Source organism: Tsukamurella serpentis (genome assembly GCF_054780975.1).
In genome coordinates, this window is sequence record NZ_BAAGVH010000004.1 from 1 (window position 1) to 57671 (window position 57671).

The following is a 57671-nucleotide window of genomic DNA, read 5'->3' on the forward strand; positions in this document are numbered from 1 at the left end:
CAAGACCCCGATCGTGGTCAACGACAGCCGCGGATTCTTCACCTCCCGCGTCATCGGCACGTTCGTCAACGAGGCCCTCGCGGCCGTCGGCGAGGGCGTCGATCCGGTACTGATCGAACAGGCCGGCCAGCAGGCCGGCTACCCCGCGGCGCCGCTGCAGCTGATGGACGAACTGACTCTGACCCTGCCGCAGAAGATCCGCAAGGAGACCCGGGCGGCGGCCGAGGCCGCCGGTACCCCGCTGCCCGAGCACGGCAGCGATGCCGTGGTCGATTCGATGGTGGAGGCGGGACGGACCGGCCGCAAGGACGGCGCCGGGTTCTACGAGTACACCGACGGCAAGCGCACCGGTCTGTGGCCCGGGCTGAAGGACCTGTTCCCGGCCGGCTCGCCGATACCGCTGCAGGACATGATCGACCGCATGTTGTTCGCCGAATCGTTGGAGACGGTCAGGTGTTTCGACGAGGGCGTGCTCACCTCGGTGGCCGACGCGAACGTGGGCTCGATCTTCGGGATCGGCTTCCCCGCCTGGACCGGTGGCGTGATGCAGTTCATCAACGGCTACCAGGGAACCGGCGCCGCCGAGGGGCTGACCGGTCCGGCGGCCTTCGTCGCTCGCGCCCGCGAGCTCAGCAAGTACGGCGAACAGTTCACCCCGCCCGCCTCGCTGGTCGCCAAGGCCGAGGCCGGCGAGACCTACGAATAGGCGGTAGCGAGTAGGGCCGTCGCACACTACAGCGGCCCGGCATCGTCGAAAGACGCTGCCGGGCCGCTGGTCTCGATACCCGAACATCGTGTGAAGCGTTCTGTGATCGGCGACTCACTCGGCGAAGCGGGCGGGGCGCTTACTCAGGAGGGCGTCGACGCCCTCCCGGTGATCGGGCGTCTGCAACAGATTCACCTGCTGTTCGGTCTCGCGGCGCAGCGCACCGTCGAGCCCGCCGAGGGTGGCCGCGTTGACGCCCCGCTTGGTGGCGGCGATCGCCTCCCGCGGCCCGGCGGCCAGACCGGCTGCGACGGCCGCCACGGCGTGGTCGAGCCGCTCCGCGGGCACTACTGCGGTGACCATGCCCGCAGTGAGGGCATCGGCCGCACGGACCCGCTCGCCGAGCAGCGCCATCCCCATCGCCCGGACCCGGCCCACCGCAGCCGGGACCAGGGCGGTGGTGCCCGCATCCGGCATCAGGCCGATACCCACGAAGGGCAGCAGGAAATAGGCCTCCTCGGCGGCGAAGATCACGTCGCAGGCCAGGGCCAGCCCGACCGCCATACCGGCGCACGGCCCGTTGACCTTGGCGATCACCGGGATCGACGCATCGGCGATGGCCCGCACATAGGAATTCACCGCGTCCATGGCACGCTCCGGCGCGGCCGGTTCACCGGCGAGATCCGCGCCGGTGCAGAAGGCCCGGCCCGCACCGGTGATCACCACCACCCGGATCTGCGGGTCGGCGTCGGCACCGGCGATGATCCCGGCGAGCTCGGCCGCGGCGGTCACACCGAAGGCGTTCATCCGCTGGGGGCGGTTGATGGTGACGGTGAGTACACCCGCGTCCACGCTGCGCAGCAGATCCTCACTCATGCGGCGAACTCCTTCGCCGCGAGCATCCCGGCGAGCCGTCCGGTGACGATCCGCTGGCCGTCCGACACCATCCGGTCGATCAGCTGCGCCACCGTGGGCACGTCCCGGATCAGGCCCTGGCACAGGCCCACACTCCAGATTCCGGCCTCCACATCCCCCTCCTCGAAGACCCTCCGGCCGCGGGCACCGGCGACCAGGTGCCGGATGTCGGAGAACTCGCAACCCTCCGCCTCGGTCCGGACCACCTCGACCGACACCGAGTTCTTCGCGACGCGGGCGGTGTTGCCCAGGGTCCGGAAGATCAACCTGGTATCCAACTCGGAGTTCGCGACGATCTGCGACTTCACCTCGGGCGCGATCGGTGATTCAGCGGTGCACAGGAAGCGGCTGCCCATATTGATGCCGGCGGCGCCGAGCGCGATCGCGGCGACCAGACCGCGGGCGTCGGCGATGCCGCCGGAGGCGAGGATCGGGATCTCGAGTGCATCGGCCACCGCGGGGATCAGGACCAGGCCGGGAATGTCGTCCTCGCCGGGGTGACCGGCGCATTCGAAACCGTCGATCGAGACCGCGTCCACGCCGATCGCCTGCGCTTTGAGCGCGTGCCGCACGGAGGTGCACTTGTGGATCACCTTGACGCCGTTGTCCTTCAGATACGGCAGGAACTTCGCAGGATTCGAGCCGGCGGTCTCGATGATCCGCACCCCGGACTCGACCGCGGCGCGCAGGTACTGCTCGTACGGCGGCGGGTCGATGGTGGGCAGCACCGTGAGGTTCACCCCGAAGGGTTCCGAGGTGAGCTCGCGGGTCCGCGCGATCTCCTCCCGCAGCGCCTGCGGGGTGGGCTGGGTGAGGGCGGTGAGGATTCCGAGGCCTCCCGCCTCGGACACCGCCGACGCCAGTCCCGCGCGACCGACCCACATCATGCCGCCCTGGACGATCGGGTACCGGACGCCGAACTGCTCGGTGAATGTTGTCGATAACATGCTGCGAAAGGTAACACAAACAAGAGAACAGTCTCTAACATATTGAGGTGATTCGACCGCAACCCGAGAGGCCACGCCATGACCGCACCGTCGAACACCGCCACCGGTGAACTGATCTCGACAGATCCGCGTACCGGCGCCGAGGTCGGCCGATTCCCGGTGGCGGACGACGCCGCGACCACCGCGGCGGTCGTCACTGCGCGCGATGCGGCGCAATGGTGGGCCGGGCTTCCGCCCAAGGCCCGCCGGAACTGGCTGCTGCGCTTCCGCGGCGAACTGGCCCGCAACTCCGAGGAACTCGCCACACTGATCTCGGCGGAGACCGGAAAGCCGGTCGACGACGCCGTACTCGAAGTGATGCTCGCGGTGGTGCACCTGGACTGGGCCGCGACGCACGCCGAGAAGGAACTGCGCAGGCGCGCGGTGCCGTCGGGACTGCTCGGCGCGAACCTCACCGCCACCGTCGAGTACCGGCCGTTCGGGGTGGTCGGCGTGATCGGTCCGTGGAACTACCCGGTGTTCACCCCGATGGGATCGATCTCGTACGCGCTCGCCGCCGGGAACGCGGTGGTCTTCAAACCGAGCGAGCTGACGACCGCGGTCGGACGGTTCCTGGCCGATGCCTGGGCCGCCACCTGCCCGGGCACGCCGGTTCTGCAGGTGATCCAGGGCGGAGGCGAGACCGGAGCCGCGCTCTGCCGGTCCGGCGTGGACAAACTGGCCTTCACCGGTTCAGCGGTCACCGCGCGTGCGGTGATGACCACCTGCGCCCGGACCTTGACCCCGGTCACCATCGAGGGTGGGGGAAAGGACGCCTTCATCGTCGCCGACGACGCGGACATCGACGCCGCGGTGGACGCTGCCGCATTCGGGGCCTTCGGCAACGCCGGCCAGACCTGCGCCGGAGTGGAGCGGGTGTACGTCGTCGCCGACCGGTACGAGGAGTTCGTCGAGAAGCTCGCAGCCAAGGCCCGGGCCCTGCGCGGCGGTGACGACGAGGCCGCCGACTACGGTCCGGCGACGATGCCCGAGCAGCTCACGATCATCCGCCGGCACATCGACGACGCCCTCGACCGTGGCGCTCGCGCCCTGGTCGGTGGGCGCGACTCGGTGGGCGCGACCACGGCACAGCCCGTGGTGCTGGTGGACGTGCCGCACGACAGCACCGCCGTCACCGAGGAGACCTTCGGCCCCACCGTGGTGGTCACCGCTGTGGCCGACGTGGACGAAGCGATCGACCTGGCCAACACCAGCAGTTTCGGGCTCTCCGCCGCGATCATGACCCGCGACGTCTCCCGCGGGCGGGAGCTCGCGCGGCGGCTGCGCACCGGCTCCGTCGCGGTGAACTCCTTCCTCTCGTTCGCCTCGGTTCCGGCGCTGCCCTTCGGCGGACTCGGCGACTCCGGTTTCGGGCGGATCCACGGTGCCGACGGGCTGCGCGAGTTCAGCCGCCCGCAGGCCGTCGCCGCGCAGAGGTTCAAACCCCCGATGAACCTGCTCACCTTCGACCGCAAGGCCCGCGACATGACGACCGTGCGGATGATGCTCAGACACGTCTACGGACGCTGAGCCGCACCCGCGGTGGGCCGGGCCGGGCCCGCCGACCGGGGCCGATAGGGTGGGGAGCATGTCCCGGCCCAGCTTCCGCCCAGACCGGCTGGCGTGGACCGTGCTCGGTCTGAGCATCCTCGCTCTCGTCATCGGCTACCTGATCAAGGCGCAGTGCACCGGTGCGCCCTTCGACGAGGTCGGCCGCTCAGCCGGATTCGCCTCCATGCCGGAGCGGATCTGCTACTCCGACGTGCAGTTCCTCTGGAGCGGACGCGAGGTGAACAACCACGTCTTCCCCTACCTGACCGGCTCGATCGACGAGAACGGCAAACTGCAGGGCGGGGCCATCGAGTACCCGGTGCTCAGCGGGCTGCTGTTCTGGCTGGGCGCGATCGGGGCGCAGAACGACGCCGAGTTCCTGGCACATATGGCGCTGCTGCTCGCCCCGTTCGGCATGCTGACCGCCTGGGTGCTGGCGAAGATCTCCGGCCGCACCGCCGCGCTGTGGGCCGTCGCCCCGCCGCTGGCCTTCTACGCCTTCCACAACATGGAACTGCCGGTGGTGGCCGCAGCCACCGTCGCCCTCGGCATCATGATCTGGGCCGATCGCACGGGCCGATCGATCCGACTACCCGCCATCGCCACCGCCGCAGTGCTCGCCGTCGGCTTCGACCTGAAGATCTATCCGGGGCTGTTCGTGGCACCGCTGGTGCTGTACGTGCTCACCCACGGCAGGCTGGGCACCGTCGCCCTGCCCGACGGTGCCGGCCGCCGCGCCCGGGTCGATTGGCGGCTGCTGGACTGGCTGGGTGCCGCCGCGACCGCGGCGACCGCGATGGTGGTGGCCGTGGGCATCAACGTGCCGTTCATGGTGCTCGGTTTCGAGGGCTGGCGGGCATCGCTGAAGTTCCAGGAGCTGCGCACCGCGGACCTGTCCACCAACTCGATCTGGTACTGGGGCGTCCTGGAGTTCTTCGACGATCCGAAGGCCTACGACGACCTGGTGGCGTTGCTCTCACCGCTGCTGATCCTGGCGTCGATCATCACCGTGCTGCTGCTCGGCTGGCGGCTCTACCGTCGCACCGGGGTGTACCCGTGGGTGGGGGTGAGCGCGGCGATGCTGGCCGGGTTCATGCTCTTCCACAAGGTGCATTCACCGCAGTACGTGCTGTGGCTGCTGCCCTTCTTCATCCTGCTCAAGGTGGACTGGCGGCTGGTCGCGGCCTACCTGCTGTTCGATCTGAGCCTGGAGCTGACGGTGTGGAGCTACTTCGCCGAGCACGCCGCGAACTCCCCGATCACCTGGTGGGTTCAGTGGGGTGTCTGGATCGGGGTGTGGGGCCGCGCCGCGCTGCTGGCCTTCTTCATCTGGTACCTGCCCGGGCGGGCGCTGCGGTTGCGCCAGGACCGCACATCGGGCGCACCGTCGAGCACGCCACCGGCCGGGTCGTCCGCCGGCGGTGAGTACGGTCCCGGGAACGTGGATCGGACCAGGTCCTCGTCGGGGCGGTAGATCTGCCGCACGACCAGCGCGCACAATCCGACCACCGCGATGTCGCGCAGGAGGACGGTGGCGGTGAACGCCTGCTCCGGCAGGCCCTTGTTCTGCACGCCGAGGAAGTACATCATCCGCGGCACCCAGACCAGGGCGTCGATGGTCATCCAGGCGAGCAGGATCCTGGTGTGCGGAATCGCGAGCACCGCCAGCGGCACCAGCCACAGTGAGTACTGCGGGCTCCACACCTTGTTGACCAGGAGGAATCCCGCGACCAGGAGGAAGGCGAGCTGTGCCACCCGAGGCCGGCGGGGCGCCCGGAGCGCCAGGTACGCCACCCCCGCGATCACCGCGAGGAACAGTGCCAGGGTGATCGAATTGGCCAGCGACGACGCGCCGCCGCGCGGGCCCTGGCCGCCGAAGACCCAGTTCCCGGTGAAGGAACTGACCACGGCGTAGATCGAGTCCATATCGACCGCGCGGATCGAGTTCCGGTGGAAGAACTCCCACCAGCCCCGCGGCCAGAGCACCGCCACCGGGAGGTTCACCGCCAGCCAGGCCGCCACCGCCATCAGCGTCGCGGTCAGCCAGGGCCGGAGTCTCCCGGCTCGCAGGCACAGGAAGAACAGGACGATCAGCAGGAACGCCGGATACAGCTTCGCCGCGGTTCCCAGGCCCAGGACCACCCCCGCCCAGCCGGGACGGTCCCGGGCCCACAGCAGCATCCCGACCGCGGTCGCAGCGACTGCGATCGCATCGAAATTCGTGAAGGCGTGCACGATCACCAGTGGTGACGCCGCCATCAGCATCACGTCCCAGGGCCGTCCGCCGGCCCGGCCCCGCCCCGACGAGCCGGCCGCCGCTCGGGTGGTGGCCCAGATCGCGATCAGCCAGAACATCGCCAGGCCCACCGCCACCACGGTGAAGAACAGCACCACCTCGATCGCACCGGGGACGCCGTACTGCTCGTGCAGCGCCGACCACAGTTTGGCGATCCGCATCGCGGCGTACTGGTACATGCCGGTGAGCACCGGGTACTCCATGTACCGCTCCTGCTGCGCCCCGGTGGGATCGGTGTCGAAGAACTGCGTCTGGTACGGCAACAGGCCCTCGTTGAGCCGTTCGGCACCGTACAACGGCACCGTGTCCGAGTAGCACAGGGCGGTGTAGGGACGGTTTCCCGACCAGTCCAGCACCAGTTGTCCACCCTCGGACCGCTGCTGCAGACAGGCCGCCTTGGTGGTCCAGCCCAGCGCCAGGAACAGCACGGCCACCAGCAGGATCAGCCGCAAGGGCGTGAAGAAGCGCTGGAACCCGACCAGGGCATGGGCGCCGACGGGGCCTCCGACCGCCGTCGAGAAGTCCCGGGCCACCGCATCGGTGTGGCTCGGAACGACCCGGTCGGGTTCGGCCGCGGTCGCCGGGTCGAATCGGCCCGGGCTCAGGTACAGGCGATCCTCACCACCGTCGTCCGCGGGCGCGATCACCCGGCCCTTGCTCACGGCGCCGGGTTCGTCACCCGCGGGCCGCCCTGGGAGTCGCCGCCGCCGGGGGCGCCGCCGCCGGGCCGCGGACGCGTCGGTCCCTGACCGGTGGGGTTGCCGGCACCACCGGGCTGCGTGGTGGTCGGGTCCCACGGGAACGTCGGCATGGGCACACCCGGCAGGCCCGGCACCGTCCGCGTCGCAGAGGTCCCGGAGGTCTCGGCGCCACTGCCGCCCCCGCTGCCGGAGGTCGCGATCGCCGAACCGGTCTGTTGAACGCTGGTGCGGACCCGGGTCTCGACCGGCACGCCGGCCTGGCCGCCGATCGCGCCCGGTGTCGGGAACGACTCGTAATCGGTGCCCGAGAGCGCGCCGTCCATGGTCTGCTTCCAGATCGTCGACGGAACGCCGGAGCCGTAGATGATGCCGCCCCACGAGTTGGTGATCGGCTTGCCCTCGTCGTTGCCGACCCAGACCGCCGTCGAGATCGACGGGGTGTAGCCCACCATCCACGCGTCCTTGTTCTGTCCGGTGTCCTGGTACTGCGCGGTACCGGTCTTGGCGGCCGAAGCGCGTCCACCGGCCAGGCCGTTGCCGTTGGAGTACGAGGCGATCGGCTGCAGCGCCGCGGTGGTGTTGGCTGCGACGTCCTTGCTGAACCGTCGCTCGCCCGGGTCGTTGGCCCGGTCCAGCAGGGTCCGGCCGTCAGCGGTGGTCACCTTGGTGATCAGGTGCGGCTTGCGGTACACGCCCTCGGCGGCCAGCGTGGCGTAGCCGGAGGCCATGTCGATCGGCCGGCTCTGGTACTGGCCCAGCACCACGCCGCCCTCGACGCCGGTGCCGTCGGTCTGCTCCAGAGTCTTCTTGATCCCGCCGAAGCTCTCCGCGATACCGGCCTTGTGCGCGGCGTCCGCCACGTCGCGGGCCTGGTTGTTGAGGTCCATCATCAGCCGGTAGTAGACGGTGTTGAGCGACATCTTCATGGCGGTCGCCAGGTTGCAGCTGCCGCAGGACAGGCCCTCGGAGTTGGTGACGGTGACACCGGTGGCCTTCAGCGGCGCCGAGGAGTACACCCGCGACAGGGGGATGCCCTGCTGCAGTGCCGCGACCAGTGCGAACACCTTGAACGAGGAGCCGGTCTGCAGGCCGGCCTGAACGCGGTCGTAGCCGTTGCCGTCATCTCCGCCGTAGTAGGCCAGCACACCGCCGGTCTTCGGGTCCACCGAGACGATGGCGGTCCGCAGATCCTTCGGCTGGTTCTCGGCCATGTTCTTGGCGGCCTTGACGGCCGCGTTCTGGGCCTGCGCATCGATCGTGGTGGTGATCTTCAAGCCCTGGGTGCTCAGCGTCGACTCATCGATGCCGGCGTCCGCGAGTTCGCGCAGCACCTGCGTCTTGATCAAGCCGTTCGGACCCGCGGAGAGCTCGTCACCGTCGGTCTTGCCGGGCGGGACGGTACGCGGGAACTGCAGCTTCTGCCGCTGTGCCGGGTCGACGGTCTTCATCGCGACCATGCCGTCGAGCACGTAGTTCCAGCGGCCGGTGGCGTCCGCGAGCTTGGTGGAGGGCTCGTAGAGCGACGGTCCGCGGACCAGGCCGGCCAGCAACGCCGCTTGCTCGACCTTGAGGTCCTTGGCGTTGACGTTGAAGTAGGCCTTGGAGGCCGCCTGCAGGCCGTATGCGCCGCGCCCGAAGTAGATCGTGTTCAGGTAGGCGGACATGATCTCGTCCTTCGACCAGCTGTTGGACATCTTGGTCGAGACGATCAGTTCCTTCCACTTGCGCACCAGCGAGGACTCGTCGCCGACCAGGGCGTTCTTCACGTACTGCTGCGTGATCGTGGAACCGCCGCCGGCGTCCTCGCCGTCGTCGGCGACACCGGGGATGCGCTTGAACACCGCTCGCGCGAAACCCTTGAGCGAGAAGCCGGGGTTGGTGGCGAAGTCGCGATCCTCCGCTGCCATGATGGCGTTCTTCATCACCTCGGGGATGTCCTGCGCCGGGATGATCTCGCGGTTGCCGTCGGTGGGGACCACTCGCGCCAGCGGGGTGTTGCCGTCCTTCATGACGATCGTCGCCACCTGGTTGGTGGGGATCTCGCCGGGCTGCGGCACATCGGTGCGCCAGTAGCCGATCAGGAAGGCCAACACGGCGAGCACCATGATCAGTGCGACACCGGCGACACCTCCGGTCAGCACGCGCCGTAACAGGGAACCACTCACAAGCCCTCGAAGGCCCTTCTTCTCGGTGTCGTCATCGCCGTCCTGCGGCTCGTCGGGACCGCCGCCCCCGTCCGGACCATCGGGTCCGTCCGGTCCGTCGCCACCGGGGCCGTCGCCACCGGGACCGTCGGGTCCGTTCCCGCCCGTACCGGTGCCAGCCGCGGCGGCTGCTGCGGCGGGTCGCTGGATCTGCACCGGATCCTCGCCCGCGGACTGCGAGCGGCCGCCCCGGTCAGCCTCGGCGGCCAGCTCGGAGTCCTCGACCGGGCGGCCGGACAGCGGCTGGTACACCGAGCGCGCGGTGCCCGACGATGCCGGACCGGGCCGGTTGGGCCCTGCGGGCGCGGACGGTGCGGGCGGTGCGGGCGGTGTCCCGGGACCGCTCGCCGGGGGCGTGGCGGCGTTCGGGGGGACCACCGGGATACGCGTCGTCGGCACGGCGTCCGATGGAACGGGGCCGTTCGCACCGGGGCGCGGCGATCCGCCGCCGAGCCCGTTCCGCTCGTCGTTACCACCCGGGTTCGTCACCGCTGGTTCTCCGCTCGTCCGTTCGTTCTCATCCTTGTGCGCCCTGCGCCGCACTCGCTGTGCGGCGCGCTTCCGCCGGTCAACCGGGGGCCGCGCGACGCTTGCGCCGCGGCCGCGGGGGAAGCCCCGCGACGTAGGACTGCACCAGATGATTCCAGTTGCACGACCTACAGACCTCCACGACATGCACGGAGAACTCCACTCTGGTGGATTCGAGTTCCGTGATCTCGGCATCCGACCGGGCTGATCCGGACGTCGTGCCGAGCGAATCCCCGAAGACCCAGGACACCAGGGTCAGCTGCTCCTTGCGACAGATGGGGCACAGCACCTCCGACGGGCGGCCGTGGAACTTGGCCGCACGCAGCAGGTACGGGTCGGCATCGCACACCGACTTCACCGCTGCGCGGCCGACGTTGACCGACGCCAGCAGCGATCGCCGCTGCAGCGCGTAGTCGACCGTTTGCCTCTGCGTCCGCACGGATCCAATGTACGTGCCCTGGCGCAGTAGTACCGCGACAAGGGCGTACGCACGCCGACCGGGACCAACCGGGCGTTCATCCCCGATTCATCTTTGCGGTATCGTCGTATATATCGGCTCGATACATTTGCCGATCCCATTGAAGAGATAGATCCACTCGCGTCAGTCGCTCGCGGCCCGGCGTCGTGTCCTGAAGGGAGGCGGCATGCTCGAACTCGCAGTCCTCGGCCTGCTGCACGACTCCCCGATGCACGGCTACGAGATCCGTAAGCGGTTGACGGAACTGCTGGGGCCTTTCCGCGCCTTCTCCTACGGATCGCTGTACCCCGCCCTGCGCCGCGCGCAGGACGCCGGGTACATCGCCGAAGAAGAGGCGCGCGGTCCCACTGCAACGACCCGGAAGCGCCGGGCGCGCCGTGTCTACGGACTCACCCCGGCCGGCAGGGAACGGTTCTCCACCCTGGTCGCCGATACCGGTCCGCAGAACTACACGGACGACGGGTTCGGGGTACATCTCGCATTCTTCACCGCCACTCCCGCCCATGCCCGGTTGCGCATCCTCGAAGGTCGCCGCCGGCAGGTCGAGGAGCGTCGGGAGGAACTGCGCCGGGCCCTCGCGGCCGGGGGCGGGAGCGAGACGTACACGCGGCAGTTGCACGAGCTGGGACTGGAGACGACGGAGCGCGAGGTGCGGTGGCTCAACGAGTTGATCGCCGCCGAATCCCGCTCCGACCGACTGACACCGAATGAAGGGAATAACGGTGACTGACAATTCAGCCAAGGTGCGCGTTGCCATCGTGGGCGTGGGCAACTGCGCCAGCTCGCTCGTGCAGGGCGTCCACTACTACAAGGACGTGGCCGACGACGCAGAGGTCCCGGGCCTGATGCACGTGAAGTTCGGCCCGTACCACGTGCGCGACGTCGAATTCGTCGCGGCGTTCGACGTGGACGGTAAGAAGGTCGGCTTCGACCTCTCGGACGCCATCAACGCCTCCGAGAACAACACCATCAAGATCGCCGACGTGCCGCCCACCGGCGTCACCGTGCAGCGCGGTCACACTCTGGACGGTCTGGGCAAGTACTACCGGCTCACCATCGAGGAGGCCCCGGGTGAGGGCGTCGACGTGGTGCAGGCGCTCAAGGACAACGAGGTCGACGTGCTGGTCTCGTACCTGCCCGTGGGCTCGGAGGAGGCCGACAAGTTCTACGCGCAGTGCGCCATCGACGCGGGCGTGGCCTTCGTCAACGCGCTGCCGGTGTTCATCGCCTCCGATCCGGAGTGGGCCGCGAAGTTCCGCGACGCCGGCGTCCCGATCGTCGGTGACGACATCAAGAGCCAGGTCGGTGCCACCATCACCCACCGCGTGATGGCGAAGCTGTTCGAGGACCGCGGCGTGGTGCTCGACCGCACCTACCAGCTCAACGTCGGCGGCAACATGGACTTCAAGAACATGCTCGAGCGCGAGCGCCTGGAGTCGAAGAAGGTCTCCAAGACCCAGGCCGTGACCAGCAACCTCACCGGTCCGCTGGCCGGCAAGGTGCAGGACCGCAACGTGCACATCGGCCCGTCGGACTACGTCGAGTGGCTCGACGACCGCAAGTGGGCGTACGTGCGCCTGGAGGGGCGTGCCTTCGGCGATGTGCCGCTGAACCTGGAGTACAAGCTCGAGGTGTGGGACTCCCCCAACTCGGCCGGCATCATCATCGACGCGGTGCGCGCGGCGAAGATCGCCAAGGACCGCGGAATCGGCGGCCCGGTGATCCCCGCCTCGGCCTACCTGATGAAGTCCCCGCCGGAGCAGATCGCCGACGACGTCGCGCGCGCTCAGCTCGAGGAGTTCATCATCGGAGCCGACTAGTAGCTCCCCCGGAACGGCCCGTCACCGATCTCTCGGTGGCGGGCCGTCCGCGTTCTGGTCCACGCTCGCCGGACCAGCTCTCACCTGCGGATACCGGCACTGCTCGCGGGTGATCGGTAGCCTGTGGGCATGGAATTCGTGCTCGTCATCGTCGTGATCGCGATCGTCGCCCTGGTCGTGCTGAACGTGCTGCGCAGCCGCGGGAACCGGGCGACCGCCCTCTCGGACGCGCAGGCCGATGCGCGCGCCACCATCGACCGGCTCGCCGGGCAGGTCAACAACCTGATCGGCTCGAACGACGCCGCTCGCCAGGCCCTCGCGGACGCCGGCGAGCGGTACACCGCGGCCGGCGCGCAGGTCGGTGGCGCGAACACCCCGGCGCAGGCCCGCCTGGCGAAGCAGACCGCGATCGAGGGTCTGTACTACGCGCGCGCCGCTCGGGTGGCGATGGACATGGACCCGGGGCCGCCGATCCCCGAGCTCGACGGACAGCGGTCGGCCGGCTCGGTCTCCGAGGATCGGTCCGTGCAGGTGGAGGGCCGTTCGATCGAGGCCTCCCCGGCACCGTCGGACCGCACACCGAACTACTACCCCGGCGGGAACGTCGCGGGCCGGCCGGTGCCCGCGGGCTGGTACAGCGAGCCCTGGTGGAAGCCTGCGCTGGTGGCCGGCGCGTGGGGCGTGGGCAGTTACCTGCTGTTCAGCTCGCTGTTCTCCGGAATGGCCGGGGTCGGGCCCGCCGTCCTGGCCGGTGGCGACGGCGGCTTCGACGGTGCCGGTGTCGCCGACTCCGGGGCTGACGGGGGCTGGGACTCCGGTGACTTCGGTGGCGATCTCGGCGGAGGTGACTTCGGCGGCGGTGACTTCGGCGGCGGCGGCGACTTCGGGGGCTTCGACTTCTGAGCGCGGCGAACGTCGAGGCGAGGACCGGCGGCCGGTACGGCGTACTGTGAGTCCCGCACGCGGGTAGGCACAGCCGGCCGATCCCACCCGGGTTGCGTCCTCGTCACTTCGTCGAAAGGCCGACGTGTTCCGGATCTTCGGACTCAGCTTCGCGATCACGATCGCCGCGCTCGTGGCCGCGTTCCTCTACGGCGGCCCGCAGGCGCTGATCCTCACCCTGATCCTGGGAATCCTCGAGGTCAGCCTCTCGTTCGACAACGCCGTCATCAACGCCACGGTGCTGCAGCGGATGAGCCGGTTCTGGGTCCGCATGTTCCTCACCGTGGGCATCCTGATCGCGGTCTTCGGCATGCGCCTGGTGTTCCCGCTGGCCATCGTGTGGATCACCGCCGGCCTGTCTCCCGCGCGGGCACTCGACCTCGCGCTGAACCCGCCCGCGGACGGCGCGGCCTACTTCCCGGACGGCCGTGCCAGCTACGAGACGCTGATCACCGACGCGCACCCGCAGATCGCTGCCTTCGGCGGCATGTTCCTGCTCATGTTGTTCCTGGACTTCATCCTCGACCCGGAGCGGGAGATCACCTGGCTGAGCTGGATCGAGCGGCCGCTGCAGCGGATCGGTGCGCTCACCCGGCTGCCCATCGTGGCCGCACTGCTCCTGCTGCTGCTCACCGGCACCGTCTTCGCGCACGAGGGCGAGCAGTCGATCGTCTTCATCGCCGGGATCCTCGGCCTGGTGACCTACATCGTGGTCAACGGGCTCGGCGATCTGTTCCACGTCGAAGAACTGGACGGTGAACGGGGGCAGGAACAGGGGCAGGCGCTGGACGAGCAGAGCCGGCCCACCCGCTCCGGCCCGTCCGAGTTGGCGAAGGCCACCGGTAAGGCGGGCTTCTTCCTGTTCGTCTACCTGGAGGTGCTCGACGCCTCGTTCTCCTTCGACGGTGTGATCGGTGCGTTCGCGATCACCGCGGACCCGATCATCATCGCCCTCGGACTGGGCTTCATCGGCGCGATGTTCGTGCGGTCGCTGACCGTCTACCTGGTGGAGAAGGGCACTCTCGCCGAGTACGTGTACCTCGAACACGGCGCGCACTGGGCGATCGGCGCACTCGCCGGCATCCTGCTGTTCTCGATCATGACACCGGTCCCCGAGGTCATCACCGGTCTCGTGGGAGTGACGCTGATCCTCGCCGCGTTCGCGTCGAGCATCCTGCGCAACCGCCGCGAGCGCGCGCAGGACACCGCCCGGGAGACAGCCTCGCCGTAACCGGCCCGGAGACCGGCGCAATGCCTCCGTAGGGTGGGATCCGTGCGATTCGGAATCGTCATCCTGCCCCAGTACCCCTGGCCCGAGGCCCGCCGACGCTGGCGCAAGGCCGAGGAGCTCGGCTTCGATCACGCCTGGACCTACGACCACCTGTCCTGGCGGACCCTGGTCGATCAGCCCTGGGGAGCGACGATCCCGCTGCTCACCGCCGCCGCCACGGCCACCGAGCGGATCCGGCTGGGCACGTTCGTCAGCTCCCCCAACTACCGCCATCCGGTGCCCTTCGCCAAGGACCTGGCGAGCGTCGATGAGATCTCCGGCGGCCGGTTCCTGCTCGGCGTCGGCTCCGGCGGCACCGGGTTCGACGCCCACGTACTCGGTCGGCACGAGCTCACCCCACGGCAGCGGCACGACCGGTTCGCCGAGTTCACCCGCGACCTCGACGTTCTACTGCGGTTCGAGACCGAGACGGGCGGGATCAGCTTCGACGGTCAGTACTACCGCGCCGTCGACGCCCGGATGGTCGGCGAACCCGCGCAGGTGCCGCGGATGCCCTTCGTGCTCGCCGCGAACGGGCCGAAGGGACTGCGCCTGGTCGCCGACCTGGGACAGGGCTGGGCGACCACCGGTCCGGACGGTCTCCGCGGCGACGATTGGTGGGCCGGTGTCGCCGGGCTCAGCCGCAGGCTCGACGACGCCCTGGCCGACGCCGGACGCGACACCGTCGACCGGTACCTCGCGGTCGACTTCTGCGGAACCTATGCGCTCAGTTCGCCCGATGCCGTCGACGACGCGGTGGGACGGGCCACGGAGCTCGGCTTCACCGATCTGATTCTGCACTGGCCGCGCGAGGGCGACCCGTACCGCGGCGCCGAGTCCGCACTCGACGATCTCGCCACCCGGCATCTGTCCGGGAACTTCCGGGGTATGCGCTCCGACTAATAGATCGGATGCGTGTGCAACCTACGGGAATGAGATTTCATGAGTGTCGACAATGCAAGTAGCGGTTCGCCCGCGCCGGCCACGGGCGGCGTGATGCGAAGGCTGCTCACCGGTGTGGCCGTACTGCTCGGGCTGACTCTGATCGCGAGCTGCGGCTCGTTCCAGGGATCGGGCGGCACCAGCGGCGGCAACGGCGACACCCTGACCATTTCCACCAGCTACGCCTTCGACGATCTCGATCCGATCAAGAGTGCCTACTGGGGTGTGGAGTTCGGCTACGTCGAACTGCTGATGCGGCCCACCAAGACCGGTGTCCCGGAGCCGTGGGTGCTCTCCAAGCTCGAACCGGTGGATCCGACCACCTGGAAGCTCACCCTCAACGACGGGGTCAAGACCGCGAACGGCCGCGCCTTCGACGGTGCCGCGCTGGCGCAGGTACTCACCTGGAGCGCGGAGCAGAAGTCCCGGTTCAAGCGCAGCTCGAACTTCGGATCGGCGGAGGTCACCGGACCGCTGGAGGTCACCCTCAAGACCACCAGGCCCAGCCCGACCATGGCGAACCTGCTGGCCGACGAGACCAACGTGGTGGTCATGGACGTCGACGGCTACCAGAAGTTCCGCGATGAGAACAAGCCGATCGACCAGCTGATGAACGCGGGCATCTACTCCGGCCCGTACCGGGTGACCCGGCTCGACAAGCAGGGTGCCGCGATGGTCCCGGTCGAGGGCTACTGGCGGGGGAAGCCGGCCCTGAACAAGATCGACGTCCGGTTCGTCACCGACTCCACCGCCCGGCTGCAGTCGGTGCAGTCCGGCGAAGTCGACATCGCGCTCTACATGCCGGTCAGCGCGGCCCGGGTCACCCAGGGACGCACCGATTCGCAGTTCCTCCAGGGCGACGCCTCCGGCCTGGTCTTCGGCCTGATAAGCCGGGTGCCGTCGCCGGTGATGCAGGACGTCGCGGTGCGGCGTGCGGTGTACCGCTCGGTCGACTACCGGCAGATCGCCGAGGGCGCGCTGCAGGGTCACGCCGGGTACGCCAAGAGCGTCTTCCCGCCCAGCTACTCCTACGCGGTCGACACCCAGGTCACCGACCCGGCTGATGCCGGCCGTGAGCTCGACCGCGCGGGCTGGGCGATGGGTCCGGCGGGGGTGCGGGTCAAGAACGGCCAGGAGCTGGTGGTGCGGGTGCTCAGCAGCCCGCTCATGCCCGACGGTGTCGCGATCGCCGAGGCGATGCAGGCTCAGCTCAAGCCGGTGGGTATCCGGGTCCAGGTGATTCAGGTCGACGATCACAGTGCGGCCCGCAAGGGTGCCGATTGGGACGTCTCGCTGTCGTCGTCGCTGCTGTCCTTCGGCGGCAGCCCGGATCAGGCGATGTCGGAGCTGTTGACCAGTACCGGCAGTGTGAACTACGCGAAGATCAACGATCCGGAGCTGGACACCCTGATCGCCGACCTGGGCGTGACCGCGGGTGAAGCCGAGCGGCGCGCGCTGCTGGAGCGGATCCAGCGCATGCTCTGGGACCGCGGCTACTACGGGGTGGCCGCGAACCGGCTGCTCACCGCGGTGGTTTCCCCGAAGTGGAAGAACTACCCGGTCCCGGTGAGCAACCTGTGGATCGACTACCAGACGGCACCGTCGAAGTAGCCGGATGACGGTGGCGATCACGCGGCGCCTCGCCGCGGCGGTGATGAGCGCGGTGGGCGGGGGCCTGGTGGTCTTCGCCCTGCTCGTCGCCGCGCCGGGCGATCCCGCCCGGCGGATCCTCAACCTGCGCGGTATCGAGGAGCCGCACGCCGAGGAGATCGCCGCGGTCCGCCGGGAGCTGGGCCTCGACGATCCGCTACCGCTGCGTTTCCTGGCCTGGTTCACCGGCCTGTTCCGTGGTGATCTCGGGGTGTCCTGGCGCACCGGTCGGCCGGTGGCGGAGGAGTTCGCCGACCGGCTCCCGGCCACCCTGATCCTGGCCGGTACCGCCTTCGTCATCGCGGTGGCGCTGGCGCTGGTACTGGGCGTGCTCGCCGGGTGGCGCCCGCGGACCTGGGCCGATCACCTGTGCCGGCTGCTCAGCACCCTGGCTCTGGCCTTCCCCACCTACCTGATCGGGGTACTGCTGCTCGATCTGGTGGCGGTTCGCCTGGGCTGGGGAAAGGTGATCGCCGACGGCGGCTTCGGCACCGTGCTGCTACCCGCCCTGACCCTGTCCCTGGCCTCGGCCGCGGTGTGGTCTCGGGTACTGCGGACGGCACTGCTGGAATTCGACGGTGCCACCTTCGTGGACGTCGCGGCGACCCGTGGCTCCGGTGATCTGCGGAACCTGCTGCTGCACAAGCTGCCGAACGCACTGCCGCCGTTCCTCGCGGTGGTCGGGCTGGGCGGGGCGGCGCTGCTCGGCGGCTCCCCGATCGCAGAGACCGTGTTCAGCTGGCCGGGTGCGGGTAAGTACACGGTGGAGGCGATCACCGCGCGGGACATGCCGGTGGTCACGGCGTTCACCATGGTCGCGATCCTCGCCTACGTCGGTGTGAGCCTGCTCGTGGATCTGGTGGTGGCCGTGATCGACCCGCGCCGGCGCACCGGCGAGCTCCGCCCGGAGCGGGAGGCGGCTCGATGACCTCGATCGGAACCCTCGCCGCGATCAGCGGCCGCCCGGAGACCGCCCGGGCCGCGATCGACGCCCGCGGAACGCTGCGCCGGCTCACCGCCCGCCTCGACGCCCGGATCGCGCTGGGGGTGCTACTGCTGATCGCACTGACCGCGGTGATCGGTCCGCTGTTCACCACTGACCCGGATGTACCCGCCTACGGGGCGACGCTGCGCTCACCCGACGGCTCGCACCTGCTCGGCACCGATGCCACCGGGCGCGACCTCCTGGCCCGCACCCTCGCCGGTGCGCGGATCTCGCTCGGCTCGGCGCTACTGGTCACGGCGATCACTGCGGTCGCAGGTGTGCTGATCGGTGTGCTCAGCGGCTGCCTCGGAGGGCTCGTCGATGCGGTGGTGTCCCGGCTGATCGACGTGCTGCTCGGACTCCCCGGACTGATCGTGACCCTGGCCATCGTCGGGCTGCTGGGCCCGGGATTCGGGAACCTGATCGTCGCGATGTCGGCCACCGGGTGGGCTCCGCTGGCGCGACTGGCCCGGATGATCAGCCGGCAGGCGATGCACCGCGGCGATGTGCAGGCCGCCCGGATGGCGGGACTGCCGCTGCCGCGGGTCGCGCTGACGCACGTCCTCCCGACCGCCGCCACCGGTGTGGCTGTGGTGGCCACCCTCGGTCTCGGCGAGGTGATCGTGGCCTTCGCCGGACTGTCGTTCCTCGGTCTCGGGGTGCAGCCGCCCGCAGCCGAGTGGGGCACCATGCTGGCGCAGGCACGCGGCACGCTCTCCTACGCACCGTGGCAGATCCTGGGCCCGGCGACGGGGCTGGTGCTCACCGTGCTCACGGCCACCATCCTCAGTGAGGCGCTGCGGGACGTCACCAGCGAGAAGGTGTCTCAGTGAGCGACCCGGTACTGCAGATCGTGGACCTGACCGTGCACTACCCGGACGGCTACCGGGCACTGGACGGGGTGAACCTCACCGTCGAGGCCGGTACCTCGGTCGGTGTGGTGGGCGGTTCGGGCTGCGGGAAGACGACACTGCTGCGGGCGGTACTGGGCCGGCTACCGGCGGGCAGTGAGGTGACCGGCCGCATCCGGTTCGCCGGGCGGGATCTGCTCGGGCTGGACCGGCGTGCGCTGCGCGCGATGGCCGGGACCGAGATCGGCTACGTGGGGCAGAACCCGTACAGCTCGTTCGATCCGCTGCGCACCGTCGCCCACCACATCGAGGAGAGCTGGCGGGCGCACCGGATGCGTCCACCGGCCGGTCTGGCCGTCGACGGCATGACGGCACTGGCGATCGCGCAGGCGCGGCAGCGGGTGCGCCAGTATCCGCACCAGTGGTCGGGTGGGATGCTGCAGCGGGCCACCACCTTCGCCGCCACCAGTCACCGCCCCGCGCTGACCCTGGCCGACGAGCCCACCAGTGCGCTCGACGCGCACCTCACCGACACCGCGCTGGAGCTTCTCGAACGCACCTGCGGGGCCCTGCTGTTGGTCAGCCATGACCTGGATTCGGTGGCCCGCCGAGTGGATCATGTCGTGGTCCTCGACGGTGGCCGGGTGGTCGAGACCGGTTCCCCGACGGCCCTGTTCAGCGCACCCTCCAGTGCGGTCACGCGCCGGCTGATCGCGGCATCCACCCCGGCCCCGCTGCGGCGGGAGCCGGTGGATCACGAGCCCGCGGTGCGACTGCGGGAGGTCGGCAAGAGTTACGGCACCGACTCCCCGGTGGTCGTGGCCGACGATGTCGATCTGACGGTGCGGCGCGGAGAGATCGTGGGGATCGTCGGACCATCCGGTACCGGTAAATCCAGTCTGCTGCGGGTGATCTCCGGCCAGGAGCGGCCGGACTCGGGAACGGTGCACGTGGGTGAGCGTCCACTGTGGAGCGGCAGGCGCCCCCGGCCGGACCTCTCCGGCTGGGCGATGCCGGTGTTCCAGGACCCGGTGACCAGCCTCGATCCGCGATGGCCGCTGTGGCGCACCCTGGTGGAGCCGTTGCGGGCGGCCGGACGGAGGATCGGTTCGGCGCAGGCTCGCCGGATAGCGCGCGCCGAGCTCGACCGGATAGGCCTGGACCGGATCCCGGTCGATCGGCGACCGGGGGCGTTGTCCGTGGGACAGGCGCAGCGGGTGGCGATCCTGCGTGCGCTGATCGCGCGGCCCACGCTGGTCGTCGCCGACGAGCCGACCGCCAGCCTGGATGTGCAGGCGGCGGCCACCGTTGCGGAACTCCTTCGGCAGGAAGCTGATTCGGGGGTGGCGATGGTCGTGGTGAGCCACGACCGGGTGCGGCTGGCCTCGTACTGCGACCGAGTCCTCGAACTCCAGCACGGGCGGCTGTCCCCCGTCTGACTGCGGATCAGGGTGTGGGCAGGTGAACATCCGCCCCCTGCTCGTTCACCTCAGCTTTGCCGTCTGATCACGTCTCGCTCCTAGATTGACGACGCTCAGCATCAGCCACCCCCGTTCAGCCCGAGGGAGAACACATGCGCCTGCCCAATCTGCGTCTACTCGATCACGACGGAAAGTCGGCCCGCTCGCACACCACGTGCCAGTACAAGTGCGGCAACCAGTGCTTCCGCCCGCACGACAACACCTCCGACAACGAGTACTTCGGCGATATCACCCGCCGCTCGGTGCTTCGCGGCACCGGTGTCACCGTCCTGGGTGTGGGTGCGGCCTCCCTGCTCGCGGCCTGCGGCGACTCCAGCGGCGGTGGGGCATCGCCGTCGTCCAGCACGGCCGCCGGCGGGGCACCGTCCGCCGATGTGAAGGCCCCGGGCCTGAACTTCACCTCCATCGCCCCGAACAAGGCCGATGCCGTGACCGTTCCGCAGGGGTACGAGCAGGCCGTTGTGATCCGCTGGGGTGACCCGGTACTGCCGGGTGCACCGAAGTTCGATTTCGACAACCAGACGCCCGAGGCACAGGCGCAGCAGTTCGGCTTCAACAACGACTTCACCGATCTCATCCCGATCGACGGCAAGCCGGACACCTTCCTGCTGGTGTGCAACCAGGAGTACACCACCGGTCCCGCGATGTTCAAGGGCTACAAGGAGAAGGAGCCCACCGAGAACCAGGTGCGCGTGGAGATGGCCGCGCACGGGATCAGCGTGGTGGAGGTCAAGGGCGAGCCCGGCTCGGGCAAGCTGACTCCGGTCCTGGGCGAGTACAACCGGCGGATCACCGCATCGACGCCGTTCGAGCTGCGCGGTCCCGCCGTCGGCTTCTTCACCAGGACCGCCGCCGACCCGAGCGGCGCCAAGGTGCTCGGCACCATCGCGAACTGCTCCGGCGGAATCACCCCGTGGGGCACCATGATCTCCGGCGAGGAGAACTACACCAACTACTTCTCCGGTGCCGACAAGCCCCCGGTGGACGGCCTGAAGGAGGGCTGGAAGCGCTACGGCGTCGGCAAGGACGAGGACTCGCACCTGTGGATGAAGTACGAGGACCGGTTCGATCTCTCCAAGGAGCCCAACGAGATCAACCGTTTCGGCTATCTGGTGGAGGTCAACCCGCACGATCCGAAGTCGACGCCGGTCAAGCACTCGGCGCTGGGCCGGATGAAGCGCGAGGGCGGCAACATCTACGTCACCCCGGCCGGCGAGGTGGTCACCTACTGCGGTGACGACTCCAAGTTCGAGTACATCTACAAGTTCGTCAGCTCGCGGAAGATCGTGCCCGGCAAGGGCGCCGCTGCGATGGAGGCGAACATGCGGATCCTGGACGAAGGCACGTTGTACGTGGCCAAGTTCGAGGGCCAGAAGGTGGAGAACGGCACCGTCCCCGAGGGCGGTTACAAGGGCACCGGCAAGTGGATGCCTCTGCTGACCACCAAGGCCGACGGCAGCGCGCAGTCGCACGTCGAGGGTATGCCCGCCGAGAACGTGGCGCTGTGGACCCGGGTGGCGGCGGACAAGGTGGGCGCCACGAAGATGGACCGGCCCGAGGACATCGAGCCGAACCCGAAGACCGGCAAGATCTACTGCGCGCTCACCAACAACAGTGACCGAGGCACCGAGGGCAAGGCCGGTATCGACACCGCGAATCCCCGGGTGAAGAACAAGAGCGGCCAGCTGCTGGAGATCACCGACAACCACACCGGTACCGACTTCTCCTGGGACCTGCTGCTGGTGTGCGGTGATCCCGCTGCGGCGGACACCTACTACGGCGGTTTCGACAAGACCAAGGTCTCGCGGATCAGCTGCCCGGACAACGTGGCCTTCGATTCGCACGGCAACCTGTGGATCTCCACCGACGGCACCAACGACACTTTCGACAGCAACGACGGCCTGTTCGGCGTGGTGCTCGAGGGTGCGGACCGTGGCCTGACCAAGCAGTTCCTGACGGTGCCCTTCGGCGCCGAGACCTGCGGGCCCGTCATCCGGGACAACCGGGTGCTGGTCGCGGTGCAGCACCCGGGCGAGACCGACGATGCGAACGCCGACAAGCCGTCCTCGCACTGGCCCGACGGCGGCGATTCGCAGCCGCGGCCGGCGGTGGTCGCGGTGTGGAAGAAGTCCGGCGACATCGGCTCCTGAGCGCCTGAGCTCCCGCTTCGACGGTGCCGGTCCCCGAGTGGGGCCGGCACCGTCGCTGTCGCGCCTAGGATCGACCCATGAACCCCGCGTCCGAGGCGCCCGGCGCGTCGAATCACCAGTCCGACGCCGAGGTGGCCGAGCTGGCCGCTCGCCTGCGCTCTCCGCTCAATCAGTTGCACTTCCTGATCAGGCGCAACACCCCCGGTCCGGATCTGACGCCCGCCCAGCAGTCCGCGTTGCAGAGCCTGCTGCGGCTGGGACCGGTGCGCATGGGTGAACTGGCCCGCTTCCTGCGGATCCGACTGCCCTCCGCGACCAGCGCCGTCGACGGTCTCGAAAGGTTGGGACTGGCCCAGCGAACTCCGGACCCGGATGACGGCCGTGCGGTGGTGGTGCAGCTCTCCGAGCACGGCCAGGAGCTGACCTCGCAGCTGGTCGCTGCTCGTAACGAGGTGCTGACCGGCTATCTGCACGAGCTGACCGAGGATGAGCTCGGCCATCTCGACCGAGCCGTGCCCGCGCTGAACCGGTTGATCGAGCTGTACCGCGACGGCGACTGAGCGGCCGCTGCGGAATCGATCACAACCGCTTGCTCCGCCCGCGCCCTCTTAATTAGAGTTTCGTAGTAATTGAGAGGAGCAGCGATGCCGATCACCGTCCAACGCCACCACCCGGGCCACGCCCACCCGGGCCTGCGGGACACTCTCGCGGATCAGCCCCGAGCGGTATGGGTGACGGCGTTCGCCGCGGTGATCGCGTTCATGGGCATCGGCCTGGTGGATCCGATCCTGGTCTCGATCGCCGAGTCGCTGAACGCCACGCCCGGCCAGACCACCCTGTTGTTCTCCTCGTACCTGGGCGTACAGGTGGTGGCGATGCTGTTCATCGGGTGGTTCACCTCGGTCTTCGGCGCCAAACGGACGGTGATCGCCGGCCTGCTGCTGATCGTGATCGCCGCCGGCGCCTGCGCCCTGTCGGATTCCATCGGTGCACTGGTCGCCTGGCGTGCGGTGTGGGGCCTGGGCAATGCGCTGTTCATCGCCACCGCGCTGGCGGTGATCGTGGCTGCGGCCACCGGAGGGCAGCAGGGCGCGATCCTGCTGTACGAGGCGGCTCTGGGTCTGGGCCTCGCGGTGGGGCCGCTGCTCGGCGCGGTGCTGGGCGGGATCTCCTGGCGCGGCCCGTTCGCCGGTACCGCGGTACTCATGCTGATCGGTGCGGTGCTGTGCGCGACGATGCTCCGCTCCGATTCCGCGGAGGCCCGGGTCGCTCGACAGCGCACGGGCACGGTCTCACCATTGGCTCCACTGCGGGCGCTGCGGCAACGGGGACTGCTGCTCACCGGGCTCGGCTCGGCCTTCTACACCGCCGCCTTCTTCACGGTTCTCGCGTGGTCACCGTTCGTGCTCAACCGCAGTGCCTACTTCGTCGGCGCCGTGTTCGTCGGGTGGGGCCTGTTGGTGGCGGTCAGCGGCGTGTGGCTGGCTCCGCGGATCGCGGCCGCGGTCGGTGAGCGCGGCGGCTCCATCGCAGCGGTGCTGGTGTACGGCGCCCTGCTCGTGGTGGCGGCGCTCGGGCACCAGCACGTGGGTGTGGTGGTGCTCGTGGTGATCGCGTCCGGCGTCCCGTCCGGGGTGCTGAACACCCTGTTCACCGGCACCGCGATGTCGATCGCCGACGCCCCGCGCGCGGTGGCCAGCGCCGGTTACAACTTCCTGCGCTGGGCCGGCGGAGCCCTGGCCGCAACCCTGGTCGCGCATTTCGCGACCTGGTTCGGAGGGCCCGCGGCGCCGTTCTTCATCGGCGCCGGTGCCTGCGTGATCGCCGCACTGATCCTGACCCGGGTCACCCGCCGCGCAGCAGCCTCCGCGGTGGTCCCCACCGGCGCCGCCCTGGTGGGCGATGCCGAGTTCTGATCGACTCGGCGCCGGCGCCTAGGGTGGAGTGATGAGCTCCGACTCCCGGCCCACGGCGCTGATCACCGGCGCCTCGCGCGGGCTCGGCGAGCACATCGCACGCCGGCTCGCTCCCACCCATCGACTGCTGCTCGGCGGTCGCCCCTCCCCCGCGCTCGATGCTCTGAGCACCGAGTTCGACGGTGCCGAGGCCTTCGCCGTGGATCTCACCGACCACGCCGGCGTCGCCGAACGGGCATCGTCGATCGAGCGGCTCGATGTACTGGTGCACAACGCCGGGGTCGGGCGGATCGGGCGGATCGAGGACACCCCCACTGCGGATTGGCGGGAGATGTTCGAGGTGAACCTGCTCGCGGTGGTGGAGCTGACCAAAGCGCTGCTGCCCGCGCTGCGCGCCACCGGCGGGCACGTGGTGCTGGTCAACTCCGGAGCGGGTAAGCGCGCCAATCCCGGTTGGGCGGCCTACGCAGCGAGCAAGTTCGGGTTGACCGCGTTCGCCGAAGCGCTGCGGGCCGAAGAACCGTCCTTGCGGGTGACCAGCATCTTCCCCGGGCGGATCGATACCGATATGCAGCGCGGGATCTTCACCGCCGAGGGCCGCGAGTACACAGCCGAGGGTCTGCTCCGGCCGGAGACGGTGGCCGCCGCGGTTGCCGGTGCCATCACCGCCCCGGCCGATGCCCATCCGACCGAGCTGGTACTGCGGCCTCGCTGACGCCCGTCACCGCCGGTACTCCGGCAACGTGATCGGGGACTTGTACAAGGAGTTCACCCGCTCGCCCGCGAGCCAATCCTGGAGCCGCGCGGCCTGTGCATCGAGCGCGGCTCGGCCTTCCCGTGGCACTCCGGGCGCCGTCACCGGTACCACTGTGCCGTCGTCCTCCTGGATGTACGCGCCGACGATCCGGCCGTCCCACCAGGCAGTAGTACCGGCATTACCCGCGCGGTCGAAGACCGCCGGTGCGAACGCCGGATCGAGGTAGAAGGTGCGCTCCTTCCACCCCATGGGTGTCGGATCGAGTGCGGGGAGCAGCGCCGCCCACGGTTCGACCGGCTCCACCGGGGCGTCATCGCCGGGCAGCACCCAGCCGGTACCGTCACGCTCCAATCGCACTGGAACGGCATCGATCTCGGCGAGAGCCGCACGGATCACTGTCTTTGTAGCGCCGAACCACCACACCACATCGGCCTCGGTAGCCGGGCCGAAGGCCCGCAGGTACTCACCGACCATCACCGCGTAGGCCCGTCCCGGATCGATCCGTTGCGGTGACCGCCCGAGCCACTCGTCGGTCCGGGTCCACAGGTTGCGGTTGACCCGCCAGTGGCTCTCGTTCTTCGAACGCACCAGATCCCCTGCTGCCCCCAGCCAGTTCAGAACCCGCGGCGCCAGGTGGAACTCCCCGCCGTACGGCTTGCCCTCGGAGATCGTCACCCGGCCGTCGAGTTCGGGCAGCCTCCGGCGCAGTTCCACGGCGCTGAGCTCCCGGCCACTGAGCTCAGCGAGCACGGCCCCGCGTGCCCGCCGGAGCCAGGCGGCGCCGTCGGCGGCGATACCGGCACGAACCGCGTCCTTGGCGATCTTCGCGTGCTCCTGCGCCGCCACGCGCTGCGACGGACCGCTGAGGGCCGCCGGGTGCAGCTCGGCGGGGAAGACGAACATGGTGCGCCGCATGGCGAGTTGCTTGACCAGGGAGCGACGCTCCCACAGTTCATGCTCGTAATCGGCGCGGGTCACCGAATGCGTGCGCGCGTGCACCGAGAGGTACGGAGTGGCCGGCTCCGTGGCGTGCAGCACGGCGACGGCCTGCACCGCCTCATGTACCGACGTGACCCGGTGGACGGGGGCGAGGGCGTGACGCCGTGCCATACGGGCCCGGCGTTGCGCATCGTCGATCAGACGCATCCGGCGCTCCTGTCCTGCGAGTTCGCTTCCGTCCCGGATCTCCGGATCGAGGATACACCCACTCGCCCTTGTGTTCGATGTTATTGCATTCTCTCGTACACCGGAGTAGGCTTGGTTCAGCGGAAGGAGGCCCAGCATGTTCGAGAACACTTCTGCTGCTGATTATCTCGCCGCACTCAGCGCTTTCGAACATGCCGCCGAGCGATTGGCTCAGGCGAACCCCATCATGCTGTCCTCGGAGCAGTTGCTCGACGGGCTCCGCCGGCTCGAACGCGCTGCGCGCACGGTACCCAGTTGCCAGCACTGGCTCACCGAGGTGGGCATCGAGCAGGATCTGCCATATCGCTTGGGCTACACCGGGGTCAAGGAACTCCTGGTCGATCAACTGGGTCTGGCCGGCGCCGAAGCCCGGGAACGGATCATGGGTGCGCGGTCACGGGCACCCCGGCAGGAGCGCGGTTTCGCGCCCGAGCCTCGTCTGCCCCGGGCGGCGTCGGCACAACGCGCCGGTGACATCTCGGACCGGCACGCGCTGGCTATCGAACGGGCGCTCGGCAAATGCTCGCGCCGGCTCTCCCAGGCCGACCAGCAGGACCTGGAGGACATGTTGGTCACGGCCGCGGTCCGGGGCTGCACACCGGACGACATCACCCGTCTCGGGCGCCGCGCGTACGAACTTCTCGATCCGGACGGGGCGGAGCCCTCCGCGCAGGACGTCGCCCGCGCCCGTGACCTCACCGTTCGTCGGCAGGGTGACGATCTGATGTCGGAGTTCGGTGGCGCCCTCTCCCCCGAGGCTCGGGCACTGCTGGACGTGGTGCTGGAGAAGCTGGCACGTCCCGGAGTGATCAACCCCGAGGAGGAGCGGCCCGTCGACATCGACGATCCGGCCGCCGTCGCAGAGGCCGCTCGGCGTGATCGCCGCACCGCTGCACAGCGGAACCACGATGCGCTGGTCACGGCGCTGCGCACCGCGATCGGTTCGGGTGCGCTGGGCCGGCACCGGGGCCTCCCCTGCGTCCCGATCATCACGATGGGAATCGATCGACTCACCGCCGAGACCGGTATCGCGACCACGGCTACCGGTGGGCGGCTTCCGGTGGCGGACGCCCTGACGATGATGGGTGCCAATCCCAAATACGCTCTGCTGCTGGATCTCTCCGGGCGGCCGCTGTACCTGGGGCGGGAGAACCGGTTGGCTTCCACGGATCAACGGATCGCGCTGTACGGGTCGGAGAAGGGTTGCAGTGCACCGGGGTGTGATGCTCCGGCCACACGCTGCCAGGTGCATCACAAAACGGAGCGGAGGAACGGCGGAGCCACCGATATCTCGGTGCTGACGCTCGCCTGCGATGCTCACCACGGCAAGGTCGTCCCGAGTGACGACGAGATCCGCCGAGGTTTCGAGACCGTGACCGTGCCCGATGACGACGAGTTCTCCGGGCGCACCGGGTGGCGCCGCTCGGGTGATCCCGCCGGACGGTTCCGGGTGAACCACCTCCACCACCCACAGGAGCTCCATCGATTGGCGCTACGTCACCACCAGCAGCGACGTAGGCGATTCGCCGATGCTTGGCGCGCGGAGGACCTGCGGGTTCAATACCGGGACCTCGTCGGCACCATCTACGACGACATCAGCGCCACCCTCGACGGCCCGAACGGGCCTCCCCTACTCGAAGCCATGCTTTCCGAACACGACGCCGACAACATCTGGCGCGTGAACTCCCCGTGGCCGCTCGACGCCGCGGCCTGAACCGGAGTCGCTGCTCGCACCGGAACCTCGGATCACCGCACGCCCAGGTTGTGGGCGAGGCGATTCCGGCCGGGGCTACTCACCTGCGCACCGGCGCCGAAGCACCGGTCCACGTCGTCCGCGACCAGTCGAACCCCCGCACACGCCGGCCCGCGCACGGACTCGCCGCACCCCACTGCTCCTGGGTGAAGTCCTGGACGAGTTCGAGCAGGCTACGCCGCTCGGCCGTCGCCAGGTCCATCACCGATACGAGCACAGGGCCTCCACTACGGAACGATGTTCACCAGCTTGCCGGACACCACGATCACCTTCCGCGGAGCACCGTCGAGCAGCTCCACGATCTTCGGGTCCGCCAGGGCGGCCGCCTCCAAAGCCGAGTCCGAGGCATCCGCGCCGACCGTGATCCGGCTGCGGACCTTGCCCTTGACCTGCACCGGGATCTCCACGGTGTCCTGCACCAGCCACTCGTCCTGGGGCTGTGGGAACGGACCGTGCGCCAGCGACTCCTCATGACCCAGGCGGCTCCACAGCTCCTCCGCGATGTGCGGCGCCACCGGAGCCAGCATCAGAGCCAGCGGCTCGGCCACCGTCCGCGGCGCCCCGCCGGGATACTCCTTGGTCAGGTGATTGGTCAGCTCGATCAGTTTGGCGATGGCGGTGTTGTCGCGCATCTCCGAGAAGTCCTCACGGACACCGGCGATCGTGCGGTGCAGCAGGCGCATCGTCGCGTCCGACGGGGTCTCCTCGGAGACCCGCACGGCACCGCTCTCCTCGTCGACCACTGTGCGCCAGGCACGCTGCAGGAAGCGCTGCGCCCCGACCACGTCCTTGGTGGCCCAGGCCCGGTCCTGATCCAGTGGCCCCATCGACATCTCGTACACCCGAAGCGTATCGGCGCCGAAGTCCCGGGCGATATCGTCCGGAGCCACCGAGTTCTTCAGCGACTTGCCCATCTTGCCGTACTCGCGACGCACCTCCTGATCTCCCAGGAAGAACTTGCCGTCCCGCTCCACGACCTCCTCCGCGGGCACGTAGACACCCCGGGAGTCGGTGTAGGCGTAGGCCTGGATCATGCCCTGGTTGAACAACTTCCGGTACGGCTCCCGCGACGTCACGTACCCCAGGTCGAACAGCACCTTGTGCCAGAACCGTGCGTACAACAGGTGCAGCACCGCGTGCTCCACGCCACCGACGTACAGATCCACACCACCGGGATCCTGCGCACCGTTGCGCTCCGGCCGCGGCCCCATCCAATAGGCCTCGTTCTCCTTGGCGCAGAACGTCTCCGAGTTGGTCGGGTCCACGTACCGCAGCTGGTACCAGGAACTACCAGCCCACTGCGGCATCACATTCGCATCCCGGGTGTAATCCTTGAGGCCGTCGCCCAGATCCAACTCCAGGTGCAGCCACTCCACGGCCTTCGCCAACGGAGGAGAGGGCTGCGAATCGGAGTCCTCCGGATCGAAGGCCACCGGAGCGTAATCCTTGACCTCCGGAAGCAGCACCGCCAGTTCGGATTCCGGCAGGGCGTGCGGGGCACCGTCGCCGTCGAAGACGATCGGGAAGGGCTCCCCCCAGTACCGCTGACGGGCGAACAACCAGTCCCGGAGCTTGTACTGCACGGTGCCCGCTCCCGCACCGGTCTTCTCCAGGTAGTCGATCACAGCCTGCTTCGCCTCGGCGACGGCCAGACCGCTCAGGTCGATCTCGTCGTTCACCGAATTCACCAGCGGGCCGTCGCCGGTGTGCGGCTCGTCCGCCACGCCGGCTTCGCTGCCGATCACCTCGACGATCGGCAGCCCGAACTTCGTCGCGAACTCGTAGTCACGGCCATCGTGCGCGGGCACCGCCATGATCGCGCCGGTGCCGTAGCCCATCAGCACGTAGTCGCCGATGAACACAGGTACGGGAGAGCCGTTGACCGGGTTGACCGCGGTGCTGCCGAGGAACACACCGGTCTTCTCCTTGCCCTCCTGGCGTTCCAGGTCGGACTTCGCGGCGATCGACGCCCGGTACGCGGCGACCGCCTCGGCGGGCGTACCGGCCCCACCGGTCCACCGCTCGTCGGTACCCTCCGGCCAGGCCGCCGCGGTCAGCGCATCCACCAGCGGATGCTCGGGGCTGAGCACCATGTAGGTCGCGCCGAACAGGGTGTCCGGGCGAGTGGTGAAGACCTCGATCGGATCGACCCCGGAAACGCCGGGGGAGAACCGGACCCGGGCACCGCGGCTGCGGCCGATCCAGTTGCGCTGCATGGACTTGACCTTCTCCGGCCAGTCCAGCACGGCGAGATCGTCGATCAGACGATCGGAGTACGCGGTGATGCGCATCATCCACTGACGCAGCTGCTTGCGGTACACCGGGAAGTTGCCGCGTTCGCTACGCCCCTCAGCGGTGACCTCCTCGTTGGCCAGCACCGTCCCCAGTCCGGGGCACCAGTTCACCAGCGAATTGCTCTCGTACACCAGACGGTGATCGTCGAGCACCGCGCCGCGCTCGGCCGCAGTCAGGGCCGACCAGTCCCGGCCGTCACCGACGGCGCGGGCACCGGAGGCGAACTCGGCCTCCAGCTCGGCGATCGGCCGCGCCCGGTCCTGCTCGGCGTCGTACCAGGCGTTGTAGATCTGCAGGAAGATCCACTGCGTCCAGTGGTAGAACTCCGGATCGGTGGTGGAGACCCGACGCCGCTCGTCGTGCGCGAGACCGAGCGAGCCGATCTGCTCCAGATACCGGGCGATGTTCTTGTCGGTGGTCTCGCGCGGATGCGTACCGGTCTGCACCGCGTACTGCTCGGCCGGCAGGCCGAAAGCGTCGAAACCCATCGTGTGCAGGACGTTCGCACCGTTCATCCGGTGATAGCGACCGAAGACGTCGGTGGCGATGAAACCGAGCGGATGTCCCACGTGGAGGCCGGCTCCGGACGGGTACGGGAACATGTCCAGGATGAACAGCTTCTCGGCGGGCAGAGTGCCCTCGCCGCGCAGCGGCCCGACGGGATTCGGAGCGTTGAACACGCCACCGTCGCGCCACCGGTCACGCCAGCGCTGTTCAATGGCACCGGCGAGCTCGGCGGTGTACCGGTGGGCGGGCCCGGCCGAGAGAGTCTGATCAACGTTCTGCGTCACCCCACCAGCCTAAATCGTGCCCCTGGTCGGACGAAATTCGCGCCGAACCTACACTGGAGGGGTGTTCGTGCTGGTCGTGATCCTCGCCCTGGCTGCTCTTGCAGCCGTCCTCGTGGGTGCCGCCGGGCTCTCCGGCCGCCTCCCGGAGAACGGATTCGTGGGGGTCCGCACCGAACAGACCCTCTCCGATCCGCTGCTGTGGCGCACCGCGAACCGGGTCGCCGGGCCCAGTCTGATCGCTGCGGGCCTGATCTTCGCAGGTGGAGCCCTCGTCGGGCTGGTGATGGACGCCCCGTGGGGCTACGCGGCCGTCGCGATCGCCGTGCTCGCCGCACTGTTGCTGGCCGGTTTCGGTGCGTTGCAGGGGTCGCGGGCCGCATCCATCCAGGCGCGCCTGCAGATGCCCCAGTCCACCTGCTGCAGCGCCGACGGTGCCGACGGCGCCGGCGCTAAGAGCACCGCCGGGGGAGCCGGGGGAGCCGGGGGAGCCGGGGGAGCGCCGTCGGTCGATCCTGCCGCGGACTGCGGCGTGACCGGCGGTTGCGGCGCGTGCGCACTCAAGGGGATGTGCGATCACGAGTCCCACCCCGCCTGATCGATGAAGCGACTCCTCGACCGATTGTCGCTGGACGGTTTCGTCCTGACGATCATGGCGACGGTCGCCGTCGCCGCGGTGATCCCGGCCACCGGCAGAGCCGAACCGGTGGTCGGCTGGGGAGTCACCGTCGCGATCGCAGTCCTGTTCTTCCTGTACGGCGCTCGGATCCATCCCCGCGAGGCGATCTCCGGACTCACCCACTGGCGCCTGCACCTGGTGATCCTGACCTGTACGTTCGTGGTCTTCCCGATCCTCGGCGTACTCGTACGGTTCGTCCCGGACACCGTGCTGAGGCCCGAGCTGTACGCCGGTGTGCTGTTCCTGACCCTGCTGCCCTCGACGGTCCAGGCGTCCATCGCGTTCACCTCGATCGCCGGCGGCAATGTGCCCGGGGCGATCGTGAGCGCGTCGGTGTCGAACCTGCTCGGCGTGTTCATCACTCCGCTGCTGGTGCTGGGCCTGATGGCCACGACCGGTCAGGTCGGCTTCCGCAGCAGCTCGATCGTGGACCTGTGCCTACAACTGCTGGCGCCGTTCCTCCTGGGTCAACTGATGCGACCGTGGATCGGCGGCTTCGTCACCCGCCACGCGGCGACCCTGAAGTACGTGGACCGGGGTTCGATCGTGCTGGTGGTGTATTCGGCGTTCTCCGCCGGGATGCGCGAGCACATCTGGAGCCAGGTCTCGTGGGTCGGTGTGGTGCAGCTGGTGCTGCTCTCGGCGGTGCTGGTGGTGTTCATGCTGTGGCTGACCCGGCTGATCGCCGAACGCGCCGGTTTCGACCGGGCGGACATGATCGCGGTCCAGTTCTGCGGGTCCAAGAAGTCCATGGCCACCGGCCTTCCGATGGCGGCGGTGCTGTTCGCGGGTCAGCCGGTGGGTCTGCTGGTACTGCCGCTGATGGTCTTCCACCAGGTGCAACTGATGATGTGCTCCTGGCTGGCCGCCCGGTACGGCCGCGAGCTCCCGACTCCCACGACCTAACTGAATCGACCGGATCAGGGTTCGTGCAGCACCCGGGGCAGCGATCTCGGCGCAGGAATGTCGGTGGGTTCCCCGGTTCAGGGGACGGTTCGCTGTTCGGCGACCAGCCTCAGCGTCGGCTCCACCCGCTCGATGAACCACTTCCTGCTCAGCGATGTCGGCTGGTACACCGAGTACGTCAGGTCCAGATCGGCGACGACGGTGCTGTCCCGCTGCACCTGCGGCAGCGCGGTGTAGCCGGGCAGGCGCAAGAGGTCGGCGCCGGTGGCCCCGTTGGGGTAGATCGCCATGAAGTTGGCACCGATCCGGGGAAGCAGTTCCAGCGAGACCATGCCGCGGGTGGCGGCGTCGGTGAACCGTGGCTCGTCACGGATGGCCTGCGGCACCGTCAGTCCCAGCTCGGAGAAGAAGCGATTGGTGGGGTCCTGAGGGTCGGCGATCACGTTGAAGCTGCTGGACGCGGCCACGTACTGGGCGACGAAACCCGTCTTCCCTTTCAGGCCCGGGTACCTGCGAGCAACCTGCGCGATCTGCTCCCGGTCGGCGTCGATCACACCACGGGCCCGGCTCTCCTGTCCGAGGATCTTCCCGAGCGCCAGCAATTGCGTGTCCCAGCCGGCGTCCTTACCCGATGCGCCGATCCCGCCGAGCACCTTGGTCACTCCGCTGACCTGCTTGTAGTTCTCTCCGCGCACCACGCGATGGTCACCGACGAACAGGTCCGGGCGGAACTTCGCGATCTCCTCCACCGGCAGCGCGGAGCCGGTGCCCTTGATCACCGGCACGTCCCGCAGCAACTCCCGCTGCCAGGGCGCCGGCAACTCCTGGGTGAGCTGCACGATCGCGACCGGTTTGAGGCCGAGGGCGAGCACGTTGTCGATCGAGTAGCCCGAGGCGACGATCCGCTTCGGTCCCACCGGGTAGTCGATCGCCCCGTTCGCCTGGGAGACGGTCACCGTGGCCGAGGTCTGAGGGCCGGTTGCCGACGGTGCACCGCCGCACCCTCCGATCACCAGGGCCATCACCGCGGACACCGCCGCCACTGCGAAGCGAGACACACACCCTCCTAGGTTCAGGAGGTAAGCCTAACCTAATAGGCGGTCAATTGGTAGCGACGTCCACCGGGTGCGTGGCCAGCATCGACAACGGGAAACCCTGCCTGCGCAGCACGGCACCCCACAGATCCACCCGGGGCGGCGCGAGCACGTCCGCGTGCAGCGACCGGCAGGGGATCCAATCGTCCCGGGCCAGTTCCTCGTCGAGCTGCCCCATTCCCCAGCCGCTGTATCCGGCGAAGATCCGCACCCCGTCGAGCAGCTCGTCCATCATCTCGACGTCCGAATCGAGGTCGACCAGCACGACCCGGCCGGACACCGGCTGCAGTCCGCGAATGCCCTCCACGTCGACACCGGCCTTCACCACACCCAGGCACAGCGCCGCGGACTGGTTGACCGGGCCGCCCACGAACACGGCCTTCGGCTTGGCGGCCATCTCGTGCCACTGCGGCAGCACTCCGTGAACCGCCGATTCGCTGGGCCGGTTGAGCACCACGCCCAGCCCACCGGACTCGTTGTACTCGATCAGGTACACCACCGAACGGGCGAAAGTGGGCTCGAGCAACTCCGGAGAGGCCACCAGCAGCGTCCCGGACGTGACCTCGAAGGAGACGTCGTCCGCGGGCGCATCCGAGCTCTCCCCTGAGGACGCGTCACGGGGAGAGGATTCGTTCGAACGATCGGGACCCACTCGTCCATCATGGCACGTCGACCGGGCTGCCGGTCCGCCCCACGCAACCCGATCCACATCGCTAGGCTGTCCGGCGTGACGAGCAGCCGTCCGGACGCCGGCGCGGCGGCCGCGAAACCCGCGTGGCGGACCTTCCGCGACCTACCGGACCTGCTGCGACTACTCGGGGTGCGGCTCCTCAGTCAGTACACCGAGGGGCTGTTCCAGGCCGCTCTGGGCACTGCGATCGTGTTCAACCCGGAACGCAACGCCACCCCCGCCGACATCGCCACCGGGCTCGCCGTCCTGCTCCTGCCGTACTCCGCGATCGGCCCGTTCGCAGGAGCACTCCTGGACCGCTGGGACCGTCGACGGGTCTTCATCGTCGCCAACCTGGTACGTGCTCTGCTGATCACGTTCTGCGCAGCCGTCCTCGCCTCCGGTGCGGGGGAGACCGCGATCTTCGTGGTAGCGCTCGCGGTCGGCGGCGCCGGCCGGTTCGTGGCCTCGGGGCTGTCCGCGGCACTGCCACACGTGGTGGACAAACCGCAGCTGGTGGCGATGAACTCGGTGACCACCACGCTCGGGGCCGGCGCCACCGCACTCGGCGCCAGCACCGCCGTGGCACTGCGCGCGGTATTCGGAGCCGACGACGCCGGCAGCGGCGGGGTACTCGGCTGCGCGGCTCTGATCGCCGTCGCCGGGGCGCTGCTGGCAACCCGCTTCCCGTCCGGCGTACTGGGCCCCGACCACGATCTGCCCGGGCAGGACCGGCGGGCCACCGCGATCCGGGACTTCGCCGCGGGCCTGGCGCACGGCGCACTCGCGGCGTGGCGGGCACCGTCGGTGGCGGCGGCGCTGACCGGGATGGGGGCGCACCGGGTGGTGTTCGGGTTCAACACCCTCATGTTGCTACTGCTCACCCGGCACCACTTCACCGACGGCACGCTGGGCCTGGCCGGCTTCGGTTCGGTGGCCGCCGCCACCGCGATCGGCATGTTCGTCGCCGCCGTGGTCACCCCGTTCGCGGTGATCCGGGTGGGCCGGCGCACCACAGTCCTCGGCGCACTCGTCCTGGCCGGCCTCACCCAGCTCACCGTGTTGACCTTGAGCTTCCCTGTGCTGGTCGGCGCCGCCGCGGTGCTCGGGCTGGCCGGACAGGTGGTCAAGCTCTCCGGCGATGCCGCCATGCAACTCGACGTCCCGGACGAGCGGCGCGGCCAGGTCTTCGCCTTCCAGGACGCGATCTTCAACGTCACCTTCGTCGGTGCGGTGGCGCTCGCCGCAGCGCTCGTCCCGTTCGACGGTGCCGATCGCACCCTCGCCGCCGCGGGCGCCGCGCTCTACGCCGCGGCGCTGGCCGCGGTGCTCGTGCTGTACCGGCGGGGAACCCCGGCGGGTCCCGGTGCGTCCAATTGATATGGGGGATTCGGGGGAGGGTCCGCACCTCGTCGAGTACTGGTTCGGCGACGGCACCGGCCCGATCACGCACTGGCGGTCACCGTCGATCCGGGGTTCGGTGCTGCTGGACTTCGACGGGGACGGGCGGGTCGACGACGCCATGATCGACCTCGACGGGGACGGGCGCGCCGAGATCGCGGCCCTCGACCTCGACGACGACGGTGGCGCCGAGACCCGGTTCCGCGACGACGGCTCCGGACTGTGGTCGGTGCCGGACCGGGAGCCCCGCACACCCTCCACCTGCCGGGCACCGGACACCGCCGATCAACGGCCCGAACCTCCGCCGCAGCCGGTGACCCCGCTGGCCTCCGATCCCGGGCAACCACCCCGTCAGGCGCTCATCGACACCGACTCCGACGGCACCCCCGACCTGCTGCTCTTCGATTCCGATGGGGACGGCGCCGCGGACGGCGCGACGGCCACCCGCTGACCGCTACGAGCCCTGACGCTCGGCCCACCAGCGCTGGAGTTCGGCCTCGGCCTGATCGCGGTCCAGCGGTCCACGGTCCAGGCGCAGTTCCTTGAGGTGCTTCCACGCCGCACCCACCTCGGGACCCGGCGGCAGCCCCAGCAACTCCATGATCGCGTTGCCGTCGAGGTCAGGACGCACCCGCGCCAGATCCTCCTTGGCCGCGATGTCGTCGATCCTGCGCTCGAGACCGTCGTAGGTGGCCTGCAGCCGGGCGGCGCGCCGCTTGTTGCGGGTGGTGCAGTCGGCGCGGACCAGCTTGTGCAGACGGGGCAGCAGTGGTCCGGCGTCGGTGACGTACCGGCGCACCGCCGAATCGGTCCACTGGCCGTCGCCGTAGCCGTGGAAGCGCAGGTGCAGGAAGACCAGCTGTGCGACGTCCTCGGTGACGGCCTTCGGGTAGGCCAGCGCCCGCATCCGTTTGCGCACCAGCTTGGCGCCGACCACCTCGTGGTGGTGGAAGGAGACGCCGCCGCCCGGCTCGTGCCGGCGGGTGGCAGGCTTGCCGATGTCGTGCAGTAGGGCTGCCCAGCGCAGGATCAGGTCCGGATCGGACTCCTCCAAGTCGATCGCCTGCTGCAGAACGGTCATCGAATGCCAGAAGACGTCCTTGTGCTGGTGGTGTTCGTCGATCGCGAGCTTCATCCCGGGGATCTCCGGGATCACCCGCTCGGCGAGCCCGGAATCGACCAGAGCCACGATCCCGTCCACCGGGTACCGGCCCAGGATCAGCTTGTCCAGTTCGGCCCGGACCCGCTCGGCGGTGATCCGATCGATCTCCTCGGCCATGTCGGTCATCGCGGCCTGCACCCGGGGCGCCACCGCGAAACCGAGCTGGGAGACGAAGCGGGCCGCCCGGAGCATCCGCAGTGGATCGTCGGAGAAGGACTCCTGCGGTGCCGCCGGCGTGTCGATCACACCGGCGAGCAGGGCGTCGAGACCGCCCAGCGGGTCCTCGAAGTCCTCGGCCCCGTCCCGGCCCACCCGCACCGCCATGGCGTTGATCGTGAAGTCGCGGCGCACCAGGTCGTCGTGCAGGTTCTCCCCGAACCGCACCACCGGGTTGCGGGTGACCCGGTCGTAGGCCTCCGCCCGGTAGGTGGTGATCTCGATCTGCTGACCGGCGAACGCGGCGCTGACCGTGCCGAACTCGATGCCGGTGTCCCACATGGCCTCGGCCCAACCGCGCAACAACCGCTGCACCTGCTCCGGACGGGCATCGGTGGTGAAGTCGAGATCGCTGGTCAGACGACCCAGCAAGGCGTCACGGACCGACCCGCCCACCAGGAACAGTTCGTGTCCGGCGTCGGCGAACCGGGCGCCCAGCGGCGCCAGCACATCGGACAGTTCGCGCAGTGAGATGTGTGCCGCCGCCAACAGGCGGGTGCGGCGCTCGGCGCGGGCCTGGTCTCCGGTCTCGGTCACATCGCGCCAGTCTACTGCCGCGCCAAAAGACCACGGTGGCGTATCGAACCCCGACCGGCCAGTAGCATCGGGGAGTGACCTCCGCCGAATCAGCCGACTCCTCGGGCAGCCCGCAGCGCCCGGGTTCCGTCGGCGACTCCGCGGGAAAGGGTGCCGGTCGGCCCCGCCGACGGCGGCGGCGCGGAGGACGCGGACGCGGTCGTGCCCAGCTCTCGGCCGTCACCGAACAGAAGACCGCGCCGGACTCCGCTGCGCTCGCCTCGAACGCGTCGGGGAAGGCACCGTCGGACGGGTCCGCGCAGACCGGTCAACCGGCCCGCAAGCAGGGCGAGAACGGTCCCAAGCCCAAGCAGAAGCGATCGGGTACCGGGCGCGGCCGCCCGGACCCGCGGGTACGAACGGTCCGTGAGACCTCCGCCGGTGGCCTGGTGATCTCCGGCCTGAACAGCGATGACGAGCTGCGGGCGGCGCTGATCGGTCGGGTGGACCGCCGTGGCCGCACCCTGTGGTCGCTGCCCAAGGGGCACATCGAGGAGGGTGAGACCGCCGAGCTCACCGCGATCCGGGAGATCGCCGAGGAAACCGGTCTCACCGGCTCGGTCCTGGCCCCGATCGGCAAGATCGACTACTGGTTCGCCGTCGAAGGACGCCGCGTGCACAAGACCGTGCACCACTTCCTGCTGTCCTGGGAGAGCGGTGACCTCTCCGCCGAGGACTACGAGGTCTCCGAGGTGGCGTGGGTGCCGCTCACCGAGCTCGCGACCCGCCTGACGTACTCCGACGAGCGCAAACTGGTGGCCGCCGCGCGCACCGTCATCGACGATCTCGCCTCCGACCCGGACGAGCTGGCCGCGCGTGTCGCGGCGCTGCCGCGCAGCGAACCGTCGGCCTACGAGCGCGCCGCGGCCGAACGGAACGCGGTCCGCAACGATCCGCCGAAGCCGCGGCGCCGGCGCGGTGGTCGCCGGGCCCGTGGCCGGCGCGGTAGTGGGAGCGGACAGACGTGATCCGGTCGGCTCGCCTGCTGTGCGTGCTGACGCTTCTGGTCGCGATGACCGGCTGGGCCGTCCCCTCCCGGGCGGGCCTGCCGGATGCGCAGTTCGTACGGATCACCGTCGACGAGATCACCTCGTCGGTCACCGAGAGCTCACCCAACGAGGTGACCGTGCGCGGCTCGGTCGCGAACTTCGGGGATCGGGACGTCAGTGACCTGGACCTGCGGATCCAGCGCGCGCCCGCGGTCGCGACCTCGGCACAGCTGCGTTCGGATCTGGTGGCCGACAACAACGCCTACGACACCGTCGGACGTTTTCAGCCGGTCTCGAAGGTGCTGCGCCCCGGGGAACGCAGCGCCTTCGCCGTCTCGATCCCGGTGCGGCCCGGCGGCGCGAGCAGCGGCCCGACCCTGGGCATCAACCGTCCCGGGGTGTACCCGCTGCTGCTGAACCTCAACGGCAAGCCCGCGTACGGCGGCGTCGCGCGGCTCGACGATGCACGCACCCTGCTGCCCGTCTATTCCCTGCCGGCGGGCACCACCGCCGCCGCCGGTGACGTCGACCGGTCGATCACCAGCTCGCCGACTCAGCTGAGCCTGCTGTGGCCCCTGGCCGACAATCCCAAGCTCGCGGGCGGTGTCCCGGGCGGCGGCGACACCCCGATCCGGTTGGTCGACGATGCCCTGGCCGGGTCCCTCGGCTCCGGTGGCCGGCTCGACGGCCTGCTCTCGGCGTACGAGGAGGCCACCCGCGGTCCGGATCCGCGCCGGACCGCGCTGCGCGCCGCGGCCTGCCTGGCCATCGACCCCGACCTGCTGGTCACCGTCCAGGCCATGACCGGTCCGTACCGGGTCAGCCGCAATCCCGCCGACCCACGCGGTCCGACGGTCGCCGGGAGGGGTTCCGAGCAGGCCGGGGCCTGGCTGGAGCGGCTGCGCCGGGTGGCCGCCGATTCCTGCGTGGTGGCGCTGCCCTTCGGCCAGGTCGACCTGGAGGCACTGGGCCGCTCCGCGGAACCGTCCCTGCAGCGGTCGGCCCTGGATGCCTCGTCGGATGTGATCGACTCGATCCTGGGGATCAAGTCCGTCCGGGGCATCACCATCCCCGCGTCCGGGTTGTTGCTGCGCGACGGTGCCCGGCAGCTGCGGGCCTCCGACTCGTCGGCGACGGTGATCGCGGCGAACGCCGTCGCCCCACCGTCGGGCCGCCGGCCGCTGGCCTCGGGCATCGTCCCCGTCGGCCAGGGCATCGGGGCCGCGGTCTTCGATCCGAACGTCACCGCGGCGCTCGCTGCGATGGGCGGTGTCACCGACAGCGCCGAGCGGGGAGTGCTGCCCGGCGCCACCGGCACCACGATCACCGCCACCGTCTCCGATCCCGCCGAGGAGCCTGCGGTGATGCGCCGCCAGGCCGCGGTGGGCGCGGTGACCGCGGCCGCACTCGACCCGAGTCAGCGGTACGCGCCGGCCGGTGGCTGGGCCGCCAACACGGCCACCGATCCGATCGCCGATGTCACCGGTCGCACCACCCTGATCGTGCCGCCGCAGGTGTGGGCGGCAGGCCCGGCGGACGCCCGCGCCGTGCTGGACGCGGCGGAGTCGCTGCTGGGGGAGGGGCTCGCGGTGCCCCGGACCTTCCGCGACGTGGTGGCCTCGGCGCAATCCACCGGTCGTGACCCGGCCGCCGTCGCCTGGACCCTGCGCCAGCCCACCGGCAGCACCGCCTCCCTGGTTCCGGACGCCATCGTCGCTGCGGCCGCCGACCACGTGCGCCGGGTCGATCAGCTCGGTGCCGCGTTGCTGCCGCTGCCGAAGACCCCGCTCGGACCGTCGATCTACATCTCACCCATGCGGGAGGACGCCGTGCGCGCGCTGCGCTGGGCCCCGTCGCGCCAGGTGGTCGACGGTGACGCGAGCATCCGGATGACCGCCGCCCGGACCTCGCTGGACGCGCAGCTCGAATCGGTGCGGTTCGTCAATCCGGGCGGCGCGTACACCCTGGCCTCGGACAAGTCTCCGCTGCTGATCGTGGCGCGCAATGATCTGCCGCTGCCGATCCGGACCGTGATCGAGTGGTCGGCGCCGGAGGGCGTGACGATCGACGCCTCCGAGGTACAGGAGTTGCCGGCTCGCGGTACCCGGCAGATCGAACTGCCGACCACGGTGGACTACTCGCGGCAGATCTCGGTGAAGATGTCGCTGCGCACCAGTAGCGACATGCCGGTCGGTGATCCGATCTCCATCTCGGTGTACTCCAATGCGTACGGCAAATCGCTGTTCTGGATCACCTGCGCCGCCGGAATCCTGCTGGTCCTGCTGGCCGGGCGCCGGCTGTGGCGCCGATTCCGCGGCCGCCCGGACCCGTCCGACGCGGACCGCCCCACCGCGGACGAGCACGAGAAGCTGATCGCGAACAGTTACGCTGCACATCGACCAGCTGTACCCACAGAACACCCGGAACCGAAGGACTCATGAGCCGCGCCGAGCCCCGGCACATCCCGCCGAGCAGCAGACCCGTCGCTGCCGACGGCGGCGAGAGCGGCGAGGGCGGCACCGCGAGCCTGCTGCGTTCCACCGGATCCGTCGCGGTCGCCACACTCACCTCCCGGGTCACCGGGTTCCTGCGCACGGTCCTGATCGCCGCGATCCTCGGTCCGGCGATCGCATCGGCGTTCAGCATCGCCAACCAGATGCCGCAGCAGGTGTCCGAGCTGGTGCTCGGACAGGTGCTGACGGCACTGGTGATCCCGGTGCTGATCCGCGCCGAGATGGAGGACCGGGACCGGGGCCAGGCCTTCTTCGAGCGCCTGTTCACCCTGTCGGTCACGGTGCTCGGCCTGGCCCTGGTGCTCTCCCTGGCACTGTCCCCGTTGCTGGTGGGGTTGCTGGTCGGAGGCAGCAAGGTCGATCAGGGCCTGACGCAGGCACTGGTCATCATGTTCCTGCCGCAGCTGATGTTCTACGGGCTCTCGGCACTGTTCACCGCGGTGCTCAACACCCGCGACGAGTTCAAACCCGGCGCCTGGGCACCGGTGGCCTGCAACGTGGTGCAGATCGCCACGCTGGTCACCTTCTACCTGATGCCGGGCGAGCTGACCCTGAACCCGACCGCCATGGGGCAACCGAAGCTGCTGGTGCTGGGTATCGGCAGCACCCTGGGCGTGATCCTGCAGGCGATGATCCAGATCCCGGCGATGCGCCGCTGCGGGATCAGACTCCGCCTGCGCTGGGGCATCGACGACCGCCTCAAGCACTTCGGCAGCATGGGCATCGCGATCGTCGCCTACGTGTTCATCTCGCAGGCCGGCTGGTACGCCGTCACCCCGATCGCCGCGCACGCCACCGAGGCCGGGCCCGCGATCTACACCTACACCTGGATGGTGCTGCAGCTGCCCTACGGCGTGATCGGTGTGGCGCTGCTGACCGCGGTCATGCCCCGGTTGTCGCGCAACGCCGCGGAGGGCAACCGCAACGCCGTCCTCGACGATCTCTCGGTGGCCACCCGGATCACCATGGTCGCGCTGGTCCCGGTGGTCGCGATCATGACGGTCTTCGGCCCGTCCATCGGCCGCGCGCTGTTCAACTTCGGCGAGTTCTCGCAGACCAACGCCAACAACCTCGGTACCGCGATCTCGTTCACCGCGTTCGTGCTGATCCCCTACGCGATGGTGCTGATCCACCTGCGGGTGTTCTACGCGCAGGAGCGGGCGTGGGTGCCGACGTTCATCGTCATCGCGATCACCGCCGCGAAGATCTGCTTCTCGTACCTGGTGCCGGTCTTCGTCGATGACGGCAATCGGATCGTCGAACTGCTCGGCACCGCGAACGGGCTGGCGTACACGGCCGGCGCGATCATGGGCTGGTACCTGCTGCGCCGCACCCTGGGACCACTGCACCTGACCAACGTCACCCGCACCCTGGTGCAGACCGTATCGGTATCGGTGCTGGTCACGGTGACGGTGTACCTGGTCCTGCAGATCGACGGCCTGCAGCGGCTGGACAAGAGCGGCCCGCTCGGTGCGATGACCTACCTGGCGATCGCCGGGGTACTGTGCCTGACCCTGATCTACGCCCTGCTGGCGCTGTGGCGGGTCCCGGACGTGCTGGCCATCCTGGCGCCACTGCGCCGTATCGCGGCCCGGTTCGTTCCGGCGCTGCGCCCACCGCAGCCCTCGGAACCGGCGCACGAGCCGGTCCGGGCCCCCGACACCCGCGAGATGCGCCTGGATCAGTTGCAGGCGCAGGCGAACCTGCGGCGCGAGGAGATCACCGCCCAGCTTCCACGGATCGCCGACGATATAGGCCTCCCGTATGCTGGTCAAAGCCATGTTCCGCGGCGATCCCCGAGCAGCGCCACCCCACCGACCACGGGCCTGAGATACCGGAGAAGAGGAGCATTCGCAGTGACCGAGGACGACTCCGCACGTACCCCGGGCAGCGAAGCTCCCGGCACCGGCCAGATGCGCCTTCCCTCGGCTGTTCCCAACCCCGCCGTTCCCGGCGGCGCGCTGCCCGGCGAGGCGGTGCCGGGACCGCTCGACCCGGTCGACGATGCCCCGCGCGGCCCCGAGCTGATCCCCGGCGCGGTGGTGGCCGGCGGCCGGTACCGGTTGATCGAGCACTTCGGAGGTATCCGCGGCCTGCAGTTCTGGCAGGCCCGGGACATCAACCTCGACCGCGATGTAGCCCTGACCTTCGTGGACTCGGATCAGCGTGCCCCGGTGCCCGAGCGCGGCGCCCAGATCAGCCTGCGCGGTGAGGGCCCGCAGTCGATCCTCTCGCGCACCCTGCGCCTGGGCCGGGTGCACTCGAACGGCTTGGCCCGTGTGCTCGACGTGGTACGCGGCAGTTCGGGCGGCATCGTCGTCGCCGAGTGGGTACCGAGCAGTTCGCTGGCCGACGTGGCCGGCACCGCACCGTCGGCGATCGGCGCGGCGAAGGCGGTACGGGCACTGGCCGGGGCCGCCGAGGGTGCGCACCGGGCCGGGGCGGCACTGTCGATCGACCATCCGGACCGGGTGCGAATCTCTCAGGACGGCCACGCCTACCTGGCCTTCCCGGGCACGCTCGCCGATGCCACGAAGGAGTCGGACGTCCGTGGTCTCGGTGCGGTGCTGTACGCGCTGCTGCTGCAGCGCTGGCCGCTGGACGAGGCCACCGGCCGGGAGGTGACCTGTGGCTCGGGCACGGTCGCCGGGATCCGCCAGGCCCAGTCCGACGCCAACGGTCACCCGGTGGAACCGCGAGACGCCAAGAGCGACATCCCGTTCGAGATCTCCGCGGTGGCGACCCGCACTCTGGAGGGTGGCCAGGGCATCCGGACCGCGGCCACTGTGCAGCAGCTGCTGGACCAGGCCTCGGTGGTGGATGTGAAGACCGATCTGCTGACGCCGGTACGCGCGACCGACGGGCCCGTCCGGCCCGCGCCGGCTGGGAGGTCCGGCGCCGCAGCCGCCGCGGCATCGGCGGCTGAGCGGCCCACTCCGCCCAAGCGCATCCAATCGAAGTCGTCGCTCCTGTCCCGCGGCGCGGGCGGGAAGAAGAACGTTCCGCTGCTGGTGGTCGCCGCGTGCGCGGTGGCGCTGCTGCTGATCATCGGGCTGACTCTGCTGATCAGCAACCTCACCCGCAGCAGCGACACCCAGTCCAGTGTGGGATCGCTGTACTCCTCCTCGGCATCGTCCCCGGCGACTGCCACCGGTGACGTGCCGCCCGCGCCGGGGATGGGTGCACCGGTGAAGTCGGTCAACGTGGGATTGGTCGACTTCTCGACCGCCGGCCGCGAGTCGTCGGCGAACCTGGGCAATGTGCTCACCGGTCGAGCACCGTCCTGGAAGACCGACACCTATCAGTCGGGTCCCGCGTTCGGGAACCTGAAGAAGGGCGTGGGGCTGCTGGTGACTCTGGAGAAGGCCGTCTCGCTGACCCGCGGCACCATCACCTCCCCCAGCGAGGGCACCACGGTGGAGGTACGCACCTCCAACCGGGATTCGGTGAAGCAGCTGGACGAGACCTCGCTGGTGTGGTCGGGCACCCTGAGTAAGGGCGCCAACGATTTCCACGTCAGCACCGTGGCCCCGCGGGCGAAGTACGTGCTGGTGTGGATCACCGGACTGACCAAGGTCTCCACCACCGACTGGAACACCACCATCAATCAGGTGGCCTTCCAGGGTTCCTGAGAATCGTTGCGCGCCTGTGGTTTCGTCGGAGGTTTCGTCGGAGGATTCGTCCCCGCGCGATGACGGTGCGGTGATCGGCGCGGACGGACTGGCCCGTCCGGCGTGGGCCACGGACGGCCTCCTGCGCGAGTACTACGACACCGAATGGGGTATGCCCGTCCGCGACGAGCGCGGCCTGTACGAGCGGATCTCGCTGGAGGGTTTCCAGGCGGGATTGTCGTGGGCGACGGTGCTGCGCAAGCGTCCGGCGTTCCGCTCCGCGTTCGCGGGATTCGACCCCGAAGCGGTATCCCGCTTCGGCGACGACGACATCGAGCGGCTGATGAGCGATGCCGGGATCATCCGCAACCGGCAGAAGATCGAGGCCACGATCGGCAACGCCCGGGCGGTCCTGGCGCTGCGCGACGATGGCGGACTGGTCGATCTGGTGTGGTCGTTCCGGCCGGCGGTCACTCCCGCGCCGCGCACCGCGGCCGAGGTCGCCACGACGTCACCGGAGGCGACGGCGCTGTCGAAGGAACTGCGCCGCCGCGGATTCCGGTTCGTGGGACCGACCACCATGTACGCCCTCATGCAGGCGGTCGGGCTGGTGGACGATCACCTGGTGGGCAGCCACCGCCGGGGGTGCTCAGGGCTGTGGAGCGGTTGAGATGTGACCGTAGCGGTGGGTGGTGGTGCTCACCGCCTGCTCGCGGAGCACGGTGAGCAGTTCCCGCCGGCCGGAGAGCAGCACCGGCCCGCGCAGCACGCTGTGCCCGTACCGGGCGGCGGCCGCGAGCAACTCCGGCTCGGGCTCACCGAGGACCCGGATACGAGCCGGCTCGGTACGGCCGGCCAGTCCGGTGGCGTACTCAGCGGCGCTGTGCTCGGGCGCCTGGAATCCCTCCGGTGCGCCGGGGCCGGCGGTGACGTCGAGCCGGGTACCGGTGCGTGCCGCCGCGAGTTGCAGGCGCACCAGGTCGCGCGGCTTCGCTCCGGCACCGATCCTCACCTCCAGGCGGGGGAGCGGACGGTAGCGGAAGACGTTCGTCTCGCTCGCCAGGCCGGTGGGGTCGTGTTCGACGCCGAACTCGTCGTCCCAGGCACGCCGGTCCGAGGCCGCGGCGGCGTGCAGCCAGCGCACGTCGTCGGGATCGAGGAGGTCCGCGGCGGCGATGATCCGCTCACTGAACACGGTGGGGGCCTCCGCGGCCACGGCCGGGGTAGCCGCGTCCTTCCAGCGTCCGAACTGGGCCACGTAGTTCGGTCCACCGGCCTTCGCGCCGGGACCGATCGACGAGCGCTTCCAGCCGCCGAAGGACTGCCGCTCGACGATGGCTCCGGTCATGTGCCGGTTGATGTAGAGGTTTCCTGCCTCCACCCGATCCCGCCACTGCTCGATCTCGTCGGGGTCGAGGCTGTGCAGACCCGCGGTAAGGCCGTAACCGGTCGAGTTCTGTAGGCGCAGGGCATCGTCGAGCGTGTCCACTCGCATGATTCCCAGGACCGGCCCGAACAGTTCGGTGGTGTGGAACCAGCTGCCCTCGGCGACACCGTCGAGCACACCCGGACTGTAGCGCCGGCCCTCGTCGTCGAGTCTGCGCGGCTCGACCAGCCAGCTCTCGCCGGGGCCGGGTTCGGTGAGTCCGCGCAGCAGTTTGCCCGACGCCGCTTCGATCAGTGGGCCGACGGAGGTGCTCAGCTCGTGGCCCTCGCCCACCACCAGGCTGCGGACGGCGTCCTCGAGCTGGCCCAGGAAGCGCCGGGAGGTTCCGACGCTACCCACCAGGATCGCCAGTGAAGCCGCCGAGCACTTCTGTCCGGCGTGGCCGAAGGCGCTGCGCACCAGGTCACCGACCGCGAGATCGGGGTCGGCGGCGGGGGTGATGACCATCGCGTTCTTGCCGGAGGTCTCGGCGAGCAGGTCCAGCTCCGGGCGCCAGCCGCGGAACAGCGCGGCGGTCTCACTGGCACCGGTGAGCACCACCGCGTCGGCGTCCGGATGGGTCACCAGGCGCCGGCCGGCGGCGGCCTCGTCGGCGTTGACCAGCTGCACCAGCTCGGCCGGTACCCCGGCGGCGTGCAGGGCCGCTACCGCGACGGTGCCGCACTGCAGGGCCTGCGGGGCCGGCTTGATGATCACCGCGGCGCCGGCGGCCAGGGCCGCGAGCACACCGCCCACCGGAATCGCGACGGGGAAGTTCCACGGTGGCGTGACCACGACCAGGCGGTGCGGGGTGAACTCGGCCTCGTCGTCGGTCAGGTTCCGGGCGCTGTACGCGTAGTACCGGGCGAAGTCGATCGCCTCGGAGATCTCGGGATCGGCTTCGGCGACGGTCTTTCCGGCCTCATAGGCCATGACGGTCAGCAGTTCGCCGCGGCGGCGCGCGAGTTCGTCTGCCACCCGGTGCAGTTGCGCCGCGCGGTCGGCGGCCGGCAGCGCGGCCCAGGCCCGCTGCGCCCGCAGGGCGGTCGCGACCGCTTCGTCCACGGTCTCCGGCTCGGTGATCCTGGGCGAGACTCGCACGTTCGGCGGGGTGAGCAGCGCCGCCTTGGCCCATTCCCGGTTGCCCGGGGTGGACGGGTCGGTGTCCGGCTCACCGACGAACCGCCCGTCGGCGTCGGCACCGTGGCCGGTAGGGGCGAGGCTCCGGTCCTGCACCCGGTTGGGGCCGTCCTGCACCTCGTCGCGGCGAGCGGCTGCGGTGCGGAATCGGCGCTCCTCCAGGACGATCGCGCTGGTATCGGGGCTGAACATGGAGTACAGGAAGTTCTCGCTCGAGGAGTTCTCCTCGAGGCGGCGCACCAGGTACGACACTGCCACGTCGAAGTCACCGGCATGCACCACCGGGGTGTAGAGGATGAGCGTTCCCACATCGGCGCGCACGGCGGCGGCCTCCATCGGGGCCATACCCTGCAGCATCTCGATATCGAGCTGGCGCATGACGTTCCGGCGTTCGGCCAGCTCCACCGCGTAGGCCACGGAGAACATGTTCTGCGAGGCCACCCCGACGCGGATCGCGTCGGCGTTCTCGGGCTGCAGCACGGTGTCGACCATGCGCAGGTAGTTGGCGTCCACGTCGGCCTTGTTCCCGTACGTGGCCAGCGGCCAGTCGTGCAGTTCGGCGTCGACCCGTTCCATGGCGAGATTGGCGCCCTTGACCAGGCGAACCTTGATCGGCGCTCCGCCCTCGGCGACCCGGCGGCGCGCGAAAGCGGTGAGTCGCTGCAGCGCTGACATCGAATCGGGGAGGTAGCCCTGGAGCACGATTCCCGCTGTCAGTGAATGGAATTCGGGCTCACTGAGCAGGGTGGTGAAGACCTCGATGGTGAGATCGAGATCCTTGTACTCCTCCATATCCAGGTTGACGAACTTGCCGCCGTCACGGGCGGTGCGGTACAGCGGCCGGAGGCGTTCGACGATCCGGTCGCGGTTTCCCTCGAGATCCCACGGGATGAGCTGTGCGACAACGGAGGAGACCTTGATCGAGGCGTAGTCCACGGCCGGGTCGCGCAATAGGCGGTGAGTGCGGGTGAGCCGGTTGTCGGCCTCCCCGCTGCCGAGGACCGCCTCACCGAGCAGGTTCAGGTTCAATTGGACACCGAGTTCCCGGGCCCGGCGCAGTCGCCGCTGCAGCTTCTCACCTTCGGCGTCGAAGACCAAGTGCCCCACCAGCTGCCGTAGTCGCAGCCGGGCCACGGGCATGGCGATCGAAGGGGCGACCGCGGCGGCGACGGTGCCGGCGCGGAGCATGGCGGCGTCGAACGGGCTCATGAACTTCGAGCCCGAAGATCCGAGTGGTTCCACCAGCCGGCGCAGCGCTTTCGCGGCGACCCGATCGTCCTCGGGCCGGGCGACCTGATCCACGAATCCCATCGTGAATTCGACGCCCTTCGAATCATGCAGCAGTGCAGCGAGACTCGACGTGGCAGCAGCCTCCCGGCGGCCCACCTCGGCCGGACGCGGACCACGGCTGGTCCGGAGCCAGCGCTTGGCACGCGCGACGGTGGCGTCGACGATCTCGCGCTCGGCGGCAGGGGAGGATGAAGGGGAACGCTCGACCATGAAAGGCCTCCTGTAGCTCGCGTGGTGAATGGAGAATCCACAGCGACGGGTGCGCCACCTGGCCTGGTGAGGACTATAGACCCGCCCTCCGGGGAAGCGCCAGAGAATGTCCGATCGCAAAGTACGGACGGTCTCCGGTTGGCGGGATTGAATTGCAAAGTTCCGCCACCGGGGGTGGTCTGTTCGCCCTAGCATCCGTGCATGAACGAGTGGGGGAACACCATGTCGCGGCCGGCCGGGTCGGGGGACTCGGTAGCGGGCGGGACCAGCAGGAGCACCGGCTACAGCGGAAGCAGGGGCTACCGCATCCGTCCGGTCCCCGATATCGGGACCGACACCGAGAAGTCCCCGTCGGACGAGCGGTTGCTCGAACGTGCCGCACGCGGTGACCACGACGCCTTCACCCAGTTGTACCTGCGGCACCGTCGGCAACTGCACGCCACGGCACTGCGCACCATCCGAGCGCACGCCGATGCCGAGGACTGCGTCCAGGAGGCGATGCTGCGCGCCTACCAGCTCTCGCCGGGTTTCCGCGGCGATTGCCGGGTGGCCAGCTGGCTGCACCGGATCGTGGTCAATGCCTGTCTGGATCGCGCGCGCCGCAACCAGATCCGGGTCTCGCTGCCGATGCCGGACGATCTCAGCGGCCTCGGGTCCGACGAGGGCCGATCGGCGGCCGACCTCGACCGGCGGCTGTCGGTGGACGCCGCCCTGAAACTGCTCCCCGAGGACCAGCGCGCTGCGGTGATCGCGGTGGACATGCACGGTCTGTCGGTGGCCCAGGCGGCCGAACTCCTCGGGGTGGCCGCCGGCACCGTCAAGAGCCGGCGCGCGCGGGCCCGGTCGCGTCTCGCGCGTTTGCTGTACTGACGTGCGCGCCGCGCACCAGGTGGGACATCCATCCCGGTTCTCGCGGGAACCGAACGGCTCTCCGGTGCGTCCAATTGATGGAGGGGAGCGCTGACGATGAATCCACGAGCCGGGCGCACGAACGGGCGGCGCGAGCGAGCGCTCGCCCGTGCGCGCGAGATCCGTCTCGACGCCGCCCTGGCCGAGTACCGTGATCGCACCTACGCCGGTTGGACGGCCCCGGGGGGAGCCGCTGTGCCCGCATCGGTGGACCGACGGATCGTCGCGGCGTTGCGGGCCGCCCCGTCACCCGGGAGGCCACGCAGCCGGCTGGTCCTGGGCCTCGCGGCGAGCGCCGCCGCCGTCACCGCACTGGCCGTGACCGTTGCGCTCACCACTGTGGAGGAGACCACCACCGAACCGGAGACCGGTGTACTGCTGGCCGCGGCCGCCCCCGGCGGGGACCGCGGAGTGTTCGCCGATCAGGACGCACTGCGCCGGTGCCTGGACGCCGCCGCCGTACCCGCCGCGCGGCGCACCCTGCTGGGTTCCGGGCCGGTGGACGTGCTCGGCGATCACGCCACTGTGCTGCTGCTTCCCGGAACCCGCCTCGGCGATCTGACGGTGCTCGCCGTGACCCCCGACTGCGCGCGGGGAGCACCGTCGTCCATCGTGGTCAAGCGCACCCTCCCGGCCACCGCACGCTGACCTCCCGCCGCCGTAATCTGGAGACGGGGCAGCCCGGGAACACATCCGGGCCCGCCGCCGTTGGCACAGATGTCGGCCCGGAGCACCGGGCGCTCTCTACGAGGTTGGGTAGGTACATGACTGCAGCAGGCACCGAGATCGCGGACGTGATCATCATCGGATCGGGTCCGGCGGGGTACACCGCGGGCGTCTACACCGGCCGTGCCGAGCTGAAGACCATCCTGTTCGAGGGCACCGAGTTCGGTGGCGCCCTGATGACCACCACCGAGGTGGAGAACTACCCCGGCTTCCGCGAGGGCATCATGGGCCCGGAGCTGATGGACCAGATGCGGGAGCAGGCACTGCGCTTCGGCGCGGATCTCCGCATGGAGGACGTCGAATCGGCACAGCTCGACGGTGAGATCAAGGAGGTCGTCACCGCCGAGGGCACCTACCGCAGTCGCGCGGTGATCCTGGCGATGGGCGCCGCCGCGCGGTACCTCGGCGTTCCCGGCGAGGAGGCGCTGCTCGGCCGCGGCGTGAGCGCCTGCGCCACCTGCGACGGCTTCTTCTTCCGCGATCAGGACATCGCTGTGGTCGGCGGCGGCGACTCCGCGATGGAGGAGGCGATCTTCCTGACCAAGTTCGCCAAGTCCGTGACCCTGATCCACCGCAGCGAGAACTTCCGCGCCTCGAAGATCATGCTCGAACGCGCCCGCGACAACGACAAGATCCGCTTCCTCACCGACACCCGGGTCACTGCGGTGCAGGGCGAGAAGGCCGTCGAATCGCTGGCGGTCGAGAACACCGTCACCGGCGCCGCCGACACCCTCGCGGTCACCGGCCTGTTCGTGGCGATCGGCCACGATCCGCGTTCGGCACTGGTCGCGGGGCAGGTCACCGTCGATGACGAGGGCTACGTGCAGGTCGAGGGCCGCACCACCGCCACCGGCGTCCCCGGCGTCTTCGCCGCGGGCGACCTGGTCGATCACACCTACCGGCAGGCCGTCACCGCCGCCGGGAGCGGCTGCGCCGCGGCGATCGACGCCGAGCGCTGGCTCGCGCACCACCGCGAGACCGCCGGGGCGCAGTAACCCGCAGTACTGGCCTTTCCGGCTTCCCTCGTCGTACCCCACCGTCCCCCGTCCACGCCCCGTACAAGGAGTTCCCATGGCAGAGATCGTCACCCTGACCGATGACACGTTCGCCGAGAAGGTGCTGCAATCCGATAAGCCCGTTCTGGTCGACTTCTGGGCCACCTGGTGCGGTCCGTGCAAGATGGTGGCCCCGGTGCTGGAGCAGTTGGCCGCCGAACACGGCGACAAAGTGACCTTCGCGAAGATCGAGGTCGACGAGAATCCGGGCGCTCCGCGGGACTACCAGGTGCTCAGCATCCCCACGCTGATCCTGTTCCAGAACGGTGAGCCCACGGGCAAGCTGGTGGGTGCGAAGAGCAAATCGGCGATCCTCAAGGAGCTCAACGGGCTGGTGTGACTCGCCGATGCGTTGGGCGCTGAGCGCCCGAGGTCGTATCGTGTACTCGATTTACCGTCCTCGGGCCGCCGCCCGCGCCGACTACCGAAGGGTCGTCCATGCCACGCATCAGCCTCGGTGATCACGGTGGCGCCGTGGCGGAGATCCGCGGCATCCTCGCCGATCAGGGATTCCTCCGGGACCACGTGGCCCCGACCGAACTGGTGTCCGGCGGCTGGACCGCCCCCGAAGCGGTCTTCGACCGGCGTCTGGACCAGGCCACTCGCGCCTTCCAGCAGCAGCGCGGCCTGCTGGTCGACGGTGTCGTGGGCCCGGCCACCTACCGGGCCCTGCGCGAATCCACCTACCGGCTCGGCGCCCGCACCCTGAGCTACGTCGCCTCGGCCCCGCCGTCGGGCGACGACGTGGCCGCGCTGCAGGCCCGGTTGCAGAACCTTGGCTTCTACGCCGGCATGATCGACGGCCTGTTCGGCCCGCAGACCCACCTGGGCCTGTCCGCCTACCAGCGGGAGTTCGGGCTGGTAGCAGACGGCATCTGCGGTCCGGCGACGCTGCGCTCGTTGACCTTCCTGGGCTCACGCGTGACCGGCGGCTCGCCGCACGCGATCCGCGAGGAGGAGCACGTCCGGCGGTCGGGTCCGCGGCTGTCCGGTAAGCGGATCGTGATCGATCCGGGCCTGGGCGGACCCGACCGCGGCGTCACGATCACCGGTCCGGACGGAGCGCCGGTGACCGAGGAGGAGATCCTCTGGGACCTGGGTTCGCGGCTGGAGGGCCGGATGGCGGCCGCGGGTATGGAGACCTACCTGTCGCGGCCGCGGGGGATGGACGCAGCGGACAGCACCCGCGCATACACGGCCAACACCTTCGAGGCCGACATGATGATCGCGCTGCGCACCGCGCACTACCGCAACGACCGCGCGCACGGCGTGGCCTCGTTCCACTTCGGCAACAGCCACGGCGCGAGCTCGAACATCGGCCGCAACCTGGCCGGCTTCATCCAGCGGGAGATCGTTGCCCGCACTCCGCTCAGCGACTGCCACTACCACGGGCGCACCTGGGACATCGTGCGGCTCACGCGCATGCCCACGGTGCAGATCGACCTCGGATACGTGAGCAACCCTGCCGACGCGGCGGTGCTGGCCTCACCCGAGATGCGCGACACCATCGCCGAGGCCATCCTGGTCGCGGTCAAGCGGCTGTATCTGCTGGGCGAGAACGACCGGCCCACCGGCACCTACACCTTCGCCGAGCTGCTCGAGCTCGAGGAGAGCGCCGACAACCGCCGCTGACGGCGCCTCGACGCGCTGTACGGCCGCTAGAGCGATCGGCGCCGAGATACCCGGCCCACGGGTGCCGCAGCGTCTCCTGTGCCCTCCAGGGCCTCCCTGAGGGCCGCATCGCCGGCTCCGGCGGCGAGCAGCTGCTCCAGCGCGTGCTCCACACCCGCCTTCCAGCCCAAGCCCTCGGACAGTTCCAGTCGCAACCGGGGGAAACGGTGGTGCGGTGCCACCGTCTCGAACCCCATGCGCTCGAGGAAGCCGACATCGGTGAGTGGCACCTGCTTGCAGCCACAGGGACCGCAATCTAGTTGTGCCACAACGCTTTCCGTGGTCTGTCCGACGGGGGTGAGCAGCGCGAAGGCCTCCACGGCCCGGACACCGCGCCGCACCAGATCGGTGCACACCGCCGTCACCAGTTCCTCCTTGACCCGCTCGTCCACTCCCGGTTCGGTGCCGACCCAGGTCAGGAGCACCGCATCCGGTCCGACCGGCGCGGTGGGGAAGTAGGAGGCTCGCGGTACCCGCAGCGGAGGGGCGTAGAAGGCGACTCCGACCACGCGGGGACCGCCGTCGGCGGTGTGGTCGAGCGCCACCTGCCCGCACGACCCCCACTCCAGCATGAGCATCGACAGCCAGGCTTCCTTGTCGAACTCGGTATCGGAGAGGGTGGCACCGTCCGGCGCGATCTCCCAGTAGACGCACCGCCGGATGTGCCGGGGCAGATCGTCGAATCCCCCGAGGGTCAGCGGAACGATCGTCAGAGCCATCGGAGGTTACCGCTCGGCGAGCAGACCGACGATGCGCTCGAGATCCTCGGCGGATCCCACCTCGACCACGATCCGGCCCTTGCGCTTACCCATCGAGACCGAGACCTTGGTATCGAGTCGGTCCGAGATCCGGTCGGCGAGCTCGCGCAGACCCGGGTCCGCCGGTTCCCGCCGCTGGGGCCTGGCCGGCGCGGCGGGGCCGTCACCCCGATTGGCGAGGGTGACCGCTTCCTCGGTGGCCCGTACCGACATGCCCTCGGCCACGATCCGGGCGGCGAGCGACTCCTGGGCCTGCGATCCGGCCTCCAGGGCGAGCAGGGCACGGGCGTGCCCGGCCGAGAGGATTCCGGCCGCGACTCGGCGCTGTACCGCCACCGGCAGGCGCAGCAGCCGGATGGTGTTGGTGACCACGGGACGGGACCGTCCGATCCGCGCGGCGAGTTCATCGTGGGTGACGCCGAACTCCTCCAGCAGCTGCGCATAGGCCGCCGCTTCTTCGAGCGGGTTGAGCTGGACGCGGTGGATGTTCTCCAACAGCGCATCGCGGAGCATGTCGCCGTCGGCCGTCTGCCGGACGATCGCGGGGATCGTCTCCAGCCCGGCCTCCTGACTGGCGCGCCAGCGCCGCTCGCCCATCACGAGTTGGTACTGCACCTCACCCTGCGGGGAGGGGAGGGGCCGCACCACGATCGGTTGCATGAGGCCGAACTCGCGGATCGAGTGCACCAGTTCGGCAAGTGCCTCCTCGTCGAAGACGGCGCGCGGCTGCTGCGGGTTGGGCTGGATCGCGGTGGGGGCCAGTTCCCGGTAGACGGCTCCGGCCTCGGCGAACTCCTCGTGGTTCTCCTCGGAGGCACCCTCGGCACCGGGACGCGGGGACGTCGGCCGCTTCTGCTGCGCGGCGTCGGGACGCGGTGTGCCCTGATCCGGAGACTGCGCCGTCCGCGCACCGATGATCACGTCCGCTGCGGCGTTGCCCAGACGCGGCCCTTCCTGCGGTCCGGTGGGGATCAGCGCCGCGAGGCCGCGGCCGAGTCCGCCCTTCTTCTGCGTCGCCATCGTCAGACCGCCTGCGTCGCGCCGCGGACGGCGAGTTCCCGGCCCGCATCGAGGTAACTCATCGCTCCCCGCGATCCCGGGTCGTAATCGAGCACCGTCGTGCCGTATCCGGGCGCCTCGGAGACCTTGACGCTGCGGGGGATGGTGGCGCTGAGGACGCGCTCGCCGAAGTGGTTGCGTACTTCCGCTGCCACCTGATCCGCGAGCTTGGTCCGTCCGTCGTACATCGTGAGCAGAACCGTCGAGACGTGGAGGTCCGGATTGAGATGTGCCTGCACCAGTTCGATGTTGCGCAACAGCTGCCCGACGCCCTCGAGTGCGTAGTACTCGCACTGGATCGGGATGAGCACCTCGCGTGCCGCAACGAGCGCGTTCACCGTGAGCAGCCCGAGGGAGGGCGGGCAGTCGATGAAGACGTAGTCGATGTCGTCGCCGGCAGGGTTGTTGAGCGCGTTCTTGAGCCGGGTTTCACGGGCAACCATGCTGACGAGTTCGATCTCCGCGCCGGCGAGATCGATGGTGGCGGGAACGCAGAACAGGTTCGGCGAGTGCGGACTCTGCGCCATCGCGGCCTCGAGCGTGGTCTCGCCGATGAGCAACTCGTAGGTCGACGGGACGCCGGATCGGTGATCGACACCCAGTGCGGTGCTCGCGTTGCCCTGCGGGTCCAGATCGATCACCAGCACCCGCAGTCCCTGCAGTGCGAGCGCGGCGGCGAGGTTGACCGCCGTGGTGGTCTTGCCCACGCCGCCCTTCTGATTGGCGATGGTCAGCACCCGCCGAGCGCGGGGCTTCGGAAGCTGCCCCGCCGCTCCCGGCGTCAGGACCTGGCTCGCGCGGCGCGCGGCGGCGGCGATGGGGGTGTCGTCTTCGGCGGTTCCACGTGAAACGTCGAAGCCGGTTTCGTGATCAGTCACGCGCTCTCCTCAGCTGTTGCCCTCATCCTAGTGACTCCGGCTCGGTCCGTCAGCCCGGCATCCGCTTCCCGCTCCCAGCCGCCGCCGCTTCTGGACCGCGCGCCCGATCTCCGCGCGCCGCGACGAGTCCAGGTTCCCCGTGACACTCCCGCGGACGAGTGGCTCAGCACCGGGGCCGAGGGTCCGGAGCCTCCCTCGGTCGATCGGAGAGGGGGAGACGGGGATCTGCGGGGCGCGGTGGGAGCACCTGAGTCGCGTAGTTCGTCTCGTTTCACGTGAAACGCCGCTCCGACGGAGAGCCGCGGCTGGTCCGCCAAGTCTTCGGCCGACGTGATCGTCACGTGTCGTTACTGACCGCGGGTGATCACACATCCGAGATTGGGGTGCGAAATGCCGGATCTCGCCTCAGCGAGCGGCGCGCCCCCGCTTCGTCGTCGCCGGCGCACGGCGGGTCGCGCGCACCACGGTGGTCGCAGGATCGACGATCCCGATACCGCATTGGACCACCTCCGGGTTCTGGAAACCCGCCTTCGTCAACACGCCCCGGTGCTCGTCGATCTCCTCGGCCGCGCGCGATCCCTTCAACGCGAGGAGCCGACCGCCGTCACGGAGCAGCGGCCCGGACCACGGAGCCAACTTCGGGAATCCGGACACCGCCCGCGACGTCGCGGCGTCGGCACCGTCGACCGCATCGATCACCGACCGCTCCTCGGCGCGACCCCGGACCACCCGGACGTTCGGGAGCCTGGTCTCGCAGAACTCCTGCAGGAAGACCGCGCGGCGGAGAAGCGGTTCGACCAGGATCACGTCCACGTCCGGCCGAGCGATGGCCACCGGGATACCGGGCAGTCCGGCACCGCTGCCGATGTCGACGAGCGATTCACCGGACTCCAGCAGCTCCCCGAGCACGGCGCAGTTGAGGATGTGCCGTTCCCAGAGGCGCGGTACCTCCCGGGGACCGATCAGGCCGCGCACGACACCGTCGGTGGCGAGTGCCTGTGCGTACTCCACGGCAAGGGGGAGAGCGTTCCCGAAGACCTGCGCTGCGACCGGGGGAGTGGGCGGCAACGTGGTCGCGCCCTCGCTCGGTGCCTCTGTCGCGTCATCGCGCCGTTCCACGTGAAACCTCCGAATCACACCACTGTTATTCCTGAGGGGCCTGGCCCCGAGAACGACGATGGGCCCCAGGCGCACGGCCCGGGACCCATCGCTGACCTTCACGCAGTCTAGGCGTTCGGCAGAACCACCACGCGACGGTTCGGCTCGGCGCCCTCGCTCTCCGAGCGGACACCGTCGACCTTGGCGACCGCGTCGTGGACGATCTTCCGCTCGAACGGGGTCATCGGCTTGAGCGACTCCTTCTCGCCGGACTCCGCGACGCGTTGCGCCACCTCGGCACCGAGGCTGGACAGGCGCGTCCGGCGGCCGGCGCGCCACCCGGCGATGTCGAGCATGAGCCGGCTGCGGTCGCCGGTGGACTGCTGCACAGCGAGTCGAGTGAGTTCCTGCAGTGCGTCGAGCACATCGCCGCGCTGGCCGACCAGCTTGCTCAGGTCCTCGCCGCCGTCGATGGCGACGATCG

At 69.7% G+C, this 57671-nt stretch carries 46 protein-coding genes (1 of these 46 running past the window's edge); 29 read left to right on the forward strand and 17 right to left on the reverse strand.

What is annotated here, in order from left to right; translation table 11 throughout:
• The coding region (locus tag ACYVHG_RS11815; RefSeq protein WP_461167660.1) for a 3-hydroxyacyl-CoA dehydrogenase family protein at nt 1–706 on the forward strand (706 nt) is incomplete at its 5' end.
• 114 nt (nt 707–820) lie between these two features.
• Here ACYVHG_RS11815 and ACYVHG_RS11820 read toward each other — a convergent pair.
• Both ACYVHG_RS11820 and ACYVHG_RS11825 read right to left on the reverse strand, forming a co-directional pair.
• Nucleotides 821–1582, reverse strand: a complete 762-nt coding sequence (locus ACYVHG_RS11820; RefSeq protein ID WP_461167661.1) for an enoyl-CoA hydratase-related protein — start codon at nt 1580–1582, stop codon at nt 821–823.
• The gene (locus tag ACYVHG_RS11825; protein WP_461167662.1) at nt 1579–2568 is read right to left on the reverse strand and encodes an NAD(P)H-dependent flavin oxidoreductase; all 990 of its coding nucleotides are present in this window, start codon (nt 2566–2568) and stop codon (nt 1579–1581) included. The genes ACYVHG_RS11820 and ACYVHG_RS11825 overlap by 4 nt, the downstream gene beginning before the upstream one ends.
• A gap of 78 nt (nt 2569–2646) precedes the next feature.
• On the opposite strand from ACYVHG_RS11825, the gene ACYVHG_RS11830 reads away from it, so the two are divergent.
• Nucleotides 2647–4137 (forward strand): aldehyde dehydrogenase family protein, encoded by a 1491-nt coding sequence (locus tag ACYVHG_RS11830; RefSeq protein WP_461167663.1) that lies wholly within the window; start codon nt 2647–2649, stop codon nt 4135–4137.
• A 1293-nt stretch (nt 4138–5430) separates the two neighbouring features.
• On the opposite strand, the gene ACYVHG_RS11835 is transcribed toward ACYVHG_RS11830, so the two are convergent.
• The 3 genes from ACYVHG_RS11835 to ACYVHG_RS11845 form a co-directional block, all read right to left on the reverse strand.
• Nucleotides 5431–7065 carry a glycosyltransferase family 87 protein gene (locus ACYVHG_RS11835; RefSeq protein WP_461167890.1) on the reverse strand — a complete coding sequence of 545 codons (1635 nt, stop codon included), beginning with the start codon at nt 7063–7065 and terminating at the stop codon, nt 5431–5433.
• A 47-nt stretch (nt 7066–7112) separates the two neighbouring features.
• Nucleotides 7113–9848: a transglycosylase domain-containing protein gene (locus tag ACYVHG_RS11840; protein ID WP_461167664.1), complete on the reverse strand. Its 2736-nt coding sequence runs from the start codon at nt 9846–9848 to the stop codon at nt 7113–7115.
• Nucleotides 9849–9927: 79 nt separating this feature from the next.
• A complete protein-coding gene (locus tag ACYVHG_RS11845) occupies nt 9928–10326 on the reverse strand; it encodes a DUF5318 family protein (protein WP_461167665.1) in 399 nt (132 codons plus the stop codon).
• A gap of 205 nt (nt 10327–10531) precedes the next feature.
• Here ACYVHG_RS11845 and ACYVHG_RS11850 point away from each other — a divergent pair, with 205 nt between their 5' ends.
• The 13 genes from ACYVHG_RS11850 to ACYVHG_RS11910 all read left to right on the forward strand — a co-directional run bounded on the left by ACYVHG_RS11850 (nt 10532) and on the right by ACYVHG_RS11910 (nt 25087).
• Nucleotides 10532–11095: a PadR family transcriptional regulator gene (locus tag ACYVHG_RS11850; protein ID WP_461167666.1), complete on the forward strand. Its 564-nt coding sequence runs from the start codon at nt 10532–10534 to the stop codon at nt 11093–11095.
• On the forward strand, nt 11073–12185 hold the full coding sequence (locus tag ACYVHG_RS11855) for an inositol-3-phosphate synthase (protein ID WP_461167667.1): 1113 nt from the start codon (nt 11073–11075) through the stop codon (nt 12183–12185). The genes ACYVHG_RS11850 and ACYVHG_RS11855 overlap by 23 nt, the downstream gene beginning before the upstream one ends.
• Before the next feature lie 129 nt (nt 12186–12314).
• Entirely contained in the window at nt 12315–13088 is a 774-nt protein-coding gene (locus tag ACYVHG_RS11860) for a DUF1542 domain-containing protein (protein WP_461167668.1), read from the forward strand.
• A gap of 124 nt (nt 13089–13212) precedes the next feature.
• The gene (locus tag ACYVHG_RS11865; RefSeq protein WP_461167669.1) at nt 13213–14358 is read left to right on the forward strand and encodes a DUF475 domain-containing protein; all 1146 of its coding nucleotides are present in this window, start codon (nt 13213–13215) and stop codon (nt 14356–14358) included.
• Between the two features lie 42 nt (nt 14359–14400).
• On the forward strand, nt 14401–15300 hold the full coding sequence (locus tag ACYVHG_RS11870) for an LLM class flavin-dependent oxidoreductase (protein WP_461167670.1): 900 nt from the start codon (nt 14401–14403) through the stop codon (nt 15298–15300).
• A gap of 39 nt (nt 15301–15339) precedes the next feature.
• A complete protein-coding gene (locus ACYVHG_RS11875; RefSeq protein WP_461167671.1) occupies nt 15340–16950 on the forward strand; it encodes an ABC transporter substrate-binding protein in 1611 nt (536 codons plus the stop codon).
• A gap of 4 nt (nt 16951–16954) precedes the next feature.
• Nucleotides 16955–17917 carry an ABC transporter permease gene (locus ACYVHG_RS11880; protein ID WP_461167672.1) on the forward strand — a complete coding sequence of 321 codons (963 nt, stop codon included), beginning with the start codon at nt 16955–16957 and terminating at the stop codon, nt 17915–17917.
• The gene (locus tag ACYVHG_RS11885; RefSeq protein WP_461167673.1) at nt 17914–18807 is read left to right on the forward strand and encodes an ABC transporter permease; all 894 of its coding nucleotides are present in this window, start codon (nt 17914–17916) and stop codon (nt 18805–18807) included. The genes ACYVHG_RS11880 and ACYVHG_RS11885 overlap by 4 nt, the downstream gene beginning before the upstream one ends.
• Nucleotides 18804–20264, forward strand: a complete 1461-nt coding sequence (locus tag ACYVHG_RS11890; RefSeq protein WP_461167674.1) for an ABC transporter ATP-binding protein — start codon at nt 18804–18806, stop codon at nt 20262–20264. Before ACYVHG_RS11885 ends, ACYVHG_RS11890 begins: the two co-directional genes overlap by 4 nt.
• Nucleotides 20265–20398: 134 nt before the next feature.
• On the forward strand, nt 20399–22456 hold the full coding sequence (locus ACYVHG_RS11895) for a PhoX family protein (RefSeq protein ID WP_461167675.1): 2058 nt from the start codon (nt 20399–20401) through the stop codon (nt 22454–22456).
• Between the two features lie 77 nt (nt 22457–22533).
• The gene (locus tag ACYVHG_RS11900; RefSeq protein WP_461167676.1) at nt 22534–23016 is read left to right on the forward strand and encodes a MarR family winged helix-turn-helix transcriptional regulator; all 483 of its coding nucleotides are present in this window, start codon (nt 22534–22536) and stop codon (nt 23014–23016) included.
• A gap of 84 nt (nt 23017–23100) precedes the next feature.
• On the forward strand, nt 23101–24372 hold the full coding sequence (locus ACYVHG_RS11905) for an MFS transporter (protein ID WP_461167677.1): 1272 nt from the start codon (nt 23101–23103) through the stop codon (nt 24370–24372).
• A gap of 31 nt (nt 24373–24403) precedes the next feature.
• A complete protein-coding gene (locus tag ACYVHG_RS11910; RefSeq protein WP_461167678.1) occupies nt 24404–25087 on the forward strand; it encodes an SDR family oxidoreductase in 684 nt (227 codons plus the stop codon).
• 6 nt (nt 25088–25093) lie between these two features.
• Here ACYVHG_RS11910 and ACYVHG_RS11915 read toward each other — a convergent pair whose 3' ends face one another.
• Nucleotides 25094–26275 (reverse strand): winged helix DNA-binding domain-containing protein, encoded by a 1182-nt coding sequence (locus ACYVHG_RS11915; protein ID WP_461167679.1) that lies wholly within the window; start codon nt 26273–26275, stop codon nt 25094–25096.
• 136 nt (nt 26276–26411) lie between these two features.
• Here ACYVHG_RS11915 and ACYVHG_RS11920 point away from each other — a divergent pair, with 136 nt between their 5' ends.
• A complete protein-coding gene (locus ACYVHG_RS11920; protein ID WP_461167680.1) occupies nt 26412–28028 on the forward strand; it encodes an HNH endonuclease signature motif containing protein in 1617 nt (538 codons plus the stop codon).
• 79 nt (nt 28029–28107) lie between these two features.
• Here the strand turns inward: ACYVHG_RS11920 and ACYVHG_RS11925 are convergent, their stop codons facing one another.
• Together ACYVHG_RS11925 and leuS are read right to left on the reverse strand one after the other, a co-directional pair.
• Nucleotides 28108–28284: a hypothetical protein gene (locus ACYVHG_RS11925; RefSeq protein ID WP_461167681.1), complete on the reverse strand. Its 177-nt coding sequence runs from the start codon at nt 28282–28284 to the stop codon at nt 28108–28110.
• Nucleotides 28285–28294: 10 nt separating this feature from the next.
• Nucleotides 28295–31153, reverse strand: a complete 2859-nt coding sequence (gene leuS / locus ACYVHG_RS11930; protein WP_461167682.1) for a leucine--tRNA ligase — start codon at nt 31151–31153, stop codon at nt 28295–28297.
• Between the two features lie 61 nt (nt 31154–31214).
• Between leuS and ACYVHG_RS11935 the strand changes: the two genes are divergently transcribed.
• Together ACYVHG_RS11935 and ACYVHG_RS11940 are read left to right on the forward strand one after the other, a co-directional pair.
• Entirely contained in the window at nt 31215–31748 is a 534-nt protein-coding gene (locus ACYVHG_RS11935; RefSeq protein WP_461167683.1) for an SdpI family protein, read from the forward strand.
• A 3-nt stretch (nt 31749–31751) separates the two neighbouring features.
• A complete protein-coding gene (locus ACYVHG_RS11940; protein WP_461167684.1) occupies nt 31752–32735 on the forward strand; it encodes a bile acid:sodium symporter family protein in 984 nt (327 codons plus the stop codon).
• Nucleotides 32736–32812: 77 nt separating this feature from the next.
• Here ACYVHG_RS11940 and ACYVHG_RS11945 read toward each other — a convergent pair whose 3' ends face one another.
• Both ACYVHG_RS11945 and ACYVHG_RS11950 read right to left on the reverse strand, forming a co-directional pair.
• Nucleotides 32813–33793 (reverse strand): ABC transporter substrate-binding protein, encoded by a 981-nt coding sequence (locus ACYVHG_RS11945; protein WP_461167685.1) that lies wholly within the window; start codon nt 33791–33793, stop codon nt 32813–32815.
• A 43-nt stretch (nt 33794–33836) separates the two neighbouring features.
• On the reverse strand, nt 33837–34481 hold the full coding sequence (locus ACYVHG_RS11950) for a YqgE/AlgH family protein (protein WP_461167686.1): 645 nt from the start codon (nt 34479–34481) through the stop codon (nt 33837–33839).
• A 75-nt stretch (nt 34482–34556) separates the two neighbouring features.
• Here ACYVHG_RS11950 and ACYVHG_RS11955 point away from each other — a divergent pair, with 75 nt between their 5' ends.
• The gene (locus tag ACYVHG_RS11955) at nt 34557–35879 is read left to right on the forward strand and encodes an MFS transporter (RefSeq protein ID WP_461167687.1); all 1323 of its coding nucleotides are present in this window, start codon (nt 34557–34559) and stop codon (nt 35877–35879) included.
• A 1-nt stretch (nt 35880) separates the two neighbouring features.
• The gene (locus ACYVHG_RS11960) at nt 35881–36351 is read left to right on the forward strand and encodes a hypothetical protein (protein ID WP_461167688.1); all 471 of its coding nucleotides are present in this window, start codon (nt 35881–35883) and stop codon (nt 36349–36351) included.
• Between the two features lie 3 nt (nt 36352–36354).
• Here the strand turns inward: ACYVHG_RS11960 and ACYVHG_RS11965 are convergent, their stop codons facing one another.
• Nucleotides 36355–37815 carry a CCA tRNA nucleotidyltransferase gene (locus ACYVHG_RS11965; protein ID WP_461167689.1) on the reverse strand — a complete coding sequence of 487 codons (1461 nt, stop codon included), beginning with the start codon at nt 37813–37815 and terminating at the stop codon, nt 36355–36357.
• Nucleotides 37816–37889: 74 nt separating this feature from the next.
• On the opposite strand from ACYVHG_RS11965, the gene ACYVHG_RS11970 reads away from it, so the two are divergent.
• The 4 genes from ACYVHG_RS11970 (at nt 37890) to ACYVHG_RS11985 (ending at nt 45637) form a co-directional block, all read left to right on the forward strand.
• On the forward strand, nt 37890–38822 hold the full coding sequence (locus ACYVHG_RS11970; protein ID WP_461167690.1) for an NUDIX hydrolase: 933 nt from the start codon (nt 37890–37892) through the stop codon (nt 38820–38822).
• Nucleotides 38823–38845: 23 nt separating this feature from the next.
• Nucleotides 38846–41284, forward strand: coding sequence for a glycoprotein (locus ACYVHG_RS11975; RefSeq protein WP_461167691.1), 2439 nt, complete (start codon nt 38846–38848; stop codon nt 41282–41284).
• Nucleotides 41281–44988 carry a murein biosynthesis integral membrane protein MurJ gene (locus tag ACYVHG_RS11980; RefSeq protein WP_461167692.1) on the forward strand — a complete coding sequence of 1236 codons (3708 nt, stop codon included), beginning with the start codon at nt 41281–41283 and terminating at the stop codon, nt 44986–44988. The genes ACYVHG_RS11975 and ACYVHG_RS11980 overlap by 4 nt, the downstream gene beginning before the upstream one ends.
• A gap of 70 nt (nt 44989–45058) precedes the next feature.
• Entirely contained in the window at nt 45059–45637 is a 579-nt protein-coding gene (locus tag ACYVHG_RS11985; protein ID WP_461167693.1) for a DNA-3-methyladenine glycosylase I, read from the forward strand.
• Here ACYVHG_RS11985 and ACYVHG_RS11990 read toward each other — a convergent pair.
• Nucleotides 45617–49033 carry a proline dehydrogenase family protein gene (locus ACYVHG_RS11990; protein WP_461167694.1) on the reverse strand — a complete coding sequence of 1139 codons (3417 nt, stop codon included), beginning with the start codon at nt 49031–49033 and terminating at the stop codon, nt 45617–45619. The genes ACYVHG_RS11985 and ACYVHG_RS11990 overlap by 21 nt on opposite strands.
• 201 nt (nt 49034–49234) lie before the next feature.
• On the opposite strand from ACYVHG_RS11990, the gene sigM reads away from it, so the two are divergent.
• The 5 genes from sigM to ACYVHG_RS12015 all read left to right on the forward strand — a co-directional run bounded on the left by sigM (nt 49235) and on the right by ACYVHG_RS12015 (nt 53355).
• Nucleotides 49235–49903: an RNA polymerase sigma factor SigM gene (sigM, locus tag ACYVHG_RS11995; RefSeq protein ID WP_461167695.1), complete on the forward strand. Its 669-nt coding sequence runs from the start codon at nt 49235–49237 to the stop codon at nt 49901–49903.
• A gap of 96 nt (nt 49904–49999) precedes the next feature.
• On the forward strand, nt 50000–50590 hold the full coding sequence (locus tag ACYVHG_RS12000; protein ID WP_461167696.1) for a hypothetical protein: 591 nt from the start codon (nt 50000–50002) through the stop codon (nt 50588–50590).
• A 116-nt stretch (nt 50591–50706) separates the two neighbouring features.
• Nucleotides 50707–51663, forward strand: coding sequence for a thioredoxin-disulfide reductase (trxB, locus tag ACYVHG_RS12005; RefSeq protein ID WP_461167697.1), 957 nt, complete (start codon nt 50707–50709; stop codon nt 51661–51663).
• A gap of 76 nt (nt 51664–51739) precedes the next feature.
• Nucleotides 51740–52063 (forward strand): thioredoxin, encoded by a 324-nt coding sequence (gene trxA / locus ACYVHG_RS12010; RefSeq protein ID WP_461167698.1) that lies wholly within the window; start codon nt 51740–51742, stop codon nt 52061–52063.
• 98 nt (nt 52064–52161) lie between these two features.
• The gene (locus tag ACYVHG_RS12015) at nt 52162–53355 is read left to right on the forward strand and encodes an N-acetylmuramoyl-L-alanine amidase (protein ID WP_461167699.1); all 1194 of its coding nucleotides are present in this window, start codon (nt 52162–52164) and stop codon (nt 53353–53355) included.
• A 26-nt stretch (nt 53356–53381) separates the two neighbouring features.
• Here the strand turns inward: ACYVHG_RS12015 and ACYVHG_RS12020 are convergent, their stop codons facing one another.
• The 5 genes from ACYVHG_RS12020 to ACYVHG_RS12040 all read right to left on the reverse strand — a co-directional run.
• The gene (locus ACYVHG_RS12020; protein WP_461167700.1) at nt 53382–54113 is read right to left on the reverse strand and encodes a GNAT family N-acetyltransferase; all 732 of its coding nucleotides are present in this window, start codon (nt 54111–54113) and stop codon (nt 53382–53384) included.
• 6 nt (nt 54114–54119) lie between these two features.
• Complete coding sequence (locus tag ACYVHG_RS12025) at nt 54120–55172, reverse strand: ParB/RepB/Spo0J family partition protein (RefSeq protein ID WP_461167701.1); 1053 nt, start codon at nt 55170–55172, stop codon at nt 54120–54122.
• Between the two features lie 2 nt (nt 55173–55174).
• Entirely contained in the window at nt 55175–56089 is a 915-nt protein-coding gene (locus ACYVHG_RS12030; protein ID WP_461167702.1) for a ParA family protein, read from the reverse strand.
• 405 nt (nt 56090–56494) lie between these two features.
• Entirely contained in the window at nt 56495–57157 is a 663-nt protein-coding gene (gene rsmG, locus ACYVHG_RS12035; protein WP_461167891.1) for a 16S rRNA (guanine(527)-N(7))-methyltransferase RsmG, read from the reverse strand.
• 158 nt (nt 57158–57315) lie between these two features.
• Nucleotides 57316–57671 carry the 3' portion of a Jag family protein gene (locus tag ACYVHG_RS12040; RefSeq protein ID WP_461167703.1) on the reverse strand. 184 nt of this gene lie beyond the right edge of the window, so 356 of the gene's 540 nt are visible here — the last part of the coding sequence; its start codon lies beyond the right edge, outside the window — the gene reads right to left on this strand; it ends in the stop codon at nt 57316–57318.

Excerpts from the sequence above, each read along its gene's own strand:
- ACYVHG_RS11820 (WP_461167661.1), bottom strand. The coding sequence starts at position 1,582 with ATGAGTGAGGATCTGCTGCGCAGCGTGGACGCGGGTGTACTCACCGTC.
- ACYVHG_RS11825 (WP_461167662.1), bottom strand. The coding sequence starts at position 2,568 with ATGTTATCGACAACATTCACCGAGCAGTTCGGCGTCCGGTACCCGATC.
- ACYVHG_RS11830 (WP_461167663.1), top strand. The coding sequence starts at position 2,647 with ATGACCGCACCGTCGAACACCGCCACCGGTGAACTGATCTCGACAGAT.
- ACYVHG_RS11850 (WP_461167666.1), top strand. The coding sequence starts at position 10,532 with ATGCTCGAACTCGCAGTCCTCGGCCTGCTGCACGACTCCCCGATGCAC.
- ACYVHG_RS11855 (WP_461167667.1), top strand. The coding sequence starts at position 11,073 with ATGAAGGGAATAACGGTGACTGACAATTCAGCCAAGGTGCGCGTTGCC.
- ACYVHG_RS11860 (WP_461167668.1), top strand. The coding sequence starts at position 12,315 with ATGGAATTCGTGCTCGTCATCGTCGTGATCGCGATCGTCGCCCTGGTC.
- ACYVHG_RS11875 (WP_461167671.1), top strand. The coding sequence starts at position 15,340 with ATGAGTGTCGACAATGCAAGTAGCGGTTCGCCCGCGCCGGCCACGGGC.
- ACYVHG_RS11880 (WP_461167672.1), top strand. The coding sequence starts at position 16,955 with ATGACGGTGGCGATCACGCGGCGCCTCGCCGCGGCGGTGATGAGCGCG.
- ACYVHG_RS11885 (WP_461167673.1), top strand. The coding sequence starts at position 17,914 with ATGACCTCGATCGGAACCCTCGCCGCGATCAGCGGCCGCCCGGAGACC.
- ACYVHG_RS11895 (WP_461167675.1), top strand. The coding sequence starts at position 20,399 with ATGCGCCTGCCCAATCTGCGTCTACTCGATCACGACGGAAAGTCGGCC.
- ACYVHG_RS11900 (WP_461167676.1), top strand. The coding sequence starts at position 22,534 with ATGAACCCCGCGTCCGAGGCGCCCGGCGCGTCGAATCACCAGTCCGAC.
- ACYVHG_RS11905 (WP_461167677.1), top strand. The coding sequence starts at position 23,101 with ATGCCGATCACCGTCCAACGCCACCACCCGGGCCACGCCCACCCGGGC.
- ACYVHG_RS11910 (WP_461167678.1), top strand. The coding sequence starts at position 24,404 with ATGAGCTCCGACTCCCGGCCCACGGCGCTGATCACCGGCGCCTCGCGC.
- ACYVHG_RS11915 (WP_461167679.1), bottom strand. The coding sequence starts at position 26,275 with ATGCGTCTGATCGACGATGCGCAACGCCGGGCCCGTATGGCACGGCGT.
- ACYVHG_RS11920 (WP_461167680.1), top strand. The coding sequence starts at position 26,412 with ATGTTCGAGAACACTTCTGCTGCTGATTATCTCGCCGCACTCAGCGCT.
- ACYVHG_RS11940 (WP_461167684.1), top strand. The coding sequence starts at position 31,752 with ATGAAGCGACTCCTCGACCGATTGTCGCTGGACGGTTTCGTCCTGACG.
- ACYVHG_RS11960 (WP_461167688.1), top strand. The coding sequence starts at position 35,881 with ATGGGGGATTCGGGGGAGGGTCCGCACCTCGTCGAGTACTGGTTCGGC.
- ACYVHG_RS11980 (WP_461167692.1), top strand. The coding sequence starts at position 41,281 with ATGAGCCGCGCCGAGCCCCGGCACATCCCGCCGAGCAGCAGACCCGTC.
- ACYVHG_RS11990 (WP_461167694.1), bottom strand. The coding sequence starts at position 49,033 with ATGGTCGAGCGTTCCCCTTCATCCTCCCCTGCCGCCGAGCGCGAGATC.
- sigM (WP_461167695.1), top strand. The coding sequence starts at position 49,235 with ATGAACGAGTGGGGGAACACCATGTCGCGGCCGGCCGGGTCGGGGGAC.
- ACYVHG_RS12000 (WP_461167696.1), top strand. The coding sequence starts at position 50,000 with ATGAATCCACGAGCCGGGCGCACGAACGGGCGGCGCGAGCGAGCGCTC.
- trxB (WP_461167697.1), top strand. The coding sequence starts at position 50,707 with ATGACTGCAGCAGGCACCGAGATCGCGGACGTGATCATCATCGGATCG.
- trxA (WP_461167698.1), top strand. The coding sequence starts at position 51,740 with ATGGCAGAGATCGTCACCCTGACCGATGACACGTTCGCCGAGAAGGTG.
- ACYVHG_RS12015 (WP_461167699.1), top strand. The coding sequence starts at position 52,162 with ATGCCACGCATCAGCCTCGGTGATCACGGTGGCGCCGTGGCGGAGATC.
- ACYVHG_RS12020 (WP_461167700.1), bottom strand. The coding sequence starts at position 54,113 with ATGGCTCTGACGATCGTTCCGCTGACCCTCGGGGGATTCGACGATCTG.
- ACYVHG_RS12025 (WP_461167701.1), bottom strand. The coding sequence starts at position 55,172 with ATGGCGACGCAGAAGAAGGGCGGACTCGGCCGCGGCCTCGCGGCGCTG.